Below are 57,671 nucleotides of genomic sequence, written 5' to 3' on the forward strand. Positions count from 1 at the left end.
TCGAGTGTGCCGATAGCAGGTTGATATTCACACCCAACCCAGCCCGTATAAAAATGTGCACTTATCGAATCAAGAACTCTAGGCAGGTTCAAATTACCGACATTAGGCTCATGCCGTCCTGGGTATCCGGCAATCTGTAAATGGTCGGTTTGAGGAAGAAGGAGGTCAATGCAAGCAAGAGGATCCAGTCGCTCCATCGCAGCATGATAAAGATCCAGAATTAGGCCTAGCCCTTCAAGTCTTTGCGTCCAGTTGACGGCCCCCGCCAGTGTTCGAATAAAATACCCAGGCACTGAAATTTGATTGATGGCTTCAATTACAACCTTTACGTCATAACGGGCGGCCTCCTCGATGGCCCAGTTCATGTTGTCGATAAATTGACCACTCGATACAGCGTAATTTGACTGCTCGACCACACCGGATAACACGTGAAGCAGTGGACTTCCTCCTTCCACGGCATATTCGAGTCCTAGGTTAAAATCCTTACGGAAGTCCCCAGCCTTTCCAGACTGAGCAGCCAGCCCCTTACTACCAGGTTGCAATGGCATTGTTGCCAGTACCTGTTGAAGGCCAGTGCGACGTAACTTTTCGGCTATTTCTGCTGCCGCCATGTCTCGTGGAAAACTGAACTCAACGGCTTCAAAGCCAGCGTCCCGCGCGGCGCTAAATCGATCCTCGAAAGGCCATTCGGTGAAGAGCAAGGTGAGGTTCGCTGCATATTTGATCATTCAGTTAGTCAAGTCGTTGTGTTTGAGTTGCACCACGAAAAGCGGATCCAGCGATCCTGAATCCGCACTCGTGCTTGAAATTACGCCGTTACAGGAAAAGATTTTGGTTTGAGCAGAAAGTGCGCCAGTGCCGGAACCAGTACCAGTGCGCCCACCATGTTCCAGATGAACATGAACCCGAGCAAGATGCCCATGTCAGCTTGGAATTTGATGGGCGACAACACCCAAGTGAGCACTGCAATGCCCAACGTAATACCCGTCATCACCACGACCTTGCCGGTAGACAGCAACGCAAGGTAGTAAGCGTCAGACAGGCTACTGCCATTTCGCAAATTGGTGAGTGTCACGCTGAGGATGTACAACGCATAGTCCACACCGATACCCACCCCCAACGCGATCACGGGCAGCGTCGCGACCTTCACGCCGATGTTAAGCCCGACCATCAAGGCTTCGCACAAAATGGAGGTCAGCATCAGTGGCAGAACCGTACACACAACCGCACGCCAAGATCTGAAGGTAATTAAGCAAAGCGCGATGACGGCGGCGTACACCATGAGCAGCATCTGCACGTTCGAACGCTTCACGACGATATTGGTGGCCGCTTCGATGCCGGCATTGCCTGCCGCATTGAGGAACTGGATTTGATCCGAATTATGAGTCGCCGCGAACTGTTCGACTGTCTGAACCACACTGGTGAGCGTGTCCGCCTTGTGATCCTTCAGATAGACATACACTGTCAGCAGATCGCAATTCTGGTTGAACAGCTCTCGCGGCGCCCGGGTGATGATTGCATTCAACAGCCCCTGGTTACGGGGTATCTCGTACCAGGTCATGCTGCCTTCATTCATGCCGGCCGCCGCCTGCTTACTCAGCGCCGCTAACGACGTCGTGGAGACCACTCCCGGTAACTGCTGAAGCTGCGCTTCCAGCGCATCAACTGACACCAGTGTTTGGTAATTGGCGCAGTAGTATTGGGGCGTTTTCACCATCACTACATACTTGTCGCTACTGGCGGAAAAGTTACTGACCATGAAGCGGTTATCGCTGTTGTAACGCGATTCAGGACGCAATTCCGGTGCCCCGGGATTCAGATCGCCGATCTTCACATGAAGGCTCACCGCAAAGCCTGCCACTCCTAGAATCACGGCGACGATGATTGCACCACTCGCCCATTTACGTTCGGTGAATCGATCCAGAAATGCCCAAAATGGATGGCGGGTGTGATAAGAATCTAGCTGCGAGAACTTGTCGTTCGCCGCTTCACGCTGTGCAGCTGCTTTGCTGACCCCGGTGAACGACAACAGAATCGGTAACAGAATTAGGTTCGTGAAAATCAGCGTCAGAACACCAATCGTCGCGGCGACAGCTAGATCCTGAATGACTGGGATTTTGATGATCATCAACACGGCGAAACCTACCGCGTCCGCCACCAGCGCCATCAGCCCGGTCAAAAACAACCGGCGAAAGGTGAAGCGTGCAGCCACGAGCTTGTCGGCTCCACGCCCGATGTCCTGCATGATGCCGTTCATTTTCTGGGCGCCATGACTCAACCCGATCGCAAACACTAGGAACGGAACGAGGATCGAGTAAGGATCGAGATCAAACCCCAGGGTGGGAAGCAACCCCAGCAACCAGACCACAGCGATAATCGAGCACAGCAGCACCAACAATGTGCTGCGTACGCAACGGGTGTACCAGAACAACACAATGCCGCAAATCACCAATGTCGCGGCGAAGAACAGCTGCATTTGTCGCATGCCGTCGATCAGATCGCCTACTACCTTGGCAAAACCAGTGATGTGAATTTCGATGTTGTCAGTTTCGTACTTCGCCCGTATCTGCTCGAGCTGGCCTGAAAGCGCGCTGTAATCCAGAGGCTTGCCGTCGTCCGATGTGATGTCCTGAAGAGGCAAAAGTACGATGCTGGATTTGAAATTTGACGCCACGAGCCGACCTACTTCACCCGATCTATCGACGTTCTGCCGAACCTGATCAAGACTTTTGGCAGAACCATCGTAATCGTCAGGTATGACCGGCCCACCATCGAAACCCTCCTCCGTTACGCCGATCCAACGGGTCGCCGGAGTCCACAGGGACTTCATATATGAGCGGTCGACGCCGGGAAGTAGAAACACCTCATCGTTGATTTTCTTGACCGTCTCAAGGTAGGCAGCATCAAAAATGCTGCCCTGTTTGGCCTCGATCGCAATCCTCAAGGTGTTTCCACCTTCCCCCAACTGGCCCCTGTTTTTCAGGTAGTTCTGCACGTAAGGGTGATCTGTCGGGATCATTTTTTCGAAGGCAGCATTAAGCTTCAGGCTCAGTGCCTGGTAGCCCAGTATCAGACTGAGCAACACGCAAATGCCCAAAATGATGCTGCGATGATTGAACAGAAGCCGTTCAACCAAGGTGCCAGAGGATGGGTCGAAAGCATCCGGCTGAGGGATGGTGTGATGCTCCGCAGAACGAGTATAGCTATTCATTGATCGTGCTCCGGCGAGTCCACTGCAACTGCGGACGACAGCATGCCGCGTGCACTACTGATGATCAGGTTGCCGTTCGCGGCTTGCGCCATGCCTGTGAAATAACTGGGTTGAGCAATCTGAAGGACAGCCGCTTTGGTATCGCCATTCGCGAAGCGCAACACCCTTCCCGACTCATCGGTGAGCAGCACCGATCCATCGGCAAGACGCAACCCACTGGTCAATGTGACGGGTTGTAAGGTGTCGAGGGGCTGCCAGGTATCGCCGCGATCCTTGGACTCAAACGCTTTGCCGCGAAGCCCAAACGCCAAAATGGAACTGCTGTTTGTCGCCTGGAGCCCGAACGTCGTGCCCTCGTAAGGGGACGCCAGCGGCTCGAAGGTTTTTCCCTCGTCACTTGAGCGCAACAGAGTGCCCTGCTCGCCGGCGATGAAGAGATCCCTTCCCACCCGTTCGATGCTGTAGAGATGCAATCCATTTGGGTTATCGATACGGGAACGGATCGATTGCCAGCTGAATCCGCCATCATGGGTGACAAACGCCAGACCGTAAGCGCCCACCACCAGTCCATTTTTGGCATCAAGGAAGAGAAGATCGAGCAGCGGTTTGTCTGGGCCATCGTCCACGAGTTGCTGTGCTTGAGCTAAACGCTCTTGCGCCTTTTCAACGTCCTCGGAGCCTTCAGTGGCCAGCCTGGTTTCCTGTAATTCGATTTCGGCCGCCTGGACGCCGTCCAGTTGCTTGCTCCAGCTCAGTCCACCATCCCGAGTGTGCAAGACAACCCCGGCATGTCCGACGGCCCATCCCTCGACATCGTCGATGAACCGAACCTTGACCAGCGTCACGCTGACAGGGGAATCAACTTGTGACCAGCTAGTGCCATTGTCATCGGAAACAATGATGAACCCTCGCTCTCCGACTGCCACCAGGCGTTGCCCTGCACGCGTAACGCTGAGCATCACTGACTGCGCAGCCATTTCACTCGTGATTGCAGGCTGTACCTGCAATCCATCTGGTTGTGCAACTGCTGTGCTGGAGAAGTATGCCGGCATGATCAACATGCTCAGCATGAGTGTCCTGAGCGGATATTTATGGAAAAGTCTGGGTATTTGAATGCGCATTTGAGAGCCTCGAAGATGCGGTTCAATGGGCGCAGCGTTACTGACACTGCGTCCATGGAACAAATTGAATGAGCCGTTTCGAGGTTCAGCGCACCGACCCGGACGCTACCGCATTACCGGTAAAAAAGTTCTCTGGTTTGCGCGGGATAACGCTATAGGTTTCGCCGTTCAGGCCCTGCACGACGCTGTACGTCTTGGCTTGCAGGTTGTAAATCACCACAGGTTTCACCACTACCGCAGGAATGGAAGGCACTACAAATGGCAGCACTTGTGAGACTCGCCACAGTTTGCCCTCAGCGTCATATCCGTCTACTAGCGACACTGTCCAACTGTCCTCATCAATGAAGAATTTGCGCTTAGGTACTGCATGGCGTTTGCCCGGTGCAACCGTGGCCTCCAACTCCCAAACGCGATGGAGCTCCCAGCGCAATTTGTCTGGATTGAGGTGATTAGCCACGAAGGCGTCGTCTCGTTTTTCTGCGTTGAACTTGTTGTCGTTGTAAGGGATATACATTTCTTTTTTGCCAACGAGCTTCCAGTCATAGCGATCTGGATGGCCAATGAAGCCATGCACCTCATCAAAGTAGTTAGCGCCCGAGGCTACAAAATCGGGGGTGTCATAGCCGACAGTGGGAGCACGTCGCACACGGCGTTGTCCGACTAGATACTGCCAGGCCTCTCGCGGTTCCTGGACATTGATACTGTCGTGCGTCACAAGCGACTCACCCGCTTTAAACGGTGGCTCGTTGGTCAAAAAGCGCAGCAGCGCATACTGCCCCGACCATTTATCAGCACTTCCGTCTTTGAAGTAATACGGATATTGCCAGTTTTCGACCCCACGGCTTGCTAACGTCCGGGTTCCGTCAACATTACCAATGACGTTGGCGTACCCCATCTGAATTGATTCCGCCTCTACGCGCAGAAGGAAATTCCAGATGACCTCATTACCAGTTTTTGGAATAGGAAACGGAATGCCACCGTAACACCCTTCCACTGACAAGCCGTTGCTGGTCGTCTTGCAACGGGTCGCATTAGCGAATGTATTTTGATACACGCTATCCGGTGCTGCAGCAGTACGGTGGGTTGGGTAAATATCCAAATGGAAGGTGTCGGGATATTTGGCCAACAGCGCCTTCGTACCTTCGCTCAATTTGTCTGCGTACTGCGCAGCATTTTTGGCGGTAATTTGCAGAACGGGCTTCTCGCCTGGGAATGGATCTGCTGGCATATCTCCAAACTTAGGGCCAACGACATCTTTGGTCAGTCCGCCTGTCCACGCAGGAATGGAGCCATCGGCGTTGCCGGCTTTTTCGGCGCCCATTGGCGTCAATGTAGTCTTGAGCTTCGCGGCCTCGTCGGGGGACACCGCTGCGTATACGCTGTTGGCACACATCGAGATAGACAGGGTGGAAAGCAGTAGCAGTTTAATTTTTGTCATTATCAGGGCCCGCCTCTTCTTTGCTTAAAAGGTTCGCTGGATCGAAAACGCCACGAAATCTCTGTCTTTCATGTTTTGCTGGTAGGTGAACGAGTTGGAGGAGTTGATGACAGGCCCCGCCTCACCGAAGAAATTGGTGTAGCTCAGGGACGCGTACCATTGCTTCTTGTAATCAGCCTTGAGACCTAGTGTCAGATCCCCACCATGCTCTGGGCCAAATGCCTGAGGTGTGACAGATGAGCGCCCGGATGGGTTGTAACCAATGGTGATTGGGGCTTGAACGTCGATGCCTGGGAAGACCTGAAAGTACTGAGGTTCAAAGGTGAACCGCAGTGCGAAGGCATCACGCGTTGTGTTGGGATCCAGCTGATCGGCATTTTTGGTCACGCTCAACCGACGGTTGAATGCAAGCTCGCCGACGAATGAAGCACCATCCCAAAGTGCCGATCCGCCATAGACATTGACCATCGACACTTGGGCATGCCACGAGCGACCAATGGGGTAAGCCGGATTGGAATTGTTGTCGGAATCCAGGCCGGTGATGATGGTGCCACCGACACCCGCCAATGGCGTATCGACCCTGATAGACGTTTCACCGGCAATGTTCGCTTCGCCGACCAAAGTACTGAAACTTGCGCCAAAGACCTTGATGTCCTCGGGATAAACGTTGACGAAGGTGTCATCTGCTCCAGGTACCAGTGGCGCTGGCCGGAAGTAAAAAACCGGCGTTTTTTCGTGGTATTTGGCCGCGTATAGACCGAACTCCCAGTCCTCGATAGCAAACTTCAGCTGAGCGCCAAACTGACCTGAGTCCTTGGCATCAATGTCCTTGCCGTGACGTAACGAACCAGTAGGGAAAAAAACGCGCTCTCCCCCATCGCCGACAAAGTCCGCGCCGCTGAAGTAGCTTCCCGCTGCAGGAAGACGGGTTTTGTTCCACTCGAATTGGTAGTAGGCACCGACGCTGACTGTATCGCTCAACTGCCAGTTGCCCGAGACCTGCTTCGTTGGCATCAGAATCTCTTTGAACTGGGAACTGGGTACTGACTGCAGCTTCACTAAGTCGACGGTGGATTGCGCATTCGCAATACCGTTGGCACCGAAGAAAAGGCTTTCACCGTAAATTTGTGTGAACTGCCCCAATCTGCCAGACAACGAAGTACTACCGATTTCCTTCGAGCCATAGACGAAGGCATCGAGGATTTCAGTGTTCGTTTCGTGGATCCGACGTGTGTCACTGGTGAACTGATCGTGATCGACGCTCACCGAGTTGGCGGTGCCGGGTGAGTCGTTATCGTTGTCATGACTGTAAACGTTGTCGTACCAGGAAGCGGCACTTAGACGCGCCCCGACATCTTTGTACTTGATGTCAAATTCGGAGAGCAGATCCAGTCGATTGGAGATGAGCCCGCGATCAAAATTTCGATCGCCATCATCCAGGTTCGGGTTGGCGTTGGACGTGCCTGGAGCTGCAGCGACCTTGCTATCGAGCTTGTTCACTCGCCATGCATTGCTGTACTTGATCGTGTTGTCCCAGGTCGCCGAAAGATCGGGATTGCCGGTGTCAATCTGGAAGGCTTGCGATTGCATTGAAAGACTTAACAGCATCGCTGCGCTGACTGCACAGGCGATGCTTGAAACCGGCAACGGGCAGAACCGCTGGTTGGCTGTTTTCATGAAGATGTTCCTGTTTTTTTGTTTTTGTAAAAGGTCATCCATTCGCAGCATTGGCTGCTAATAAATCAGGTGCCGCGTACCGTTCTTGCTCCGTCCTTTCTCGTTCTATCGGTCTTGATGGGTGGTCAACGCTTGCAAGCCAACCTCCACAAGAACGATGTCCAGTTGCGACGTCAGACCGCTGACGCCGAACCCGCCTACGACCTCATCCCCAACAACAATTGGAAGTCCTCCTTCGATTGGAAAAACACCATGAATCATCGAAGCACCTGACCGACCTTCGGCGACCATGTCCTCAAAAAACTTCGTCGGCCGACGTGTAAGAGCGGCACTGCGGGCTTTATCAATAGCCGTTTGGACAGACGAGACGGATGCGCCATCAAGCTTTCTGAACGTCATGAGGCAGCCCGCCTCATCAACCACGGCCATGGAAACCTTCCAGTTTTCCCGGGTGGCTTTTTCCATGGAGGCCACAAGCATCAATTCGGCGTCTGCCAACTCGAGTACCCGCTTCGTTTTCATCACGCACCTCTTGAGCCTATGGTTTGTGGTCAGCCTATGCATGGGATAATCGTGCGTAAAACAATATTTACTGCACTGCAAATCACTTTGTGCACAAAACGTAATCCTGGGCAAATTCAAAGTCAAGGAGATTCTCGAGCGCAAGCATTTCTACGCATCGACGCGGTGAGACGTGAATGGGCATCCGGTGTCGGCCGGCTGGGGGGGCTCAAAGGACGGAGAGCGCTAAAAGCAGTAGGAGAGGTGAATCTGGAGGGGGGCAGCCAGCAGTTATAGGGCGCACGGCGAATCAAAGCCGCTGAAAGAATGCTCAACGATTTTCTGCTTGCGGCTCGTTAAAAATCATGAGCAATTTTGACATTCAGCCTTTGCACTAAAGAAGGTTTTGCGCATAAAATCGATTTAGTGCAAATTTTAGGATGACTCCGACCATGATCACCTCTCCCGGCAGTCCGCTGATCGATGTCGCGTTGACGAAGATGAAAAAAGCGATTGTTTGTTGCGAGCTGGCCCCGGGCGAAAAACTCAAAGTGGCCGAACTGTCCAAAACTTATGGACTCAGTAGCTCCCCTATTCGTGAAGCCCTCAATCGACTGACTCAGGACGGTGTCGTCGAAGCCAGCGATAACAAGGGGTTCAGGGTCGCTCCGATTTCCACGACAGACTTTCGCGACATTACGCGATTGCGCTGCCTGCTCGAGTGCGAAGCGCTAAGCGATGCCATTCAGTATGGCGACGATGCCTGGGAAGCCGATGTGCTAGGTGCATTTCACCGCCTGAACCTGATTGAGAAAAAACTCGGAAGCGGTGTGCTCGTACTCGATGATGAGTGGTCAATCCGGCATAAGGCTTTCCACTTTGCGCTGTTCGCGGCCTGCCCATCATCGTTGATGTTGAAGATGGTTGACTCCCTGTTCGACAGAGCAGAGCGCTACAGACGCTTCTCAGCCAAGCAGCGCCAGACTCCAAGGCACAAGGGAAATGAACATCAAGAGCTAATGAATGCTGCGCTTGCACGCGATTCTGAGAAAGCGGTGACGCTCTTGCGCAATCACATCCAAGGCACTTTGGGCCGAACTGTCGAGGCTATAGAGCGCCAACAAGCCACGCTCCAATAACTGAATCAACAGCCTGTCGCCCCCCACTCGGGGCGACACTCGATGTTCTCTACGTCGAATTCAAGCTCAAAAAAACCTTCGCATCGCAACTGCTTTCGTGGACAGTGCAATGCGAAGGGTCTACTGCCCCTTGCAGATTTACGCCTGCGCAAACCTGATTGTCGTGTCGCAAACTCCGCCATTACTCTGCCTAGCCTGTTCAGGCTCCTTGCACCACAAGGCAAGCTCCATTCCCTCTAGCAGTTCCATCGCCCAGGCGACAGTGACCGCGCCGCCATACACGTAGTGATCCGGTCGCACGATGACCACATTGCAGCCTCGACACTCAAGCCATTGTGCCAGTACGCCGTCGACCTCTTCATAGTCATCAACAGTGCGAGCAGCAGTCTGCTGAGAGGTGACCAATCGCACGACCTGAATGGGCAGACCTTTAAGGGATTGGCTGCTGCGCAGACATCTCAGTAACGCGCTAGCATCAAACCCAGGCGCAATCACCACTCGAAAGGATTGCCCGGTAAATTCATCCAGCAGAGCTTTTTTACCCGTATTGTTGATGACCATTGGCTGAGGAAACAGCTCACCGGCAGGAGCGACTTGCGCGACAAAACCTTGCGACAATCCAGGAATCAGCGTTTGTCTGATGGTGCCTCCCGGATTTTCCGTCATCTGCTGGATCAGTCGCGCGTCCCGGATTGCTGCTCTCTCGTTGTCACGCTCACAGATCACACCACCAAACTCTTTGGCTGCCATGGTGGTTTGGCGGACATGTGGAATCCGTTCGGTTTGGTAGGTATTCAGGAAGGCCGGTGCTGCCAGACCTCCTTTTACCAGCGCGAGCTTCCAGACCAGGTTCAGAGCATCGCGGATTCCCTGACACATGCCTTGAGCCAGGAAGGGAGGCGTCATGTGTGCGGCATCCCCTAGAAAAAACACTCGATCGGACTTCCACTGTTCCAAAATCAGTGCATGGAATCGATAAGCAGAAGCTCGCCAAAGCTGATAGTCGCCCTCAGGCAACCAACGAGAGATCAGTTTCTTGATCGCTTCTGGCTGGGAAATTTCCGTCGGTTGTTCGTCAGGATTGATCATGAACTCCCAACGCCGATGTTGGCCCGGCCCGACGACAAAGGTGCAAGGTCTAGCCAGCTCGCAAAACTGCACATTCGTCTTTGGTAGATGCTCACCCGCACCTTCATTCAGGATCACGTCGACGACGAGCCACGGCTCATCGAATGCGAGATCCTCCATTTTCAACCCTAGACGGGTTCGGATCGGGCTGGTGCCCCCATCACATGCCAAGACATATTCCGCAGTCACAGTGCGCTCGGTTCCATCCTTGGATTGGATGAGAACATCAGCTTGTACACCTGTGGAATTAACCGATAAAACTTCCGAACCGAGCTCTACCGTTACAGACTTGAAGTCCGAAATTTTATTGCGCAGCGCACGCTCTACAGGTGGCTGCGAGAATACGTAGTTTGGTGCCCACCCCAACGGAAATGGAGGTTTCGCGGCATCAATGCGTTTGATCAGCTGAGAACCGGTCGTGCGGTACTCCGAGGGACGATAAGGCATGACATGTTCGGCAATGTCATCGGCCAAGCCAATGTTACCGAACACACGCATCACTTCGTGATCAAAACCCATGGCCCTAGGGTTCGTGTACACCGTCTCGGACTTATCCACGACAAGAGCGCTCAGCCCCCACATGCCGGCGAGATTTGCGCACAGAGCCCCCACTGGCCCCATTCCAACAATGATGACATCGTAGTCCATCGTCTACTCCGCTTTTTGTTTTTCTCTACTACGACTTCTGGTTGATGAGCAGACTTTTGCACTACCATCAACCAGGCTTCAACGACCACCGATTGGAGCAGGCTATGTAGCCCCTCCAAATGCCATTAGCCGATACGAACGCGCTGCTCTTCGATCTTCGCCCGAATAGATTCCTTCCATTGCTCGCGAGTCTGGAAACCGGGACGGCGCCTGCACATGGCCTCGGTCTGGGCGAGGATAGCCTCAGTCGGCATCTCGAGATCGAGCGGCTCCTTGCAAGGTTGTGCAGTGTAGAACGGTGCATCGACATACATTTCGATGGGATTGCCTTCAGGATCTTTGAAGTACATCGACCAGGCGTTACCGTGATCCACCTGAGCAATTCCTTCAATGCCGCTTTTCTTGGCGAATTGATAGTACGTCTTCAGGTCGTCGAGGGAGTTCAGGAGAAACGAAAGCTGATTGATCGGGTTGAACGGTAGGTCGACAGGTTTGCCGTCAAAGAGAACGACCTGATGATGTAACTCAGGGTTCTGAGTCATGAAAAACAAACGGTGACCTGTTGAGGCGACCCCCTTGTCACTTACGATGAAACCCAAAGTGCGGCAGTAAAAATCAACCATCCGATCGAGGTCTTCGCAAAACACACCGGAGTGGGTGAAATTGATTGTAGGTAATGCTGACATTTGGAACCTCCAGTTTTTATGATTGTGTAGAGGACAACGCTTAGGCTTCGTCAATAACGCCGTTCGACAGCGTGCCAATCTCAGTAATCACCACTTCAAAAACATCACCTGGCTTCAGAAAAATCGGTGGATTACGTTTAAAGCCAATACCACTCGGAGTACCAGTTGCCAGAATGTCTCCAGGGTTCCATGGAAGCGCTTTCGATACATACGAAATCAAATGAGGAATGTCGAATGCAAGCTCCGAAAGGCTGCCCTCCTGCAGTTGCTCGCCATTAAGTACCCCCCGCACAACCAGCTTTCGGTAGTCGGAAATTTCCGATGCCGGAACGAGCCAAGGGCCCAGAGCACCGGTTTTTCTGAAGGTCTTACCCATGCCGTACTGGTGCGTATGGAACTGCCAATCGCGGACGCTGGCATCGTTGAAGCAGGTGTAACCCGCAACGTGATCCATCGCGTCCGCCGGATCAATATGCGCCCCCCCCTTCCCGATCACTACCGCCAATTCGGCTTCGAAATCAAATTGCTCTGAGACTCGAGGCCTTACCAGCGGCTCACCGTGGGGCAAAAGAGTTTCGGCAAAACGCTGAAAAATGACCGGAAACTCGCCGACCTTTCGGCCCGCCTCTTCAGCGTGAGCAACATAGTTAATGCCTACGCAAATCACCTTTCCAGGATTGGGGATTACTGATTCCAACTGGATACTTGAAAATGGATAGTCAGGCCGCACAGCCTCTAGGATCTGGCGCGCCTCCTGAAGCAAGGATGGGTTGCTCAGAAAAGTCGCGAGATCTGGAACCTCCGAGAAACGGTTGGTCAGCTCAACCACTCCGTCACCGGACACGGCGCCGAAATGGGCTTCTCCTTCTTTACGGTACGAAATCAGCTTCATCTTGCCTCTCCTATTTTTTTGTGCACAAAAACTAACTTCTTGCACCATACATCATTAAATGCATAATGCAAAAGGCCGGTTTAAAAAAATAGCGAGCCCATGAGGCTCTCGGTTCTGGAGGTTACGCATGTCGCTTGTGATGGTTCGTAAGGTCAAGCTGGACGTTGAAGAGGTATTCCACGAAGGCGGGCCTCGTTTGTCAGCCCCGTTGCGGATTGCAGTGGCCACCGCTGTGGTCGCCAATCCTTACGCAGGTAAGTATGTAGAAGACTTGCTGCCGTTTATGCAGGAACTGCGAGCCTTGGGTGCAGAGTTGTCGGAGCAACTGATCCATACCCTGGGCGGAGCTAAACACGTACAGGCCTACGGCAAGGGCGCAATCGTCGGTGAAGACGGTGAGTTAGAGCACGGCGCTGTATGGCACGAAGCAGGTGGCTGGGCAATGCGCGAAGCGCTTGGCAACCCGAAGGCGATCGTCCCTGCGGCCAAGACTATTGGTGGCCCAGGCTGCCGAGTGATGATCCCACTAGGGCATATCCAAGCTGCATACGTTCGTAGCCATTTCGGTGTTGCTGAGATGACCGTATGGGACGGCCCTCGTCGTGGTGAAATTGCCTTTGGCCTAGCCATGGCTACAGGCGGACGGATACATGCACGATTGGGCGGTCTAGCTGCCTCCGACGTAAAGGGCGAAGACGGACTGCGTTAGTGCCCTAGATTTGAAGCGTGCTCCAAAGGTTAGGTACCACTACAAAAACAATATGTGTTGGAGAACATCATGACTGCAAAAACTATGCGCGCTGCACGTCTGTACGAAGGCGGCAAACCCATGGTCATCGAGCAAGTTTCTGTACCCGAAATTCGCCCTACCGAGGTGCTGGTCAAGGTGAAAGCATGTGGGATCGTCCCAAACCTGCACAACATTCTCACTAATTGGGTTAAGTGGTTCCCTCAAAATCCGCTGCCGAAACTTCCTGCCATTTTCGGGCTCGATCCATCAGGTGTCGTCGAAGCAGTAGGTGCTCAAGTCTACGACTTCAAGGTCGGCGACCGTGTGTATGTCAACCCGGGCCGACACTGCGGCTCCTGCCGAGCTTGCCGTGCGGGTAACACAATTGCCTGCACCGCCTATACCTTCAACGGCTATTTTGGCTTTACGCCGAAAAGCCCGCGCATGTTCGAAGACTACCCCTACGGCGGCCTTTGCGAGTACATCCCGGCCCCGCAATACAGTCTGGTCAAACTGCCGAACAACATCAGTTTCGAAACCGCCGCGCGCTTAGGCTATCTGGGCACCGCCTACAAGGCGTTGCTCAAGGCCAACGCGGGCCCCGGTAGCACTGTTCTAATCAACGGGATCAGCGGCACACTCGGTTTAGGTGCAGTCGCTCTAGCGCTGGCCATGGGGGTACGAAAAATCCTCGGCACTGCGCGAAACCAGGAGCTGTTCCAGAAGGTGAAAGACCTGGCAGCTCCGGGCCGGATCGAAATTCATACCCTTGGTACGATTCCCACCAATGAATGGGTCTTTGAAGTCACCCATGGCGAAGGCGTCGATGTGGTCATTGATGCCCTGGGCCCAGGGGCTCCCCACGAAAGCCTGACCCAAGCCCTTAAATCTCTCCATCGCGGTGGCCATCTGGTCAACGTCGGCGCCATTGCCGGTGAAGTCCCAATCGACCTTCACTGGATCATGGACAACGACATCCAGATCAGCGGGTCGGCCTGGTTCACTACAGGGCAAGGCCAAGCCATGGCTGACATGGTTGAGTCCGGTGTGCTGGATCTCTCATTTTTTGAAAACACGGCCTTCAAACTAGAAGACGTCAACAACGCAATTACCGGTATCGAAAACCGCCACGGTGGCTTCAGCAACTACGTCATCTGTCCTTGATTAAGCTCGGCGAGCGGCGCGGTTTAGGCCGCCCCTCGCTGTCTTTCAGTTGTCAGTACGCCTGCGCTTTTTGATTATTAGTCGAGTAATTCAGAATGAAAATAAGAAGAATCGTGACCGGCCATGACGAACATGGAAACTCCGTGTTCATTTCTGATGATTATGCTCCACGAGCACAGTCCTTTACCTTGATTCCTGGGCACGCTATGGCCCAACTGTGGACGACTTCAGCACATCCGGTTTGTCTTGAGCAAAGGAGCGACCCCACGCTTGACTACGCGTCGCTAATTCCGCCACTGGGAGGCACCAGTCTCGCCATATTTGATTTTCCACCTGACTCGATCATGCAGAACCCTATCGATGGTGTCCGGGCCTATGAGGAACTGGGTGCTGCACTGCCTGGTTTGATTGAAAGCTTTGAGCCGGAAAATCCGGGTATGCACACCACTGCCACCATCGATTACGGAATCATTTTGGAAGGTGAAATGTGGCTTGAATTGGATCATGGCGAGACCCGCCTAGTGAAAGCCGGCGACGTCGTTATTCAAAGCGGTACTAGACACGCGTGGCGCAATAAAAGTGAACGAATTGCCAGGGCGCTTTTTGTGATGATAGGTGCATCGCTCCCAGGGAAACCTGGGCTGTAGTCTTACCGAGGCCAAGCCCTCTCTTGGCTCAAGGAGTTTTATGAGCACTTCAACTCTCCGTTTAATCGGCATATCCGGCAGCTTGCGCTCAGCATCAAACAACACTGCGATACTTGAAACACTCGCGTCTCGATTGAGTCATCAAGCAGAGCTGAGCCTCTTTCCGTTGAACGATATCCCCCTGTACGACAGTGATCTCGAAACGGACGCGTTACCGAACTCAGTGGCAGCTCTGAAGGAAGCGATCTCACTCGCCGATGGCTTAATCCTCTGCTCACCTGAGTACAACTATGGCACTTCTGGTGTTCTGAAAAACGCACTGGATTGGGCCTCTCGTCCTGGCTTCAATTCACCTCTAAAAAATAAACCCGTTCTGATAATGACGTCTTCACCAGGGTTGCTCGGCGGGGTGCGTGCCCAGTCTCAGCTGCGTGAGACGTTATCAGCCACGCTTTCCAAAGTGGTTTGCTGCCCCCAAATTGTCATTCCTAACGTCAACCAAAAGATGCAGAACGGCAGATTCATCGACGAACCAACGATTGAATTCATACTCACAGCAATCGATGAGTTGAAAAGGGAAATCGATCTAGAGACAGAGCAGTATTGAGATGGCTAGCAGATTCAAAGCGATGAAGCAGAGGTGAAAGCACCTTATTTTTGAGGCGAAAACTGATCCAGAGATGTACTTTTTCCTCGTCATCGACAAGACATTCAGCTACTTCACCAGAAATCGTTTAGCTAATCACCTTGATCAACAAAAAGGGCCCTCAAAGGGGCCCTTTTGTACTCAAACCAAAATCACTTGGTCAGCCAAGACTCAACGGTAGCGGAGCTAAACGTGCATGAATACCGACTTCAGATGTGACCATCTCTCAGCGCAAGATGCTTGGAATAGGAAATGCTCAATCAAAATGGCACTAAGCATCGCGTTGGTCAGCACCAGATATTTACACTCGTGAAGCTTTGTTAAGGCTGGGCAGCAAGGGACTGCTCGTTACCGAGGAAGGAGCATGAACAACGTCTGCCCGAACCACCTCAGGCTTTTGCTCTTCGACCTCACCATTGAGTGCCTTGTGCATCTTGACTGTGTCCAGCGCCCCGACCCATTTGGCAATCGCCATGGTGCCCACACCATTGCCGATGGTATTGGTGATTGCCCGCGCTTCCGACATGAACCGGTCGACGCCCAGCAACAACACCATGCCCGCAACGGGAATGGTGCCTAGGGACGACAAGGTGGCGGCCAGAATGATGAACCCAGAACCGGTGACACCCGCAGAGCCCTTGGAGGTGAACATCAGCACCGCCAGCACGATCAACTGATCGGTCAGGGTCAGCGGCGTGTTGGTAGCCTGGGCAATGAAAATTGCGGCGATGGTGTAGTAGATCGCCTGCCCATCCGGGTTGAAGGTGAGACCGGAAGGAATGATCATCCCAGCAACGGGTTTGGATACTCCGGCCTTTTCCATCTTGGAAATCATCTGTGGCAGCACCGATTCCGATGAGCTGGTACCGAGCACGGTGAATAGTTCTTCCTTGATAAACTTCAGGAACTTCCACAGGCTGAAACCGCTGTAGCGGCAGATCGGGCCGAGCACGAAGATCACAAACACCGCGCAGGTCAGGTACACACAGGCCATCAGCTTGCCCAGCGAGAACAGCGAGCCGAAACCGTATTTGCCGATGGTGAAGGCAATGGCGCCGAATGCGCCAATCGGCGCCAGGCGCATGACCATGTTGACGATGCGGAACATGCCCTGCATCAGGCTATCCAGCGTGTCGACGAACGCCTTGCCGCGCGGCCCTACATGAGCTAGGGCGATTCCCAACAGAATGGAAAACAGCAGGATCTGCAGCACATTGCCCTTGGCGAAGGCATCCACGATGGTGTCGGGAATGATGTTCATGACGAAGTCCATGAACGATGCATGTTTCACGACCGAGGTGTAGGTGGCCAGGCTGGAAGTGTCGAGGGTAGCAACATCGATGTTCATGCCGGCGCCGGGTTTGAACACATCGACCACCACCAGCCCGACCACCAGCGCCAGCGTTGATACCACTTCGAAATAGAGCAGCGCACGAAAGCCGACCCGCCCCAGCTCCTTCATGTTTTCCATGCGGGCGATGCCCGTGACCACGGTCAGGAAGATCACCGGTGCGAGGAGCATTTTGATCAGTTTGATGAACGCGTCGCCCAAGGGTTTGAGTGCAGCGCCGGTTTCAGGAACGAACACACCGACGATGGCGCCGAGGATGACCGCGATGAGCACTTGTACGTAGAGTTTGCCTAATATTCTTTTCATGACAGGGCCCTGATTTTTTATTGTTGTCAGGAAATGCCAAGGAGTCAGATCCAGTGATCTGCCCCTTGGCGTTGTGCCGCAGTACTACTTTGAATCGCTGGAAGATATCAGCGGTTGATCAACGCGATGACCGCATCCGTGATCTGGCGGGTGGTGGCTGTACCGCCCAGATCCGGGGTGTGCACACCGCTTTCGGTCACGGCTTCGATGGCGGACATCAGCTGTTTTGCCGCAGCGGCTTCGCCCAGGTGTTCGAGCATCATCGCCGCCGTCCAGAAGGTCGCAATCGGGTTGGCCACCCCTTTGCCAGTGATGTCGAAAGCCGAGCCGTGGATCGGTTCGAACATCGAGGGGAATTTGCGCGACGGGTTCAGGTTGGCGGTTGGCGCGATGCCCAGGCTGCCAGACAACGCGGCAGCAAGGTCGGACAGAATGTCGGCGTGCAGGTTGGTGGCGACGATCACGTCCAGCGTGGAGGGTTTGAGCACCATGCGCGTGGTCACGGCGTCGACCAGTTCCTTATCGATTTTAACGTCCGGGAAGTCCTTGGCCACTTCGTAGAAAATCTCGTCCCACAACACCATGCCGTGACGCTGGGCGTTGGACTTGGTGACCATGGTCAGGTGTTTGCGTGGGCGGCTTTGCGCCAGTTCGAACGCGAAACGGTGAATGCGCTCGACCCCGGCACGGGTGAACACCGACACCTCGGTTGCCACCTCCTCTGGCAGCCCCCGGTGCACACGACCGCCGTTGCCGGAGTACTCACCTTCGGAGTTTTCCCGCACCACCACCCAGTCGATCTGGTCACCATTGAGCAGCGGGCTTTTCACCCCTGGCAACACGCGAGCCGGACGCACGTTGGCGTACTGATCGAAGCCCTGGCAGATCGGCAGGCGCAGGCCCCACAGGGAAATGTGATCCGGCACGTTGAGCGCGCCCACGGCACCGAAGAAAATCGCGTCGAAGGTTTTCAGTTCTTCCAGGCCACCCTCAGGAATGTAGTACCCGTTTTTCAGGTAGTTATCCGAGTTCCAGTCGAAATGTTTGAAGTCCAGGTCGAAGCCAGATTTTTTCGACAGGGCTTGCAGCACCTCGACGCCAGCGGCGATCACTTCAACACCGATACCATCGCCTGGAACCGCTGCAATCTTGTATGCGCTCATGGTCAACTCCACTCTCGTAACGTTCTTGTTTTGCCTGTCGAACGGGCTGTTCAATCAGGGTGTGAGCGGAGTATATGTAGTGAACAAATAGGTGTGAGTTACTCAGAATCACTACATAAATAACTTTGAGTTACGAATGAACCCAACCTTGGATTTGTCATTTTTTTACCTTCTGGCCAACAAAGGCAGCCTCGCCGCGACGGCTCGAGAGCTGGGCATCACGCCACCCGCGGTGAGCAAGCGTCTCACCGCGCTGGAGGCTCGATTGGGCGTCCGCCTGGTCAATCGCACCACGCGCTCAATGAGTCTGACTTCAGAAGGCGAACTGCTTTTCTCGCATGCCGCTCGCATCCTGACGCAGATCGATGAGGTCGAGCAGTTGATCAACAGCAGTCGGGCCACACCTAAAGGTCTGATCCGGGTCAACGCGTCGCTGGGCTTTGGCCGTCGTTACATCGGCCCGGCCCTCGGCGCGTTCTTCGCACAGTACCCGGAGGTGGAAATACAGCTGGAAATCAGCGATCACCCGCTCGACCTGACTACTCACGGGTTTGACCTGGGCATACGCTTCGGTACGCTGCCGGACGCCGCCTTCCATGCACGCAAGATCGCGTCCAATCGCCGATTGTTATGCGCCTCACCGCTGTACCTGGAAAAACAAGGCGTGCCTCAACGCCTGACGGATTTGCAGCAACATAACTGCATCTTCCTGCGGCAGAACGAAACGCCCTACGGCGTGTGGAGCTTTACCAACGGTGGGCGCACGCAAAACATCAAAGTGCGTGGCGCTTTGGGGTGCAACGACGGTGAAGTTGCCCTGAACTGGGCGTTGGAAGGCTACGGCATTTTGCTGCGGGCCGAATGGGACATCGCCAGATATGTGCGCAGTGGCCGCTTGCGTTTAGTGCTTGAAGACCAGACACCGACCCGCGCCGATGTTTATGCGGTTTACCCACAACAGTTACACCTGTCGGCTCGAGTGCGCAGCCTGATCGATTTTCTGGTTGAGCGCTTCAAGCACATCGATCACCTGGATGAAGCGGAGTCTATACATGACTGAACAGCGTTTGACGGCACCCACTTCAGTTAAAGCGATTGAGTGGTAGAGATCTGTTGCCCCTGCCACGCGGACGCTTAAAAACTTCAAAGCTGTTTCCATAGTTGGGAAAAATCCAATAAAAAAGGCCCTCGAAGGGCCCTTTTGTACTCAAAACAAAGTCACTTGGTCAGCCAGGACTCAACAGTCGCGGAGCGGTGCTCGGCTTTCCACTCTTTCGAAGTCTTGTGATTGCCCCTTTGGTTTCGAAGACTTCGCCAGTGTGAGGTTTTTTATAGATCTTCACTTGGCATGGCTCACGAGTGCGGACGTTTTCAGGGATAGGACCGAGTCACACATTACTTGCTCCACCTTCAATGCTGACCATCCAACGTAAATCACAACACGTTGTCCGCATCTTGATTTGATCCCCCAATCTCTCAGCTATAGCTCCTGCTACGCTGACCTCTTCCACGGAGGAATCACAATGTCGAACGCAGACCTACTCCCTTCCCTACTCTTCAAGATCAATCAAAACCAACTCGCCCTTGAGGCTGCCATTATGGAGCTGACGCTGTGGGTCGAGCAGCGCGGATCAGCGGAGGTAGCCGGCAACGTTCGTGAGGCTTTGGACACAATCAGCAAAAACGAAGCCTTCATCAACATGACGCTTGCGGTGCTCATGACGACTGAATGACTTCTACCTGACAGACAGCAATCGGCAATAGCGGTCAGTCATGAGCGTCAAGTGCCCACTTGGACTACTTTTAACTGACGAAGTAAAGCGTAGGGCAACTTAGTGTCGCATCGGCGTGCGGCTTTGCGAGTATCAATTCTTTTGCTTACCCATCTAGGGATTTCGCGGAGTCCCCACTGCAAGGATCAAGGATGAGCGACCTGGCCATACAGCCCACTCCGAGTAAATCTCTTCGCCATGTAATTACGGCTTCTGGATATCGTCCTTTTTTCACGCAAAAAGGGCTGGACAAAGATCTGGATGATCAAGCCGATGAGAAGCGCCCGGGCAGCAACTTCGATCTGTTCCAAAATTGCCTGGCGCAGTGGCTACGCGCTATACGCGACGACTGTGGTGCCGACTGGAGTAATCTGATCGAATCTGCCTGGCATCGGCACAGTAACCTACTGCGGTCATTGGCACGTAACACCGATACTACTGGAATGATCGCAGAGCCTGCTCAACATGCTTTTTTCAGACTGTTTGTAGTTCCTGAGCTTTCAGGGATGATCCGTCGTGCCAGCCACGAAGTATCCCTGCTCGATTTAAATCAATGGTGGGTAGCTCCCTTTGCCACCTGGCTACAGGCTGCCGCTCTGCAGACCATGCTCCCTGTAAGGCAGTTGCTGGAGCAGCTTGCCAATCATCTGAATATCGATGAGCGCACATTGGAGCGCTGGCAGCACGGTGGCCCGATAAAAAAGCCGATGTGGCCCTACCGATCCACGACACAAGCCATGTTTCACGGTAGCGAACTTGTCGCTAAAAAGTCGGAACATCTCACCGGCTGGTTGGCCATGGTTGTAGCGCTGCAGTCGCTGCCTGCCGACTTGCGTGACGTCATCAAGCGTGACTTCCATCTGCATGGCCAGCGCCCCCTTCAAAACGAGCAGCAGTTTATTTCCCAGTTGAAGCGTGAGGCCGCTGATCGTAATAGCCTGCCTGTAAGTGATGAGGCGGCTCGCGTACTGGCTGACCTTGATCGACTGTTTGCCGATGCACGGGGCAACGAACAGCCGATTCGTGATCGACTCAATTGGCTTCGCGCCCTTTGTGAACGGAGCAACCCGTCTCTAAGGGCTACTCATGAGTACCTCTGCTCGTGGCTCTGCGCAAGGCTAGATGCCAATCTCGGAGAAAAGGACAACGCACTCAAACTCTATAGAGCTGCCTGCCACAGCGCGTGGTGGAGAGCTGGCCCAAACCAGCATGGGATCCTGCACGAGGCCCTGTGCTACGCAGTTGGTGTAGGCGACAAGGTTCAGGCCAATCACTATTGGGATAAATGCTTTCTGCTGGGATTGAACAAGCCGCCGAAACGGGAACTGGACGAGCAGAAAATGCAGCATCTCTCAACCGAATTCGAGCGTCTGTTTACGGAGCAAAAGGCCAAAAAACGCGTTCCACCTGCAATGCGAGTTGTGGTGCTGAACAAGCCTTTCTCGCTATCAGCCAAAGAGCTTGCCAACCCCAACCGTATCAGTGCCCAGTCCGATGGACAGGTTCGCTATACAGCGCTGATGAATGCTGTGCTGTTGGGCACGCTCGAAGATGTGAAGCAAGCTGTACAAGCGGGGGCTGACCCGAACTTGATTATTCCGGAATCCGGCGAAAACGCACTGATCATGGCGCTGCGTCGAGCTTATGACAGAAAAGACCCGGACATCCTGAAGTACCTGCTGACACTGCGCATCAGCACTGAAACGGCCAACTACCCTGCCTCAAGCGATCGGGAAACGCCCCTACAGATTGCCATGAATATGGGCGATGCCGAGGTCGTCGACAAGCTGATCACCCTCGGTGCGGATGTCGAGCAGTCTTGCTTCACCTCACCCTGTGCACTTGTTTATGCCATGGCGCTGCTGCACGACAGCATGCATGTGAGTGACCCCGCACAGCGGGACGCCTATCTTGATGGTCGCGTCCCGGCAGACGCCTTTGATGCCAAGGCCGGCGCGGTTCTGGACTGTGAGCTGCCAGCTAGACGCCAGGCCTGGATGTCGGATTTCGAAGCGCCGCGAAAGCACTTGATCTACGAGGCAGTGACCTCGTACTACAGACGCCCCGTCAATGCGAGGCGCCAAGTGGTCATGATATTGTTGGAAAACAAAGCCGATCCAAATCGGCGCTACGAGGACTTCAACGGGTATCAGGATCTTTGGACGCCTACGCTGTTTGCCGCTCAGATTGGGAACCTGGATGTTCTCAAGGCCATGATCAAGGCTGATGGTAATCCTTGGCTTTCGCTGGACAATGAATCTCCTCTGAACGTGAAGGACGCGCTGTGGGTTGCCGCCGTCTACAAGCGGCATGCTGTTGTCGAATACCTGCAGATGCAGCTCCCACGGCGCCCCGCCTGCTGATCGGTCATTTTTGATTTTTTCTTTCGGTCGCCTGTCGGGCTTGCCCCGCGCTTCCGCTGCATCGTTCGCGTAACGCAATACAGCAGGGGAAAAATCATGTACTTCAGCAAGAACAAAGACATCAATGAACTCGTACTGAAGCTACTTCAACAAGGCTGGACGTATGCCAATGGCCGGCACTACAAGCTCTTCCCGCCTAATGGCTGCGGCATGGTCATCGTGCCCACCACACCCGGTGACCGACGTGCCTTCCAGAACTTTCGCCGTGATGTCCGACAACGGCTACGTGGCCATGCCGAGCGATACCGGCATGCCTGGCAGAAGGTGATGCCATGAAGCAGGTCATTCTGGTATCGCTGGATTGGCGCAGGCCACAAGATGGTAAAACAGGCTTAGGTATCGCCTCGATTGCCGCGGCCCTACAAGCCGCGGATGTTCCGTGGCGGATCATCGACGCACAGGTGAATTGCCCGACGTTTTCCCAAGAGCGGACATTGAGTGAGTTGCGCCTGGCAATTGCCGAGGCTGGCCCCGGGTGCCTGGTCGGCTTCGGCACCTACGTGTGGAACGACCCCGAGGTTCGCAGTTTGATTCGCCTGATCAAAGGTACAGGAGCGAGTATCGCTCTTGGTGGCCCACAGGTTTCCTACATGACCAAAGGGCAACTGGAAAGTACTTACCCAGAAGCCGACTATTTCGTTCGCGGACAAGGGGAAATGGCCATGGTTGCACTGGCTCAAGGCGTGTTTCCCAGCGAATGTGGAATACATGTTGCTGGCACTCCTGACCTAGGCCTCAAGGCAGATCATGATCTGCTGGATTTACCCTCGCCGTACCTGCTGGGAACAGCCAAAGTTCGGGACAACATTCGTTGGGAAACCCAGCGTGGCTGCCCCTTCAAGTGTTCATTCTGCCAGCACCGTGAACCGGGAAAGCGGCTCAAGCATCAGTCGTTCGATGGCCAGCGCCTAGAAAGGGAGTTAGCGCTATTTACCGCAACAGGGGTAAAGCGTATTTCAGTACTAGATCCGATCTTCCACACCAATCAGACACGTGCCATTGAGGTTTTGAACAGCATCAAGGCAGCCGGCATAAATGCCCAGTTCTCGCTGCAGTGCCGCTTCGAAACCTGCAGCACAGATTTTCTGGATGCACTCGAGGGGCTGAACGTCACTTTGGAGTTTGGCCTGCAGACGACCGTGGAAGCGGAGTATCGGGCGATCAAAAGACCCAACCAAATGGAGATCGTTTGCAACAGGATCCGCCAGCTACAACAGCGGCAGATCGACTTCGAGGTTTCCCTGATCTACGGTCTGCCAAATCAGACGCTGGACAGCTTCAATGCCAGCGTTGACTGGTGCTTGCAGCGGCACGTCCCTCGATTGAGAGCATGGCCACTGATGCTGTTGCGGGGAACCCCGCTGTATGAGCAGAAGCAACTGTTTGGATTCAGGGAAAGCAGCGAACAGCGCATTCCCATCGTAGTTGCCAGCAATAGTTTTTCCGAGGCAGAACATGCCGAGATGGCATGCATTGCCAAATTGCTCGAGGAGAATTGAAATGGGGAGTTTTGTTGCCATTGAGGGGCTGGATGGCGTTGGGAAATCCACAGTAGTTAAAAGACTGGCTGAGATCTATTCAGGCCATGCCATGAGCACACCCGGGCCTGCGCTACGCGGAAGTCGCCCTGTTGTACTTGAAGCATTTGCCCATGATGAGCTGGCCAAAGCGCTCTTCTATGCGGCCAGCGTATCGAGCGAGGGAAGGCAGGCAATCAGCCTGGCAGAGAGCGGAAAATGGGTATTCATGGATCGCTACTGGGCCTCGACACTTGCCTATGCGAAAGCTCGTGGTGTCATGGCTGACCTGGACGCGCTGAGCAAGAGCCTGATCCCGCCAGACATAACAATATTGCTATTGCTTGACGAACCGGAGCGACGACATCGTCTGCATACCCGAGGGGCTACTGTGGAAGATATGGAGACCCTGGATCCATACTTTCGCAAGCGAGTCCTCGACGAACTTCAGGCCCGTGCCAACCTTGTAGTCAACATCAGCGGGCTTTCTGAAATGGATGTCTCAGCAAAGTTAGTCCGCGCCATTAAGGATAATCTGCCCGTGCACTGAATTGCTCCGAATTGTCTGGGCACCATAAACGACAGCTCTGGGTTGGTTACTGTCCTAAGCGGCGGTTAGCAATTGGCAAGATACAGTCGCGCCTAGATAGCCACCCTCCACTCATGCAACCTGTCGAAGCATGATCAGGATGGCTGCTCCGAAGCATGTGCAGGACGCCCCCCACCACTCTGCTGACGCACCGTGACAAGTCGGGTCGTGTCAACCGTCCTTGCCCGGGAAGCAATCATGGATTTCCAAACGCGGCCTAGGCGTCATGCGGTGCCTATGGTGCAAGACAGTTGGGGCGCCATGCGGGATTTACTACGTGCCCTTCCCCACTACACGTGCTGCTATCTGCCATCAATCGAATACTTGCCAGGGCCTGTAATGCCCAGCAGCAGCAAACCGCCCATGATGCTGAGGTTCTTGAAATATTGGGTCATGTTGGCCGCGCGCTCTGGGTCAACCATAGTCCAAAAGTGATGCCCGATCAGAGCGGTACCGAGTACGAACAAGACGTAGAGAAATGCGAGTGGGCGGGTGTAGAAACCCACAACGATCGCTATAGCAACAAAGAGCTCCATGACGACCGCAACCCCCGCAGCTACCATGGGCATGGGCGCGCCGAGTGAGCTTATGTAAGCAACGGTACCGCCAAAGTTGGTCAGCTTGCCCCAGCCGGAAATGATGAAAAGAATCATCAGAAGGATGCGAGCGAGCAGGATGATCTCGTTTCTCTGATTCTCAAACAGGTTGTATCTCATGGTGTTCCGCCTGTGGGCGCGGGAGAGGATACGCAAGTAAGTTTGGTATTGAAGCTTTGCGCATACTTTTAACACTAGCAGCTGCTTGGCAACCTGCTCTGGGACGAAGAGGGACAATAAAAGCGTCTCTGTCTGCCCAGCAGGTAGCATAGGGAGCTGCTAGCGTTAAATCCGCACTCCGTCAAAGTCTCTGCAGTCAGGTGGGTGTGAGCCGCAGTTTTGTTCGTGACCAAGCGCTACACCTGCCGCAGTTGTTCGTTGGCAGTGGTGTAACCCAAGATCTTCCTAATCCATCGAATGGTGCTTAATCCAGGAGAAAAATCATGGCGAAGGTACTGGTTCTCTATTACTCAATGTACGGTCACCTCGAAACGATGGCTGGCGCAGTGGCTGAGGGTGCACGATCCGTACCCGGCACCGACGTGACGCTCAAGCGTGTCGCTGAAACCATCCCGGCCGAACAGGCAGCAGCCATCGGCGTCAAACTTGACCAGAAGGCACCGGTGGCAACACCTGACGAGCTGGGAAATTACGATGCCATCATCTTTGGTACACCGACGCGCTTCGGCAATATGGCGGGACAGATGCGCACGTTTCTCGACCAGACCGGCGGACTGTGGATGAGCGGCGCGCTGGTCGGGAAAATCGGCAGTGTCTTTGCATCGACCGGCACCCAGCACGGTGGCCAGGAAACTACTATTACGTCGTTCCACAGCACACTCCTGCATCAGGGGATGGTCATCGTGGGTGTGCCTTACAGCTGCGCAGGGCTGACCAACATGAGCGAGATCACCGGTGGTACGCCCTATGGCGCGACTACCCTGGCAGGCGCTGACGGTAAACGGCAACCGTCACAAAATGAACTGGATATTGCCCGTTTCCAGGGTAAACACGTCGCCGAGCTTGCAATAAAGATCGCGGGTTAACGCAAGGACGTAAATGGGCACATGTTGCAGGACAGGAGTCGAGCTCCGCTGGCCTGTGGAACGCCGGGGCAGATTTCACTACCGCGCCGCTGATGCTCGCAGGTGGCCTGGCGATTCTGCTGGTCTTGCAGTGAAAGCCTTGCGCGTCGGCAGGCATTGAAGGAGACGTAAGCGTTTTTGGATTCAGAGGAGCGACGTTGTAGCGAGGTCGCTCCTCATCCTGTCAATCAAACTGACCTCCAAGGCTCTGCGTTTGCAGGCGCGCGCGAGCTGGAACATCGAAGAGCTGATGACGTATTACAGCGAGTTCATCGAGCTGTACCGGCCATCTGCGAGTTTAGACATAGAAAACCTCCTTTATTCGCATGGCGCAATTAGTGAATTTGTTATGCTCATGATGCAGCTATCAATACCTCAGCTACTTCAATCTCTGCAAATTCCGCGACAGTACTGCTGAGTTCTAAGTTGGCACGCTCAACTAGATCAGCTGGTAGCTCTTTCTGGACAGACACACCCAGGTCTTTAAACTCGGCGGCTTGTTTAATCAGGTTCCCTCTTCCGATGTACAACTGACCGAAGGCCTTGTCGTAACTTTCACGAGCTCTGTTCAACTGGCTGCCTACCCCCTGCATGCTGGTCAGGAAGCCATTGAGCTTGTTGTAAAACTTCTCAGCTCGGTTGGCCAGCTCAGCGGTGTGCTTGTTCTGATCTTCAAACCGCCACAGCTGGCGGACGATGTTAAGACTGGTCAACAGAGTGGTGGGTGTGGCAACCAGCACGTTACGCTCGATAGCCCGCTGGAATAGGGTTTCGTCGTACTTAAGGGCTTCGACATAAGCGGATTCGATCGGAATAAACATTATCACCACCTCGGGTGAGTTCAGGCCAGGCAGCTTGAAATAATCTCGATCAGCCAACTCATTGACCCGGTCACTCACCGCCTTGGTATGGGCCGCCAACGCTTGACCGCGTTCCAAGTCGTTGTCGGCGTTCACATACTGGGTGTAGGACATTAACGACGTCTTGGCATCGATGATCAGATGCTGTTTTTGTGGCAGATAGACGATCGCATCGGGACGTTGTCGACCCTCTTCAGTGGTGAAGCTGACTTCCCGTTTGTAGTCGATACCGAGTCGAAGGCCTGAATTGTCCAGTACGTTCTCCAGCATCAGCTCACCCCAGTTACCCTGCACCTTCTTCTGGCCTTGCAGGGCGGTAGTCAGCTTGTCGGCCTGATCGGTGATTTCCTTGTTGAGCGTTTGTAGGTTCTTCAGCTCGGTTCTGAGCTCGACGCGCTGCTCCGCATCTTTAGCGTGAATATCCTCCACCTTCGCCTTAAAGCCTTTCATTTCGGTATGGAGTGGGTTGAGCAAGTTGGTGATGCTCTCTTGGTTCAACTCTTTAAACGCCTTGCCTTTGCGCTCCAGAACCTCGTTGGCGAGGCGTTCGAACTCTTTGGTCAATTCCTCGCGATTCTCCTGCAGCAGCTTCAACTGCGCGTCAAAGTGCTGCTGCTTTTCAGCCAAGGAGGTTTTAAGCTGGCCATGGGTGTTGTCCAGTTCCGCATATCTGTCTTGTGTGGTCTTCAATTCGATCTTGCACTGCTCCCACCACGTTTTGAAGTTGGTGAGTGCTTCCTGCTTTTCTTCCAGTTGCGTCTGCGCTTTCTTCAGCGTCTCGCGAATTTCAGCCAGTTGAGCAGCAGTGTGCTTTTGCGCTGCGTCGGCGGTCGCCAGCTTTTCATCCAACTGCGCGATGCGCTGATCTTTCTCTTCGATACGCTCCTTGGAGGTCGTACCGTTAATGACAAGTTGTTCTTTCAACTTGTTCGCCGATTCCTGTGCCGTAGCGCCGACCTCACGGGCCTGTTTTTCTGTTTTACGCAGGGCCTCGAGTTCGGCTTTCTGGGCACCCCAATCACGCTCAAAACGCTCTTGAACGACCTGTTTCTCTTCGAGCTGGGTCTGGGCTTGTTTCAGTGCCTCGCGACTTTCGGACAGCAGCTTCGCCGTGTTGGCTTGTTGTAGCTCTGCGGCAACCTGCTTTTTATCCAGATCTAAAATGCGCTGATCCTTCTCTTCGAGGCGTTCTTTGAAGGCGGTACTGTTACTGGCTAACTGGTCTTGCAGCTTGTCGGCCGCCTCTTGTGCTTTCGAGCTCGTCTCTCTGGCCGCTTGTTCGGATTGTCGCAAGCGATCTATCTCAGCTTGTTGGGCGACCATATCACCCTCAAGGCGGTCGATCCGTGCCTTGCTACTATCCCGTTCCGTTTCCAACCGCCCATAAGCAATATCCAGTACTGCTTTCTCTCTAGACAAGGTGCCAAGTGTGGCCTGCTGTTCCGATAAATCTGCCTGGACACGCGTCAAATCGGCCTGTGTCACTTCCAGATCAGTCCGTAGCTGCTGGTGGTTGCGCTGGGCACGCCAACTGGCGATCGCCCAAGCCGCGATGAAGGTAACCAATGGCAGTACGATGAGAATCACCAAATTTTCCATATCCATTCTCCTACGTCCAAGTTGTAATTATTTATGGCGAATGAGGTCACAGGTCTTTAGCGTAGCTGACCCCAAAGATAAAAAAATTGTTCTACAAGATGCTGAAGGACGTCGCGCTTGATACTCGAATGAGGAGAGCCTGCGATCAGTCCGGTAATGAAATCTATAGCGGCCTCATGTCAGTTGAAATCAATGGCTAAATGCTTATGTTTTCCAATGACTTGCGACAGCTTTGATTACTGCGAGGATTGCAGGTCACACGAGGGGGGAGTTGGTACACTTTAAATCTGGCAGCGCAACGGCGCTGATCCGGGCGTACTTCTTAGTGGGTGGGAATACAAGCGACCGAAACCAAGATTAGTCTCTCGTTTGCAGGTATGGTGACGCTTTGACTCAAGGATGAACCATGGCCACGCACACCTCCAATAACGCTCAGAAGCGCCTCGCAGTGCTGATCGACGCCGACAATGCCCCAGCAGCAATCGTCGAAGGCCTGTTTGAAGAAATTGCTAAGTACGGTGTCGCCAGTGTCAAGCGTATCTACGGCGACTGGACTGGCCCCCATCTCGGCGGTTGGAAGAAAGTCCTGCTCGATCACTCGATTCAGCCCATCCAGCAATTCGCCTATACCAAAGGCAAAAATGCCACCGACAGCTCGCTTATCATTGATGCCATGGACTTGCTATACACCCGCCGCTTCGATGGATTTTGCCTAGTATCGAGCGACAGCGATTTCACTCGATTGGCTTCTCGATTACGTGAAGAGGGTTTGACCGTTTACGGGTTCGGCGAAGAGAAAACACCCAAACCGTTCGTGGCCGCATGCGACAAATTCATTTACATCGAGTTACTACGTGAGGATGTCGTTGCGCCTACCAACGGTGAGCCTAGTACCGCTTCCGCTGCGACCCCTGATGTGGCCAAACCAGCAGTTGCTGAGCCTTCCAAAAAGCCTAAAGCACCGGTGGGCTTCATCGCCAAGATCATGGACGACATTGCTGACGAGGATGGCTGGGCACATTTAGGCGCGCTGGGCGCGAACATTACGAAACTACGTCCTGAGTTTGACCCACGCACTCATGGCTTCAAAAAACTCAGCGACCTCATCAAAGGCTACCCGCAGGCGTTTGAGCTACAGGCCAGAGGCACATCAGGTGGCACGGCAGTGATGTACGCTCGTCACAAGCAGCCAAGCAAATGACAGCTTCGGCATGTGAAACCTTGTATGGGATAGGTGTGCACCGACTTAAGAATTGTTAGATAGCGCAGTCGTGGATTCCCGTTCCAAAAGTACGTTTTGAAGGCGCTCCGGGTTAAGTCGCTGACTCCCAACCTCGGTTTCCTCTTGAGCCTGATAGGTGTTCTGGAGACGTAGTTTCTCTTCGTTGTCATAGACGTTCAATCCTATGGGCGCGGTCTCGCAGTAGAACCGCGCTCCGTTATGCATTGATCCCGTTTCCATTGGAATTCAGCGTCATCCGGAACTCCAAGCTTGCGACGTCTCAATCATGTGGCAAGCACCCGGAAGTAACGCCGACCTGCCAGCTACACTAATTCGATACATTTCTGCACCGAGACTTCCGCCATGGCGACCAAAACCGCAATCGTATTCGCTGGCGGCGGCAGTTTGGGGGCGGTGCAGGTGGGTATGTTGCGGGCCTTGGTCGAGGCCAATGTTCGATTCGACATGGTGGTTGGCGCTTCGGTAGGCGCTATCAACGGTGCCTACTTTGCCGCAAGACCCGACTCCGATGGCGTCGAGGCGCTCGCCGGATTCTGGCGCGGGTTGAGTAAAACTGACATCTTCCCCCTCTCTTGGTTCGATACCTGTAGAGGATTGATCAAACGGCGTGGCTATCTGTTGCAGCCGTCGGCCTTGAATCGGCTGCTGGGTCAGGCACTGCCCATTCACCGCATTGAGGATGCGGTGCTGCCCCTATACATCGTCACCACCAACCTGCTCAGTGGTGCCGAGACCGTTCTGTCCAGTGGCGAACTTGAGCAGGCGTTACTGGCCAGCGCTGCCATCCCACTGGTGTTCCCCTGCGTACAAATCGCCGATCAGTTCCTGGTTGACGGCGGCGTGGCAAGCAATACACCTATCTCGACTGCCATAGCCTTGGGCGCCACCAACGTCGTGGTAATCCCCACCGGCGTGAGTTGCGCCCTAACACAACCGCCCCGAGGCCTGGTCGCCTTAGCCCTGCACACCGTCAATTTGATGAGCATGCGCCAACTGGTGAGTGACATCGAACACTTCCGCACTCTCACCAGCCTGCACATCGTCCCGCCTTGTGCCCTGTAGATGTCTCGGTGTTCAACTTTGACCAGACCGAGTCTTTGCTGCAGCGCGCCTATACGCAGACCCTCCGGTGGCTGGAACGTGGGGGGCTCGAACGCACCAAGGTACCTGGTACCCTGACCATCCATTCACATGCCCAATGAGCATTGAGTAATGTGAATTACCTATAAAAGAGGCCCTCAACACTCTGTGCAATGTTGCGAGAGTACCTGGAGAGGTTGAGCATGCCCCGCTTCGATGCTGACCTATGCCAAGTGTCCCGCGAGCACTACATCACTGGGAAAGCCGCGATCAGTTTCCAGCTAGTGGGGTCACGCGGACTCAAGATTGTGTTCCGCCCTTCTGAAAGCGTCACACCTCATTTTTCCTCCTGCTACGCTGACCTCTTCCACGGAGGAATCACAATGTCGAACGCAGACCTACTCCCTTCCCTGCTATTCAAGATCAATCAGAACCAGCAAGCCCTTGAGGCTGCTGTCATGGAGCTGACACTCTGGGTCGAGCAGCGTGGATCGGGTGAGGTTGGAGGCAACGTGCGCGGTGCGCTGGAAACAATTACCAGGAATGAGGAGTTCATCAAAATGACGCTCGCGGTGTTAATGACACCGGAGTGATCCCTCTCGGTGAATAGCTGGATGTTACGCCCCCGGGCATCTCTCGCAAGATTTGACTTGAGATTGGAGAGAGGAAATCTACGCTGGTATCGGAACGCCAAGCGCCGGGTACCTATATGTACAAGATCGTAAACTTCACTCCCAGCGAGCTGTTCGACAAGGCTTGGGAAACACCTGTCTTGAAGCTGGCCCAAGAAATAGGCATATCAGACGTCGCGCTGTCGAAGGCCTGTCGGAAAGCTGGCGTAGCCCTGCCCCCTCGAGGGCATTGGGCAAAACCAGTTTCAAAACGCCCAGGCAAACCTAAGCCTCCCGTCGGCGGACAGCCCATCAGCTTCAGAGTATTGGATCGAAGCACACTTCCAGTGCAAAGCGCTGCGCCTATAAAACCGAAAGCAATCCGTTCAACCATCGAAGTACCTCACACCCTCCTTGCGCCTCACCCACTGGTGATCAAGTGGTTGAAATGCGTTAAAGCGGCCAAGACTCATGAAGGCCATCTCGTGACCACAGGCAAACATGTGCTCGACGCGAGAATCTCCTCCGAACTCATTGATCGCTGCGCAGTGATTTTCGACACCCTAATCAAAGAGAGCGAGGTACTCGGCTACATATGGAGGGTCACATCGGACGACAAAACGTTGGTCGAGGTCGACGGCGAGTCCCTGGCAATCAAACTTGCTGAGCGCTTGAGTAAGCAAATTATCCCGCCTCCACCACCAACGCCACGACGGCGTACTGCTCGATGGGAACCTGATTTCTCGTTGCTGCGCGCGCCTCAGTTTGAATGGTCTTCCACTGGCGAATTAAGCCTGCAGATTGACGCACGCACTGATTACGGGAAGCGGAAAAACTGGTCGGATACTAAGACCGGGAAAATCGAGGAAAAGCTTACGAGCATCCTTGACGGTTTCGGGGCGATTGCTGAATCCGTGAAAGCGCTGCGCTTGAAGAATGAAGAGGATCGTCGGGAGCGAATGGCTCAAGAAGCGGTGCGACTTGAGCGCGTCAAGAGTGAAGAAACTCATAGACGCCTGCGCCATAAACTCGTCAAAAATACAAAACGTTGGGAGCAGGCTCAGCGACTGAGAGCATTCATCCAGGCGACCTGCAATGTCAGTGCTACTACCTCAGAGCACAGCCAGCAACAAACTGCACTATGGGCAGCTTGGGCTACATCGCAAGCGAACCTACTTGACCCTCTTCACCCAAACACTTCATCCGTCACTTCGCTCACCGTCGATATCGAAAGCTGGTTCAACGGCTATGGAATGACACGTGCAGAAAAGGACTGGTGGTCAGAATGAAAGAAAGCTCCGGAATGAGCCGAATATCCGAGGTTTTCACTACCTAAGCCTCCGTCATGCACATTGCTTTTCGAATCTACCCAACGCCCATTTTTCCACCCTCTAACGCTGGCCAACGTGGTGCCTACCAGCTGCTACTGTGGCCTTATCTGCTTCTGAGCAGTCTTGGCCCAGTACCTGATCGATGGTTTTACTGGAAGCGTGGGGTCATGCGCGAGCCTCTCAATGAATGAGCGCACGAGGTCGAAGGTATCCATCTCTCTGGATCGCGCGGCGACTTCCTCAGGATTTCTGAAAAATGGGATTCCTGTGATATTTGTAGGAGCGATCTGTCCACTCGCTGTCCATAGGATGTGGGCCGCATGAGCTGAAGCATATCGCTCCTTGTCCTTTGGTTTCGTGTCTCTGGATCCACGCTCAATCCCAAGCACGGTCTCGTCGAACAAGCCTTGGAGGGTGTCGGATGTAGCCATCAGCTCCGTCGTTCGATTTTTTGAGAATTATCAAACCAAGGTTAAAGAAGGCGATCTCCTTGCTCAGGCAGAGGTCAGTGATGTCCGAAAACTTTGCGACGCCCTATTCGCCTCAAGAAGCCTGCATGACTGAGTCCGACCAAACTGTTGTCGTGGTGCATACTGCTTGGGCGCAGATTAAGCCAACTGAATCGCAGCAAGGGCACTTGGCATAAGTATTGCGTTTGAAGCCTATGTCATCCATAGGTACTTTTTGCATTCGAGGTTGCCATGCACTCACTTAACTCGATCGCTGGTATCAGGAGATATCGTATCCAGGATGAAATGCCTAACGGCTTTGGGGGCGGCATGATCGGCATCAGCCCTGTTTCGATAGATATAAGTCTGGAAAAGCAGCAGGTGCTAACTGAAAAACCTGAAGGCACAATGTCGTGGGCTTGCAATTCATTAGGGCGAATTGCATCCCGCATTTTTAGTCGGTGGCGCTGACCGCAGATAGATTGAAATGTGTAGAGCAGAAGCAGAACGTGCAGGTGTGCTGGACGGCCGTTACCTTCAAGCACACACCGTACACAGGGAAAAGTTCGGAAGGTATAAAGACGCTCCATTTGACTGCTATACGCAGCTCATGCGTGGAGAAATTTGAGACTTCTCGCAATGACTAGAAAGCCGACGAGGCATGGTCTGAATGTTTGATCAGTACCCCTGAATGCTCACTGTTGAGTCATTGTTTCCGACCACCCTTTTCTTCGATACCTGCTCACTCCCCTTCCCTTCAACGCGTCAGTGCTTTCTTCGAAGCGTTTCGGCAAGCTCCATTTGTAGCGCTCAAGCAATTTCGTCTGAATACTATTGGGGAGCGAAAATGAATCTCCGTTCTCGTGAGTTTCCCCTCGGCCAACATTCGATAGATGCCTCAAAGCGTATTTCGTGAAAGTGACTGGGACTGCTAGACACACTTATCAACGCTCCACACCTTGAAAGCACGGGCCTAGCTACCTGTATAAGTTCTTTGAGCGAGGAGGCCTGCATGACACGCCGCACAGAACGCGCCCGATACAATTTCCAGCCTTGCTCAGTCGCCTTGACTCGATAGGTTTGCATCAGCCTGCCATCTTAAGCGGAGTAAAATTGGTTGCCTCAATGCTCTTTGACCTTCTTGATACGGAGCACAATCAACGTAAGGATGGCAATGGCGAGAGGTGTTGCGACCACCAAGGCCTCTCGCTGAGACAACGGCACGCCGAGTAGGTGCAAACCCGAGTAACCAAGCTTCAGCAAACTGAGTAAGTAATAGGTGATGGCGATAATCGACAGTCCTTCTACCGCATGCTGAATCTTGATTTGGGCATCCGCACGGGCATTCAAGTTTTTAAGAATTTCCGAGTTTTGCTCCTCCATTTCCACCTGGACTCGTGCCTGCAGCAGATCGCCTAGGTTTGCCACGCTTTTAGCCAAGTGCTCCAGTCGCTGTTCAGTCGCCGAGCAGTACCTGACCGTTGGTTTGAACCGACGCTCGATAAACACCCCGAGGCGCTGACAATCCCCTACGTGACTTTCACGCAACTCACTCAGTCGCTCGGAAACCAGTTGTGCATAGGCCTGAGTAGCGCTAAAGCGGTGACGGGTCTTCGCACTACTGCTGACCACTTGGGCCGAAAGGTTGGAAATATCAGCGAGAAGAGCTTTCGCATTGTCTCCATCGACAACGGCGTTACGCTCAGAGAGGGTCACCAACGTCTTCTCATAAATATCAAGCTGCGGACTCAAGGTCTTGACCGTGGTCAAGGATAACGAGGCCATCATCCGGTAAGTCTCGATTTCCAAAAGGCGGCGTATCATCCGCCCCTGACGGTAGGCATTCAGGTGGCGATTGATGAACAACATATGGTTGTTGCCATCCTTACTGAGACGAAAATCGCTCCAGACCACTGCATCACCACCACCTACGCACGAGCCACACGGATCCTTGAAACCATAACGGGACAGCTCCAGGTCGATCTCACCACGTACTACGATCTGCATTGAGTTGATAAGCACTGGCAAAAGTACTTCGACCTTTTGCGCCAATGCCTCAGGCAAAGTTGTCCAAGTCAGGTCACCCCGGGATGAAGTGACCACCATAGTCAGAGTAAAAAACTCAGCGTGGCGTTCCCATTTCAATGCGTGGCCATCGAGTTGGGTAATGCCTTGGGTGGCATTCAGATCGAGGTTGTCAGGGAAGCACCTCAGCAGAAACGTATTGCACTCTTGATCACTACCGAGGAACGCCAGATGAAACACATGAGCTGGCTCATCGAAGTACAGTGACGGGCGTGCGTGCAGCTCGTTGTGAAGGTTTTTACGTAGCGGATGCATTCTGGAATGACCACGCTTTAGTTGAATTAGCATTCGCGATCAGTGGTTACCCATTGCTCGTGAACGTAGCCAAACGCTGATCGGCCTACGGAATACCAAAGCATGCCGCCATTTAATTGCACCGGCCTAAGGACTTTTACAGCCTTAATTCAGCGACCAACACTATATAAATAAAACATAGCCATCAGCAGAGCTAATTTTTAGCTGTGAATGTTCAGAGCACAAACTTATAACCGTCAACACTTATGAAAAACTGAACTGCAGTAAAGCACACTTAAACCAACACGCCAACCACTAAATAATCAAACCGACAAACGAAACAATACTGAAAACTTAAACTTTTCACACCTCATAAAAAAATACGATCTCAGCCACTATTGATGCCGTTAATCAGCACTGCCACCCTGACACAGCCTGCCGAAACAGATCCAACCAACAAAAAAAGAGACTTTCATAATGATCAGAGTAGGAATACTCGGCTGCGGTCGAATTGGAAATGTACATGCTGCAAGCTTGCTTCAAATCCCGTCCGCTAAACTCGTTGCGGTAGCAGATGCAGTGCCAGAAGCCGCGTCGACTTGTGCAAAACGATTTAATGTTGAGGCACGCTCTGTTGAGGACATCATTTACGGAGCTGACATCGATGCAGTAATCATCGCCTCACCATCACCCACTCACTTCGATCTGATTCACGCTGTCGCAGACGCCAAAAAGCCAATTTTCTGTGAAAAGCCGATAGACATGTCGTCTGAACGGGTGCGGCTGTGCATTGCAAAAGTTGAGGCAGAAGGCGTGCCATTCATGACCGCGTTTAACCAGCGCTTCGATCCTCATTTCGGTGCCCTACAGCAACGCCTGGCGTCTGGTGAAATCGGTAACGTGGAAACAGTCACCATCACATCCCGAGACCCTGCCCCACCACCGATCGAGTACCTCAAAGGGTCTGGTGGGATTTTCCGCGACATGATGATTCATGACTTCGATCTCGCTCGCTTTCTGTTAGGCGAAAATCCCACTCGGGTCTTTGCGACCGGTTCAGCGCTAGTCGATCCTGCCGTTCGAGAGGTGGGTGACGTCGATACTGCAGTTGCAGTGCTGATGACCAAGTCGGGAAAAATATGCCAGATATCCAACTCTCGTCGGGCTACCTATGGTTACGACCAAAGACTTGAGGTGCATGGATCTGAGGGGATGTTACGTGTCTCAAACGTGCATGAATCACTGGTAGAGAGTGCGACCAATACGGGCTTCTCGATGCCTGTCGCCAAACCATTTTTCCTTGAACGCTTCGGCCCCGCATATTTGGCTGAGATGCAGCACTTCATCAACTGCATCACTAACGGCATTGCCCCCACCCCTAACGCCAACGACGGCTTATGCGCACAACTGATTGCTGATGCGGCAACAGAATCCCTAGCGCGCGGTGAACCCGTCGACATCAACTACTGATTGCAACAGAACAGGGGGAAACAGAATGAAAGTAGGAATTCTTGGGCTCGGTAACGTAGCCGAACTCCACGTTACTGCCCTGCAGGAAATTGATCCCGCAGCCTACGTCGGAGGCTGGGGTAGGACACCTGCGAAAACCGCTGCGTTTAAGGAGAGGTTTGGCGGAGAGGTTTACGCTTCTCCTCAAGCACTCCTGGCAGATGAAAGCATCGATGCAGTGTTCGTGTGCACAAATGCCGAAACTCATTTCTCTTTAGCAAAGGAAGCTTTACTGGCTAAAAAACACGTCCTTCTAGAGAAGCCAATATGTGACACCCCAGAGCAAATTCGAGAGCTAGCTAGCATTGCGCAAGTAGTGAACCGGGTCTGCATGCCGTCGCACAACTATATCTATGCAGAAACAATGCGGCGAGTTAAAGCCCATATAGACAAGGGGCATTTGGGTGAAATTGTAAATTTTTGGGCGATTTACAATAAGCGTCACCCCGCTGAAATGGGGAAGCCCGATTTAACAATGCACGAATTGATGATCCATCATACCTACAGCATGCTTTACTTCCTGGGCCGCCCACAGCGGGTCTTTGCTACAGGATCAAATGTGCATTTCAATGATCCTCAAGCACATGACCAGTTAATGATCGTCGCTGAATATGAGAACGGTACCATTGCCAACCTATGGGGCAGCTTCTCAGCAGACGACCGCAGTCGTGAACCATGGTCGGTGTACTTCAAACTCATTGGTAAAGCTGGTTCGACCGTCGTTCCCTGGGACACCATGAGGTTTGGAGAGGCAAGACTGCCGTTCTGGGACGATGGGACTTACTGGGACAGTTTTTACCAAGCCCAGAAATTCTTCCTTGGAGAATGCTTGGCGGAAGGCAAAGCACCGTTGTCAACAATGAATGATGCCTACGATGCGGCAGTGGTAATGGACGCCGCCCGTCAATCCATTCTTCAAAGACGCTCAATCGAAATCAACTACGACTAGAGCTCTGGGTGAATCGCCACCATCGGTGCGTTCAGCACCAAGGGGTACATGTCTTTCTGTACCCCTTTGTCTTTAACCCTCCGAGGGTATGATCAAGTCAGTCCTCATGACTGCCAGACAGACATCGATAAATATACGAGCACCGCTTCATTTAATGCAGCTTAAGCCGAGGCCGCGTCTTACGCTGTAACCACTCGGCAAACGCCTTAAGTAGCATCCGCGGGGCCCCGTAGAGTGATGCCTGGTGCAACCGATAAAGCGACATGTAGAGGGTTCGTGCGACAAGCCCTTCTGTGACCTTCTTGTATCCAAGCAAGCCGGTCAGCGTACCTACAGCATTGAATGACGCCATCGAAACGAGAGTACCGCGATCTTCATAATTGAATTTCAAAGGCGATCCGCCGGCAATCAACCGAGACAAGCTCCTGCTAAGCATTTCCGCCTGCTGGTGAGCTGCTTGTGCTCGAGGTGGAACAAATCCGCCCCCCTCGTCCGAAATTGGGCATGACGCACAGTCGCCGATGGCAAAGATTGATTCATCTAGAGTCGTCTGCAATGTACGGCGTACCAGGAGCTGGTTGATCCGGTTTGTCTCAAGCCCAGCTAGTTCCTTGAGGAATGCCGGTGCTTTGATACCAGCAGCCCAAATCGTCATATCTGCACTGACGATGCTGCTGTCAGCTAAACGTACGCCCTCAGCAGTGACTTCCTTCACAGCCGTGCTTACGCGGACATCGATACCAAGATCAGTGAGTCCGGAATGGACAGTTTCGCTTACGTCTTGATTGAGAACAGGTAGAACGCGCGGCCCGGCCTCCACCAAAGTTATCTTTAGGGTTGACGGCGAAGCGTGACGAACACCATATCCCTCGATAATACGAATGGCATGCTGAAGCTCTGCACACAGCTCAACACCGGTCGCTCCCGCTCCCACAATTGAAATTCGCAGAGGGGTAGATTTGTCCGTGGCATGTGCACGCATGTAACGAGAAAGAAGCAGCTTGTGAAGCTTCTCAGCCTGGGCGCGACTATCCAAGAAATGGCAAAACTCCTGAACACCTAGAGTCCCAAAATCGTTGCACTGACTGCCAACCGCCATAACCAAGGTATCGTATTGAATCTCACGCACCTCGGAGTTCGAGGACTTAAACGTTATGGTTTTCTGGTCACGATCCAAGTCAACCATACGACCATATTGGAACGAAAAGTGATTCCATTTTGCTTGAGCGAAGTAGTTGAGCTCATCAATGCTTGGATCCAGTGATCCAGCAGCCACCTCATGAAGTAATGGCTTCCAAATATGTGTCAGATTTGCATCAACCAACGTGATCTCGGCGTTTTTGCGCTTTCCGAGTGTTCTCCCAAGTTTAGTCGCCAGCTCAAGTCCACCTGCTCCACCACCAACAATTACAACCTTATGTTTCATCATCTCACCTAAGACTAATACAAGCACTGATGCTCACAAAAAAGCCAGCCGCAGTAATTCAGCTAAAAATGGCAGATAGCGACAAAATAAAACATTGGGATCTTATTTATTTTTTGTACAAAACAATCGATTCAACACTAAATCAACCGCAGACGTTTTTATTTAGTAAAAGCCCGACAGCATAAAACCTCATCCTGAAAACAGGATAAGGTTTACGGCCAAACACAAATCCAAGGACAGCTGAGTTTCCGTTTGTGAGATGGCTCACCCAATCTCAGGTTACGAGATGAAGTGGCCATCCAACTGATTACTAATCACTTTTATCTCAAGCCTTCCACACCTGACTGATTTTTTGACAGCACACTCAACTGATGAGATTCCAGTTTCACGGATTTTAGGAAGTTCTGATTTCCTTCAGCACACCCAGTGCAGATAGCTTGCTGACTTGCCGACGGATCCCTGTCCATTTCAATGGCACTGTAAGAGCGATCGCAGACGTGGCACTCAATGTGCTGGCGCCACACATCCTGCACTTCCTCACGAAGCTCAGCCAAACGCACAAGCGGTCGACTTTCCGCTAATTTATTGATAATCCAATAGCTCGAAGCTGCGAGAATCGCAATCAGTATTGGCGCGATCTCCACATACCAGGCGCCCTTATCTCCTAACTCGATCAACGATATTCCGACAGCGGTTGATAATAGAATTGCCCACGCACCAGGCATGATTGCCTTCACTCTGCCAGGGCGGAATTCGTCACTTTTGGGGTCTGGATATAGAGCGTAATGAGTCAGGAGAATCGCGACCCAAGATGTAACTGCAACACCCTGCCATGCCAACGCTTTGAGCAAATAGCTGAAGACATTTGTCAGCATCAGTAGGTAAACACATGCACCGACGAACAGTACCCATACGCCTCGAGACCATCGCAGTCCGAGTCCTCGCGCTGCAAACCCTGCCATATTTAAAGATGCCATATAGTAATTGGCGGTGTTGATACGAGTTTGGCTGATCAGGATGAATAACAAACCCACCAAGCCTGAAGACTTCAGTACGGCTTCAGCTATCCCTTGCTCACTGGCCTTCAGACCAGGAAAGACTGTGTCCATAATGAAGATGCCAGCCAGTCCGTTTACAGCATAGAGCGCAAAGTAGAATACTGGCCCGAAAGTGATAACTCCATGGAATTTCGCATCCTCAGGCTTGCCAAATCGAGAGAACTCTGCGGTCACCATCATGTTAACGCAGATTCCCATGTAGACGATGAACGCCCACAACCACCCGGGCATACTGGTATCCAACGAAGGCTGTATAGAGAGAAAGTCTGTCGAAAACCCAAAGCGGTTGCCCGCCATGACAATAATCAACAGCAAGCCTCCAACATACAGCGGCAATAAAGCTCCGTTGAGTTTGTCCATCCACACTTGTACCCCACCCATAACGAGCGGCATAGCATAGAGAACCACCAACAAATACCACCATCGAATGTCACTGTCTGGTGCAAAATACTGTTGAAATGCAACAGCGATGATAGAGCCTTCAAAAACTGCGTAATAAATTGCAGTGACAGCAAACAGCAGCGACGAAATGATTGCGCCTGCGTTACCGAAAATGCCTCTGGAGAGCAGGGCTACCGAAAGTCCATTTTTTATAGAACGCTGACAGATAATGTAGTTTATCAATCCGTAGAACAAAATCGACAATCCAATGCCAATCAATGCACTACGAGTTCCAACTGCCTGCGCTACAGCCACGCTAATATAAAGATAGAACAAAGCACTGAGCACCGACCAAGATGCCATTGCCAGACTCCAACGGCCAGATCGCGCGGCGAGAGGAACTACATGCCGAGAATAGTCTTCTGCCGATTGCTCGGCCAACACTCGCGGGTCATCATGATAACTCACCTTTATCTGGCTGACATTCGTCATTATTTTATCCCCTATTAGATATATCCAACTTACCAAAAGCTTCGCAATAAAATCCCGCGCTAATTACTTCCACGTACTCTGAGATTTTTACGTGAGGTGCGCCCATATCTCGCCGAGGAGTCTAAAGCGCTGCACGAGATTGTTTCTGGATCATTTTGGGACACAAAAAAAAGCGACTCACAGCGGCAGCCGCGTGAGAAGACAATTAATCAGATAAAAAGGCTAGGAGCCGCAGCAAGACGAACTCCTAGCAAAGCCATGTAAAGCGTAGAATGTCCCTGTGAAAAGCCTGCAGCAGTCTCACCACTGGCACGTTAACGACTGACCTTTCCCCAAGCCGCTAACGTTCAGTAGACATCCTCTTGCTCAGTGCAGCCCCCGCAAGGCGTCACAGATCAGAGAAGTACTTCACCAGTTCGTTGACCAGCTGCTCAGGCTGCTCTTCTGGGATGTAGTGACCGCTGCGCACCATGGTGCCGGTGACATTAGTTGCGATTTTTTGCAGCTCACCTACCAAATCAGGCATCGAGCCTTGGTCGGCACGCACCGCGAGGATCGGGACTTGCAACTTGCCTTTCTTGGTCAGCTCCCGGTTCTGGTCGGCGGACACGGACATGGCGCGGTAGTAAGCCAACCCGCCCTTGAGTCCATTGAGCTTGAACACACGCAGGTATTCTTCAAAGTCGTCTTGAGTGAAAATCTGCGGGATTGCAGCTTTGCGCTGCAGATACCATTGCAGATAAATGTGCTCACGCCCTTCCAACAAGGCTTCTGGCAAATCTACAAGGTTATGGAATCCGCAATGCCAGGTGCGCCAGGCGACATTGGCGGCCCAAGGAAGGTTGTCAGGCAAACTGATTCCTGGAATACCACAGTCCAAAATAGCCCAACCGGTGACCTTGTCACCGTAGTTTGCGCAATAGGGGTAGCTAACCCAAGCACCAAGATCGTGCGATACTAATGAATGCTTATCTACCCCGATCTTGTCCATCAGACCGCGCAGAAGGCGAGCGATATTGGCGGTGTCACAGTTGGCAGGACGATCCGAATCACCCTGACCAGGGAGGTCTGGTGCAATAACGCGGTAGTGTTTACCCAATTCAGGTAGTACTTTACGCCAAGCATACCAACTCTGCGGGAAGCCACAGACCAGCACCATTACTTCGCCATCTTCAACGCCGCCACTGACGTAGTGCATACGCACGCCATCTACGGTTTCAAAACCGCGTTTGAAACCTTCGACGCCGCAATCCGGCCATTCACGCTTGCTAAACATCATGTTCACCCTTGCAAGTTTTAAGATAGGAACCGCTATTATTTAGAACGGGTCACGGGCAGCAGCTAGCCAACCACCATCCATGACATACTCACTACCGTGAACAAAGTCGGCTTCATCCCCACCTAAAAACGCGGCCAACTTGGCAATTTCGCTTGGCTGACACCAGCGGCGTGCAGGGAATTTTTGAAGAGCTGCGGCCATATCAGGAGAGTTCACCGTGACAGGATCAGCCATGGCCAAAGGTGTAGCGGTAGCACCAGGGCAAATGGTATTGACTCTGATGCCACGAGCACCATATTCGAAGGTTAGCTGCCTCGTGAGGCCAATCACGCCATGTTTCGAAGCCGTATAAGCGGTGCCACCACCAGCTGCACTGAAACCTGACGTTGAAGACGTATTAATTATCGCGCCTTTCTTTTGCTTGAGCATTTGGGGAATTACAGCGCGGGCCATAAGGAAAGGCCCAGTCAAATTCACTGCAATGACTTTATTCCACTCCTCTAGCGACACTTCGTGCGCAGTGGCATGACCATCGAGAATCCCAGCGTTATTACAAAGCAGATCGATACGGCCCCACTTCTTAATTACAGCATCGATCGCTTCTTTTACACTTTCAGGGTCACTAACATCCACACGATGCGCAAAAGCAAACTCAGGATTTGTCAGTTGAGCGACAGATTCTTCTGCAGCCTTCAGATTTATATCTAATACAGCAACATATGCTTGGCGAGAAACAAACTCGGCAACCATTGCCCGCCCCATTCCTGACCCTGCTCCAGTAACAACAACCACACGATCTTTATAATTGTTCATAGTGCGCTCTCAGTCGGAAATTAGTTCATTCGAACAGCTACTAAAAAATCCCTTACATCATCCACAAGGCTCGTTTGATATTCAGCGATCCAATCGACGTAGTCCAATCTCCATTTGCGATATTCGGCGATAAGCTATTGTTATCAGCGAGCGGGGCTCGGACTGATGGGCTCAGTGAACTACGCAACCGCCTTGACCATATCCTCAATAGTCTTTTTCGCGTCGCCGAACACCATCATGGTCTTGTCCAGATAGAAGAGTTCGTTGTCCAGGCCGGCGTAGCCGCTTGCCATCGAGCGCTTGTTGACGATGATGGTCTTGGCCTTGAACGCTTCGAGAATCGGCATGCCGGCAATCGGTGATTTCGGATCGTTCTTCGCCGCCGGGTTGACCACGTCGTTGGCGCCGAGCACCAGCACCACATCGGCCTGGCCGAACTCGGAGTTGATGTCTTCCATCTCGAATACCTGGTCATAAGGTACTTCGGCCTCGGCCAGCAGGACGTTCATGTGGCCCGGCATACGACCGGCAACCGGGTGGATCGCGTACTTCACGGTCACGCCGCGATGGGTCAGCTTCTCGGTCAGTTCCTTCAGCGCGTGCTGTGCCCGTGCGACCGCCAGGCCGTAGCCCGGAACGATGATCACGGTGTCGGCATTGGTCAGCAGGAAGGTCGCGTCGTCAGCCGAACCGGATTTCACCGGACGGGCTTCTTTCGCGCCTGCCGGGCCGCCTGCGTCAGCTGTATTGCCGAAGCCGCCGAGCAGTACATTAAAGAAGGAACGGTTCATCGCCTTGCACATGATGTACGACAGGATCGCACCGGACGAGCCCACCAGCGAACCGGCGATGATCAGCATCGAGTTGTTCAGCGAGAAACCGATACCCGCCGCTGCCCAGCCGGAGTAGCTGTTGAGCATCGACACGACCACTGGCATGTCCGCGCCACCGATCGGGATGATGATCAGCACGCCAAGCACGAAGGCCAGCGCCAGCATCACGGCGAAAGCGGTGTAGTCACCGGTGAGCATGAAGGTCACGCCCAGGCCCAGTGTGGCCAGGCCCAGCAGCAGGTTCAGCTTGTGCTGGCCGCTGAACTGTACCGGCGCACCCTGGAACAGGCGGAACTTGTACTTGCCCGCCAGCTTGCCGAAGGCAATGACCGAACCGGAGAAGGTGATTGCACCGATGGCCGCGCCGAGGAACAGTTCCAGGCGGTTACCGGCCGGGATCGCGTCACCGAGTTGCTGGACGATGCCCAGCGACTGCGGCTCGACCACGGCAGCCACGGCGATGAACACCGCGGCCAGGCCGATCATGCTGTGCATGAAGGCGACCAGCTCGGGCATCTTGGTCATTTCAACGCGTTTGGCCATGATCGAGCCGGCCGTGCCGCCGATCAGCAGGCCGACGATCACGTAGACGATGCCGTCATGGGCCAACTCGGAACCCAACTTGTAGATCAGGCCGACTGTGGTGAGGATCGCCAGGCCCATGCCGAGCATGCCGAACAGGTTGCCACGACGCGATGTGGTGGGATGCGAGAGGCCCTTGAGCGCCTGGATGAAGCAGACCGAGGCGATCAAATACAGGGAAGTAACCAGGTTCATGCTCATGCTTGCTGCACCTCAGCCTTGGCTGCTGCGGCTTTGGCTGCCGGAGCTTTTGCCGGAGCCGCTTTTTTCTTGAACATTTCCAGCATGCGCCGGGTGACCAGGAAGCCACCAAACACGTTGACCGCGGCCAGGGCCACGGCCAGGGTGCCCATGGTCTTGCCCAGCGGGGTCACGGTGAGGGCGGCGGCCAGCATGGCGCCGACGATCACGATGGCCGAGATGGCGTTGGTCACGGCCATCAGTGGCGTGTGCAGTGCAGGTGTGACGTTCCAGACCACGTGGTAGCCGACATAGATCGCCAGCACGAAGATGATCAGGTTGTAGATACCGTGAGAGATCAGCATGTCTTCCATTGTTTTTATCCTCAGCTGTTCTTGCGCACGATCTGGCCGTCGCGGCACATCAGGCACGCGGCGACGATATCGTCTTCAAGGTTGATCACCAATTGTCCGTCTTTGTCGAACAACAGTTTCATGAAGTCCAGCAGGTTGCGTGCATACAGAGCCGAGGCATCGGCGGCGACTGCGGCTGCCAGATTGGTCGGGCCGACGATGGTTACGCCATGTTCGACGACCACTTGATCGGCGACAGTCAGTGGGCAGTTGCCGCCTTGGGCCGCAGCCAGGTCGATGACCACTGAACCCGGCTTCATCTGTGCCACGGTTTCCGCGCTCAACAGCGTCGGCGCCTTGCGGCCCGGAATCAGTGCGGTGGTGATGACGATGTCGGCCTGCTTGGCGCGTTCGTGCACGGCCACGGCCTGACGCTGCATCCAGCTGGCCGGCATCGGGCGAGCGTAACCGCCAACACCGACGGCGCATTCACGCTCTTCATCGGTTTCGTAAGGCACGTCGACGAACTTGGCGCCGAGGGATTCGATCTGCTCCTTGACCGCGGGACGTACGTCTGAGGCTTCGATCACCGCTCCCAAACGCTTCGCTGTAGCGATGGCCTGCAGGCCAGCCACGCCGGCGCCGAGAATCAGCACGCGCGCCGCTTTCACGGTGCCCGCAGCGGTCATCAGCATCGGAATGAAGCGCGGATAGTGGTGGGCGGCCAGCAGCACAGCTTTATAGCCCGCGATGTTGGCCTGGGAAGACAGTACGTCCAGGCTCTGGGCGCGGGAGGTACGTGGCGCCGCTTCCAGGGCAAACGCAGTGATACCGCTCGCGGCCAATTTGGCGATGGTTTCATTGCTAAACGGGTTGAGCATCCCCACTACAACGGCGCCACGCTTGAACAGCATGAGCTCATCGTCGTTAGGTGCGACCACTTTGAGGACAAGGTCAGCGCCAAAGGCATCGCTAGCCTCCCCCACACTGGCACCAACGGCCTCATAAGAGCTGTCCGAGATACTGGCGGACAAACCGCAACCTCTCTGAACAACAACTTGATGGCCAGAAGCGACAAGTTTTTTGATCGCTTCAGGTGTCGCAGCAACACGCGTTTCGCCAGCTGCAGTCTCTAATGGCACTCCGATATACAAAAAAAATACTCCCAATAATTTACTTTTCTAGACAGGTTTTTTTAGCCCAGACGTCAGTGGCTAACACCTTTTTCAATCATCCGAAGTGTGCCTTTTGATGGCCCAACACGAGGAGACTTCGGATATAGTCGCTGCGGAACTCCAGAAGCAGCCGCGCGCTCAATAGCAAACAAGACCTCAAGATCAGCAAGGCCTTCTTCACCATTTGGGCTCGGCTCTACCCCTACCTGAATACACTCAGAAAAATATGAAATCTGGCCAGCGAAATGATCGAAATGCGGAAAGCTAACAAATTCACTTTCATGTGCGTTCTTGAGTTTCATCGCCATTGATGTCTCAAATCGAAACCCTGGATCCATGCATAGAGTGCCGTGTGTTCCGACGACTCTATAGGTATCAACAGAGTAGGCTCCAAAACTACAATAAAACTGGGCCATCCGATTATCTGGAAACTTCAAAGTAACAGCTATTGAGTCATCCAAGCTTGAGAAGCGAGGATCATCTGCGCGGCGAGTACTCATCGCCGATACTTCAATAGGCTCTGCATTGAATATATGCCGCGCGGCATTCACACAATAAATACCAATATCTTGTAATGGCCCGCCCCAATGCTCGACATTCAGCCGATGATTTTCCGGATCACTTTGGAAACTAAATACTGCCGAAAAAAACAAGGGATCCCCAATGCGTCCATCGCGGACTGCATCAAGTGCTGTAATCGTACCGATATCGTGATGAAGCCGGTAACTGGTCATTAAAAATACACCTGATCTCTTTGCAGTAGAGATCATCGCATCCGCATCGGGCAGCGATGTTGCTATCGGCTTCTCAACAATGACGTGCTTTCCAGCATTCGCAGCTTGAATTGCAAAAGATGCATGAAGAGGATTTGGCAGAGCGATGTAAACTGCATCAATCAGATCGCTTTCGACCAACTCTTCGTATCCCTCATAATCGAATACGTGAGGAATATCATATTTTCGAGCCAACTCGCTTGCACGTTCAGGGCTACCTGAAACCAACGCCGTTATCTTCGAATTACCAGTAAGATTTACAGCGGGAATAAAAGCAGTTTGCGAAATCCAACCTGCCCCTACGACGGCGTATCGAATCACCTTGACCACCTCTAACTAATTATTGTCTTATGGTCAGACATGGCTAATTAAAGCCAACAAAATTGATGTGCTTCTTCGACTAAATCAAGAATAGAACTCAGGCCGCTCAGCAACGCTCAGCTTAATAGTCTCGTCAGCACTTACCGACGCAACAATCCGTTCAGCTACAGCAGTAGTTACATAACCATCCCATGCGGATGCGCCATGATTTTTTCTACCCGATATCACGGTATCCACCCAGGCTCGCGACTGTGCTTTGTAAGCTGCCCTGAACCTTGGAATCCAATTACTCGGTACAAATGAAGATTGGGTTCCCATTTTATTAAGCAACGTCGATGCAAATGGTGGAAGAGCTAACGTCCCTTCACTCCCTACTAACTCGGCCTGTACCTGGTAGCCGAATTTGCAGTTCATGAATAACTCCGTTGACACGATAGATCCGTTAGCCATACGGGCTACAATCATCATCGGATCCCCCTTGTCAGAGGACACGACCCTCACCGAGTCAAGCTCACTTCCCAGCACCCAGCGAGCAACATCTATTTCGTGAACGAACGCGTTTGTCACGAGCATCTCGCCCGTCATCCACTCAGGCGCCACTGGATTGCGGTGAATGTTGTGAAGGATCTCTGGTGCGCCAATCACGCCTTCATCAAAGTTGGTTTTCAAATCCATATACCCTGGATCGAAACGGCGCATATAACCCACCTGCACCAGGCTTTTGCCTTTCTTAATTTCGGCGTCGACAATTATTAGCGCCTCTGCGCTTTTCATTGCCAAGGGCTTTTCACAAAGAACAGGTTTCCCTGCTTCGATACAAGCCAATACGAGTTCAAAATGCGTGGAATCAGGAGATGCGATCACAACAGCATCGACATCATACGAGTGAATTAACTCCAATGGGTCTTTGAAGACACGTCCTTTTCCCACGATATTTCGTGCCCGAGCCTCATCGTAATCGCAAACAGCAGTCAGAGTGCTGCGCGGTGTGTCCAGCGATAGAATTCTACCGTGCTCGGAGCCCATGACTCCTGCACCAATCAAACCTATAGAAACGCTCATCTCCTAGTCCCCCAGAAACATCAACATGGATATTTTTCGGATGACAGCAAGCAGGCGCGGTTTACGCGCCCACCTCGGAATGCGTCGAAGGTTACTTAGACGGCTGCTCGATGTTTTCCCACTCACCACTCACGCCGGAGTTCAAAATCGCGTCAGCAATACGCTCAATTTGAAGCCCATCGTTGAAGTTTGGCGATGCCGGGGTCTTTTCAGCGATTGCCTTCAAGAAGTTGTACCATTCGATCGATTTAATATCGATGTAACCTTGCCCCATACCAGCAACAGGCCAAAGTTTGTCACCGAACGGCTGATGAGGGCCGGAGTAGATGGTACGGAAGCCAAATGTATCTTTAGGATCATCGGCGAACGCAACACGAAGCTCGTTCAGACGCTGGTAATCGAATGCAATCGAACCCTTGGTACCGTAGATTTCGAAGCCAAGCTGGTTGTGATGACCCCAAGCATTACGAGTTACCTCTATAGTGCCATACACACCATTGGTGAACTTGATCATGGTAAGTGCGGCGTCATCCACATCGACCTTGCCACGCTCAGAGGAAGCTTGTCCTGCTGGGCCAAAGAAACGACCCTCGGGCAGCGGACGCTCGTTAATAAAGGTCTTCACAATGGAGTTCACCGAGGAGAACTCACCTACCAACAGACGCGCGGCATCAATAACGTGAGTACCGATATCACCCAGCGTACCTGAGCCAGCTTTGGCCTTGTTGAAACGCCAGGACAGTGGGAGCTCTGGATCAGCGCCCCAGTCTTGCAGATAGTAGCCACGGAAATTCAGGATGTCGCCGATACGACCTTCATCAATCAGACGCTTGGCCATCTGAACTGCCGGGGTATGACGATAGTTGTAGGATACCATGGTGATTACGCCGGTTTTTTCGGCAGCTGCCTGCATTTTCTCGGCATCTTCGACAGTCATGGCCATTGGTTTTTCGCACATGACATGCTTGCCCGCCAGCGCTGCGGCGATGGCGATCTCGGCGTGAGAGTCGTTCGGGGTACAGATATCGATGATATCGATATCCGGGCGATTAACTACATCGCGCCAGTCCGTAGCGTATTCAGAGAATCCATATCGCTTTGCTGCGTTTTGTGCCAGCTCCTCATCGATATCTACAATCACCTTTCGTTCAATTTCTACCGGCGCACCGAAAAGAATTGGAACGACTGCAGTAGCAATGGAGTGGGCTTTGCCCATGAAGCCAGTCCCGATCAGCGCGACATTGTATTTTTTCACGATCCATACTCCGTTGGGCCGACGTGTGCGTCGTAGCCCTGCTTCAGATTAAACAACTCCAGAATTCAGGAAGCCCAAATACTGGTTCTCCAGCGTAGGGACGCATCAATGAAACACGCCCCTCTGAAACTGAGCTCAGGCATCAAGCGGGGTAATCTTTGCGATTTCCTGCCCTAGCGATACCAGTGCGCCCACACTTGCGGACAATTTGATTGTTCCGCTGAGTCGAGCAACTACTTTGGTCTCCATTTTCATTGCTTCAACCAATGCAACTGCGTCACCCGCCTGCACGATTGCCCCCTCCTCCACCAGCCATTGCTGCAGTGTTCCGGGAATAGGCGCCTCTACTGAGGCAGAGTCACCCACCTCTTGCGAACCTTGGACAGACTGTTGAGGCGAATTACCCGCAAACAATCCGGGAGGTAGACCAAGCTCATGCCGCTTACCGTCGATCTCGATGAAACAGCGAATAAGGTTACTTTCCGCTGGCTCCACCCGACTTGCAGGTGTGACACCCTTGAACTCGGTTTCGATCCACGTTGTATAAACGCCGAATTTTTCGGTGCCATTGAACGCTGGCTCATCAATCACCGCACGGTGGAACGGCAATACCGAGGCGACACCGGCAATCTCAAACTCCGCCAGTGCACGGCGTGCCCGATTGATTGCCTCCTCACGCGTATCACCTGAAACGATCAGCTTAGCCATCAAGGAGTCGTAGAGACCTGGAATCATTGACCCTGATTCCACACCAGTGTCGAGTCGAACACCGGGGCCGGAGGGTGCACGGAATTTCTCTATGCGACCTGGCGTAGGTAGGAAGCCACGACCTGGATCTTCAGCATTGATTCGGAACTCGAAAGCATGCCCACGGACAATGGGTGTTTGAGTGAATGAGAGCGCAAGCCCATCTGCTATTCGCAACTGCTCTACAACAATATCCACCCCAGTAGTGACCTCAGTCACAGGATGTTCTACTTGGAGCCGTGTATTGACTTCCAGGAAGGAGATTGTCCCGTTCTGCGAGAGTAGAAACTCTACGGTGCCAGCTCCGACATATCCCGCATGAGCACAAATAGCTCGTGCGGAATCATGAATCGACTGGCGTTGCTCTGAAGTGATAAACGGGGCAGGTGCCTCTTCGACTAGCTTTTGATTGCGCCGTTGTAGAGAACAGTCTCGAGTTCCCAAAACAACCGTATTGCCGTGGGTATCGGCGAGCACCTGGGCCTCAATATGCCTCGGCTGATCTAGGAACTGCTCGGCATAACACTCACCTCGACCAAAAGCCTCAGTGGCTTCTCGCACAGCTGAGTCAAAGAGTTGGCCTACCTCTTCGAGGTTTCGCGCGACCTTCATCCCGCGACCACCGCCACCAAAAGCGGCTTTGATCGCAAGCGGGAGTCCAACTTCTTTGGCGAACTCTACCGCCTCGCGAGCGTTGGCCAGTGGGCCTGGTGTGCCCTTAACCAACGGAGCACCAACAGCTTGAGCAATCCGGCGAGCTTCAACCTTATCCCCCAAAGCATTGATAACGTCAGGCGATGGCCCTACCCAAGCGATGCCGGCATCTATAACTGCCTGAGCAAACTCTGCTCGTTCGGAAAGGAATCCGTATCCAGGGTGGATAGCATCAGCGCCGGCCTTGATGGCGATATCTACAATTTTCTGAATATTGAGATATGTGTCTGCGGGACGCCCGGGGCCAAGGCCATATGCCTCATCTGCAAGCTCCACATGGAGCGACTCGGCATCAACGTCGGAGTAAATCGCAACAGATTTGACTCCGTAATCACGTGCGGCTCGGATGACTCGAATGGCGATCTCGCCACGATTAGCAATGAGTAGCTTCTTCATCGATCAAATTCCTTAACCTGCGGATCGAAATTGGCAATCAGGTTGAAACGGACTCGCACACCGATTGGAAGCTGTGCTGCCAGGGACAAATGATGATTAGCGACGACCGCAATTACTGGATATCCACCAGTGATCGGGTGATCTGCCAAGAACAGTACGGGTTGACCATTGCGTGGTACCTGAATCGAGCCTCGAGATGTCCCCTCAGATGGCAGCTCTTCTACGTTATCGCGTTCGAGCCCAGTCAACCCATGAAGCCGAACACCTACCCGGCTGGATTCGGGCGTAACTGTCCATGACTGCTCGACAAATGTACGAATCGCTTCCGGTGTGAACCAATCCGTCCGCGGCCCCAAAATCACATCCAGTACAACCGTATCTGAGCCCTTTGGGAGTAATGGAGTGGCGAGGGGATGAGCATTAACAGCAGAGCATGAACCGTGACGGGGAACTATCACATCACCGGTTTTGATCGGCGCCGGGCCAATCTTTGCCAGCGTGTCCGTAGACGATGAACCCAAGACCTCGGGGACTTCATAGCCACCGCGCAATGCGAGATAGGTGCGCACACCAGTAGGAGGTGCTCCCAAGTTAAGGGATTCACCTGCATCCAACGCGAAAGGCATTTCATTGGATATCAGTAGACTGCGTCCATCTACAGTAAGGATCGTAATTGGGGCTGGTGCACCTGCAATAGCAAGCGTAATTGGCACATCAGTCCGAAGTGAGAAACCTCCGTATGTAACCTCAATCGCAGCTGTAGCAGGAGGGTTGCCTACCAAGCTATTGGCATCTCGCAACGCCTCTTGGTCTGCAGCACCTGACTGGGACACACCCTGGTGGGCATTGCCTGGCCGTCCAAGATCTTGAAAAAGCGCTGGGCGATCGGAAGCCAGAACCTTGAGTCCCAACCTGTCCGTGTTTTTTGCCACGTCGCATGTTTCATTCGACAGTACGGGGGAACCCTCAGCCTCCGTTATTGCTCTGAACCTAACACGATCCCCAGGACTGAACAGAGCGGCTCGCTCGCGGTTTACATCCCACATTGGGACGTTGGTAGTACCGAGCAGTTGCCATCCACCAGGAGTATCCGAGGGGTAGATGCCACAGAACCGACCCGCCAGTGCGACAGATCCTGCTGGAATTCGTGTACGTGGACTATCGCGGCGAGGGACTTCAAACGCCGGATCGTCACAAGTCATGTAGGCGAAACCAGGAGCGAAGCCTGTGAACGCCACAGTGAAGGTGGCCTCGGAGTGCCGCTGAATAACTTTGTCTACCGTCCATCCCAAGTATTCGGCAACGTATGAGAGATCCTCTCCGTCATATCGCACAGGGATTTCGACTAGCGCACCAGACCGCTCAACCAAGTCTTTCAGAGTGACGGTAGAAATGGCCTCGTAAAGATCCCGTGGTAATGCGACCAGCGGGTCGTAAGTCACTAACAACGTACGAGCGCCAGGTACAATCTCGACGATCCCTGGAATAAGGGCGCTCGCAAGAGCCTCGAACAATTGGATCGTAGTATCGAGATCATCCAAATCAATGATGAATCGATTACTTCCCGCAGGCAGGAACTGAAGTGTCTTAGCCATTGTTCGCCACCTCTTTGCACTGAGTGAAGCTGCGGAGCTGAACGCTGTTGGAAACAAAAATATCCTTCAGGACTCGAGCAGTTTCGACCGCTGCCGGGTTATCGCCATGAACACAGATTGAGCTTGCTTCTACTGGCACGAGACTCCCGTCGATAGCTTCAATCAAACCCTCACGAACCCAGCGGAGCATTCGCTGTGCAATGAGTGTTGGATCGTGCAGCACGGCTCCTGCACGGCGTCGATTAACCAATGAACCATCAGGGTTGTAAGCCCTATCTGCAAATGCCTCACAAACGACATGGAGCCCCTCCTCGCGTGCCTGCTTTACAATAGGGGCTCCAGCCAGCGCGAGAAGGGTTAACTGAGGGTCGACCGCCTTGATCGCCGCAATGACATCAGCGCCCTGCCTGTGATCCTTGGCAATGGTGTTATACAAAGCACCATGCGGTTTTACATAGCTGATGCGAGTACCTGCAGCCACAGCTAACCCTTGAAGCGCACCGATCTGATAGATGACATCACCAATCAACTCTGCGCTTGAAGGTTCCATTGACCTTCGACCAAACCCCACCAGATCTCGATAGCCAACGTGAGCGCCAATCGCCACACCTCGAGCAACTGCCTCTTTCAACACCGCGAAGATCCCCGCGGGGTCTCCCGCATGGAAGCCACACGCAATATTGGCGCTGGTGACGATGTCCAACATCGAAGCGTCGTCACCCATTTTCCATGCGCCGAAGCTTTCACCGAGGTCGCTATTGAGGTCGATACTTACCATAACCCAACACACTCATTGTTGATCACGTTGACGAACTTTCTGAGCTACTTACAAAAGCTTGTACTTCGCCATGGTCGTAGACTTCACGAGATGACCGTATTTCTCACCGAATGCCTTCATGTTGTCAGTGCTGCCATGCAGCTCAAGCGACTTTTCATCGTCCCAAATTTCGTAGAACAAAAATTCTCCTGAGTTCTCTTCCGAGACATGCAAATCGTACTTAACGAAGCCAGGCTCAGTCTTTGCGTAACTAACCAGCTCCAACAAGGCCTTCTGGAGCTCTGCTTCCTTACCTGGCTGAGCATGAGTCACCGCAACAACAAACAGTTTATTTTTCATTTACTTCACCTTCTCGTTGACGTTTGTAAATCAAGCAATCTCAATAGCGACTTCAGTTTTAATTGAGTTTGCAATAAAGCAGCCTTTATGAGCGCGATGATGCAGTCGCTGAAGCGTTTGGTGATCTGGCTGTTTGGTTGATGAAAATTCCACTCTCGGGCGTAATACTATTTGAGAGATCCAAAATCCACCTTCCCCACGTTTGGTAACGAAACCTTTCGCAGAGTCGCTATAGCGACTAACTGTGTAACCTTGCCCTTCACAAATCGCCAAAAAATAAAGCATATGGCAGCTAGCAAGTGCACTCACCAACAACTGCTCTGGATCTGCTTTCTCAGGCGACCCCATATAGTCCGCGGCGGCAGAAGCAGGAATGGTGATCTCATCACCGATATGCACCTCTAAGTCGCGACTGTAGGTATCCGCCTTATCGCGATGCTCCGCGGTGACCCATACAACCTCAGCATTATGCTCTGACATATATCACCGCTTTAAAAAATTACTGATTAAGCAACAGAAAGATTAGGCACATCCGCAGGAAGATCCGTCACAAGCATGTAACCTGGCTCATGAGTAATCGCGATATCAACTCCTGCTTGCTTAATCGCCATTTGAGGTGTGACTCCACATGCCCAGAATCCAAAGATGTCCCCATCTCGGTAGACAGGTTCGTCGCCAAAGTTAGGCTTGTCTATGTTTTCGATGCCGATCTGAGCAGGGTCACCGATATGAACAGGAGCACCATGAGCAAGTGGAAACTGATTGGACAACACAATCGCGTCAATTGCATCCTTTGGCCGGAACGCCCTCATCGATACGACCATGGAGCCCTTGAATGGGCCAAACTCCTTGGTTGGCAGATTAGTGACATACATGGGAACATTGCGATTAGCAGTAATGTGCTGAATTTCAATACCCGCGTTCAGAATAGCGTTCTCAAATGAGAATGAGCATCCCAAAGCAAACGTTACAAAATCGTCGCGCCAGACATCAAGCAAGCTATCTACAGTTTCGGTGTGGACACCATTCCGATAGATTCGATAACGAGCTACATCAGTTCGTATATCAATTTGTCCAGCTAGTGGTAGACCTGGGTCACCTGGTTTTCCCATAGCAACGAGCGGGCAACTTTTTGGATTCAGGTCGCAGAAGATTTTGAAATCATCAGCAAATCGCTTCGGCAGAATCATAAGGTTAGCCTGCATGAAACCGTCAGCAAATCCGCTGGTCGGTACACGCAAGCTTCCATTGCGAATCATCTGCCTTACTTCGGCAGCAGATTTCGCTTGCATTTCTTTGATCGGATCCATGATGGGATTCCTACCGTTATATTATGAAGTGCTTACTTCGTTTGAAGTACGGCAACCATGGCAGTCGCAATGGCCACATCAGCTTCTTCTGGCCCACCTGAAACGCCAACGCCGCCTACTACATTGCCATCTACTGTCACTGGAAGACCGCCACCAAAAACCACAAATGGCCGCGCACATGAGCGCTCAATACCGTACAGTTCTTGCCCTGGCTGAGAGAGCGACATCCAAGTGCCGGATGGCTGTCGCAAAGCGGCCGCGGTATACGCCTTGTTATTGGCGATCTCAATCGTCCCGAACGCAGCATCGTCTACACGAACGAAGCCAATCAGATGACCACCAACATCAACGATTGAAAGCGATGACCGTTGATCCAACTCTTTAGCTTTCTGAACCCCTGCTTGAAGAGCGGCCATGGCCACTTCATGAGTAATCAGTGCAGTCATTTCAAAGCTCCAGTGTCAGTTGTAAACACCACCGCAAACGTTAATTGCTTGTGCGGTCACGTAAGAAGACTCGTCCGATGCCAGGTATACAAAAAGCGGCGCAACTTCATCAGGCGTAGCTTCGCGCCCTAGCGGAATCGAGGATTTGACCAGTGACTCCTGCTTCTCCTTACCACCAATAAAGTCAATGACCGGATCATTGAAAGGTGTGTTGATCCACCCCGGGCATACGGCGTTAACACGCACGCCATCCTTTGCAAGCTCAATGGCTAACGTATTGGTGAGTCCGATCACTGCGGATTTGGATGAGGAATAGCAAGAAAGTCCAGGTGCTCCTCGTTTGCCGGCAAGCGAAGACATCAAAACAACGGAGGACTTCTTAGCTTCCCGAAGGTATTTTAGTGCCTCCCGAATAAAGATAAAGTTGGCTCTAACGTTAATGGAGTAGACTTTATCCCACGCCTCAGTTGTGAACTCTTCAAGGCGCCCAGAAAGTTGAATTCCCGCATTCAGACAGAGAGTATTTATCCCACCCATCCATCCAGACACTTCATTGACCACATCACGAATTTGGGACTCGTTGCTCAGATCTGCGCGAAAAAACTTAACTACTCCATGGAAGCGCTTTTCCACCTGCGCACCGCGCTCAGCGTCAATATCGATCACCGCCACCTTGGCGCCTTCTTCAACAAAAGCCTCCAAGATAGATAACCCGATATTAGCTACGCCACCCGTTAAAAGAACGAGTTTACCCGTCAAGCGATTGGCCATAACAACCTCGCAAACTTCAAAATCTTCTGGTATTCATCAGCATGCAAGTTACATGCTGATGACCACATATAACTAAAGAGACTTACTGATATTATCCAAAACAATGGAGTTAACTTCTGAAGAAGCCTCCATTTGTGGCATATGACCAGCATCTTCAATTACGCTAAACTTCGCATTGGAAGGAATTTGCGAACCATCTGGCAGTGGAACGA

At 52.9% G+C, this 57,671-nt stretch carries 50 protein-coding genes and 3 pseudogenes (2 of these 53 cut by a window edge); 19 read left to right on the forward strand and 34 right to left on the reverse strand.

The window, feature by feature from the left end:
* The 6 genes from KGB29_RS07025 to KGB29_RS07050 form a co-directional block, all read right to left on the reverse strand.
* Window positions 1–728, reverse strand: the 5' portion of a protein-coding gene (locus tag KGB29_RS07025) for a hydroxypyruvate isomerase family protein (RefSeq protein WP_223616301.1). It extends 37 nt beyond the left edge of the window; the window shows 728 of its 765 coding nt (coding positions 1–728); it begins with the start codon at window positions 726–728; its stop codon lies beyond the left edge, outside the window.
* Between the two features lie 80 nt (window positions 729–808).
* Window positions 809–3,211, reverse strand: a complete 2,403-nt coding sequence (locus KGB29_RS07030; protein ID WP_223616302.1) for an efflux RND transporter permease subunit — start codon at window positions 3,209–3,211, stop codon at window positions 809–811.
* Entirely contained in the window at window positions 3,208–4,281 is a 1,074-nt protein-coding gene (locus KGB29_RS07035) for a WD40/YVTN/BNR-like repeat-containing protein (RefSeq protein ID WP_263294428.1), read from the reverse strand. Before KGB29_RS07035 ends, KGB29_RS07030 begins: the two co-directional genes overlap by 4 nt.
* A 136-nt stretch (window positions 4,282–4,417) precedes the next feature.
* Entirely contained in the window at window positions 4,418–5,770 is a 1,353-nt protein-coding gene (locus tag KGB29_RS07040) for a DUF1329 domain-containing protein (RefSeq protein ID WP_223616304.1), read from the reverse strand.
* Between the two features lie 24 nt (window positions 5,771–5,794).
* A complete protein-coding gene (locus KGB29_RS07045; RefSeq protein ID WP_223616305.1) occupies window positions 5,795–7,447 on the reverse strand; it encodes a DUF1302 domain-containing protein in 1,653 nt (550 codons plus the stop codon).
* Window positions 7,448–7,552: 105 nt separating this feature from the next.
* A complete protein-coding gene (locus tag KGB29_RS07050) occupies window positions 7,553–7,969 on the reverse strand; it encodes a GlcG/HbpS family heme-binding protein (RefSeq protein WP_223616306.1) in 417 nt (138 codons plus the stop codon).
* A gap of 431 nt (window positions 7,970–8,400) precedes the next feature.
* Here KGB29_RS07050 and KGB29_RS07055 point away from each other — a divergent pair, with 431 nt between their 5' ends.
* Window positions 8,401–9,087 carry a GntR family transcriptional regulator gene (locus tag KGB29_RS07055; protein ID WP_223616307.1) on the forward strand — a complete coding sequence of 229 codons (687 nt, stop codon included), beginning with the start codon at window positions 8,401–8,403 and terminating at the stop codon, window positions 9,085–9,087.
* A gap of 138 nt (window positions 9,088–9,225) precedes the next feature.
* On the opposite strand, the gene KGB29_RS07060 is transcribed toward KGB29_RS07055, so the two are convergent.
* The 3 genes from KGB29_RS07060 to KGB29_RS07070 all read right to left on the reverse strand — a co-directional run bounded on the left by KGB29_RS07060 (window position 9,226) and on the right by KGB29_RS07070 (window position 12,441).
* The gene (locus KGB29_RS07060; RefSeq protein ID WP_223616308.1) at window positions 9,226–10,863 is read right to left on the reverse strand and encodes a bifunctional 3-(3-hydroxy-phenyl)propionate/3-hydroxycinnamic acid hydroxylase; all 1,638 of its coding nucleotides are present in this window, start codon (window positions 10,861–10,863) and stop codon (window positions 9,226–9,228) included.
* 125 nt (window positions 10,864–10,988) lie between these two features.
* Window positions 10,989–11,549 carry a VOC family protein gene (locus KGB29_RS07065; RefSeq protein WP_223616309.1) on the reverse strand — a complete coding sequence of 187 codons (561 nt, stop codon included), beginning with the start codon at window positions 11,547–11,549 and terminating at the stop codon, window positions 10,989–10,991.
* A gap of 40 nt (window positions 11,550–11,589) precedes the next feature.
* Window positions 11,590–12,441 (reverse strand): fumarylacetoacetate hydrolase family protein, encoded by an 852-nt coding sequence (locus KGB29_RS07070; RefSeq protein ID WP_223616310.1) that lies wholly within the window; start codon window positions 12,439–12,441, stop codon window positions 11,590–11,592.
* A gap of 127 nt (window positions 12,442–12,568) precedes the next feature.
* On the opposite strand from KGB29_RS07070, the gene KGB29_RS07075 reads away from it, so the two are divergent.
* The 4 genes from KGB29_RS07075 to KGB29_RS07090 all read left to right on the forward strand — a co-directional run bounded on the left by KGB29_RS07075 (window position 12,569) and on the right by KGB29_RS07090 (window position 15,589).
* Window positions 12,569–13,150, forward strand: coding sequence for an amino acid synthesis family protein (locus KGB29_RS07075; protein WP_218534761.1), 582 nt, complete (start codon window positions 12,569–12,571; stop codon window positions 13,148–13,150).
* Window positions 13,151–13,219: 69 nt separating this feature from the next.
* Window positions 13,220–14,335, forward strand: coding sequence for an alcohol dehydrogenase catalytic domain-containing protein (locus KGB29_RS07080; RefSeq protein WP_223616311.1), 1,116 nt, complete (start codon window positions 13,220–13,222; stop codon window positions 14,333–14,335).
* A 95-nt stretch (window positions 14,336–14,430) separates the two neighbouring features.
* Complete coding sequence (locus tag KGB29_RS07085; protein ID WP_263294429.1) at window positions 14,431–14,982, forward strand: cupin domain-containing protein; 552 nt, start codon at window positions 14,431–14,433, stop codon at window positions 14,980–14,982.
* A 40-nt stretch (window positions 14,983–15,022) separates the two neighbouring features.
* Window positions 15,023–15,589, forward strand: coding sequence for an NADPH-dependent FMN reductase (locus KGB29_RS07090; RefSeq protein ID WP_223616313.1), 567 nt, complete (start codon window positions 15,023–15,025; stop codon window positions 15,587–15,589).
* Between the two features lie 340 nt (window positions 15,590–15,929).
* On the opposite strand, the gene KGB29_RS07095 is transcribed toward KGB29_RS07090, so the two are convergent.
* Both KGB29_RS07095 and KGB29_RS07100 read right to left on the reverse strand, forming a co-directional pair.
* Window positions 15,930–17,285, reverse strand: coding sequence for a dicarboxylate/amino acid:cation symporter (locus KGB29_RS07095; protein ID WP_223616314.1), 1,356 nt, complete (start codon window positions 17,283–17,285; stop codon window positions 15,930–15,932).
* Window positions 17,286–17,392: 107 nt separating this feature from the next.
* Window positions 17,393–18,448 (reverse strand): tartrate dehydrogenase, encoded by a 1,056-nt coding sequence (locus KGB29_RS07100; RefSeq protein ID WP_223616315.1) that lies wholly within the window; start codon window positions 18,446–18,448, stop codon window positions 17,393–17,395.
* A gap of 136 nt (window positions 18,449–18,584) precedes the next feature.
* On the opposite strand from KGB29_RS07100, the gene KGB29_RS07105 reads away from it, so the two are divergent.
* Entirely contained in the window at window positions 18,585–19,508 is a 924-nt protein-coding gene (locus KGB29_RS07105) for a LysR family transcriptional regulator (protein WP_223616316.1), read from the forward strand.
* Window positions 19,509–19,666: 158 nt separating this feature from the next.
* Here KGB29_RS07105 and KGB29_RS07110 read toward each other — a convergent pair.
* Window positions 19,667–19,809, reverse strand: a pseudogene (locus tag KGB29_RS07110) (transcriptional regulator); the annotation flags it as partial.
* A 162-nt stretch (window positions 19,810–19,971) separates the two neighbouring features.
* Here KGB29_RS07110 and KGB29_RS07115 point away from each other — a divergent pair.
* The 5 genes from KGB29_RS07115 to KGB29_RS07135 all read left to right on the forward strand — a co-directional run bounded on the left by KGB29_RS07115 (window position 19,972) and on the right by KGB29_RS07135 (window position 24,710).
* Window positions 19,972–20,181 (forward strand): hypothetical protein, encoded by a 210-nt coding sequence (locus tag KGB29_RS07115; protein ID WP_223616317.1) that lies wholly within the window; start codon window positions 19,972–19,974, stop codon window positions 20,179–20,181.
* 191 nt (window positions 20,182–20,372) lie between these two features.
* A complete protein-coding gene (locus KGB29_RS07120; RefSeq protein WP_223616318.1) occupies window positions 20,373–22,583 on the forward strand; it encodes an ankyrin repeat domain-containing protein in 2,211 nt (736 codons plus the stop codon).
* Window positions 22,584–22,679: 96 nt separating this feature from the next.
* Window positions 22,680–22,919 carry a hypothetical protein gene (locus KGB29_RS07125; protein WP_223616319.1) on the forward strand — a complete coding sequence of 80 codons (240 nt, stop codon included), beginning with the start codon at window positions 22,680–22,682 and terminating at the stop codon, window positions 22,917–22,919.
* A complete protein-coding gene (locus KGB29_RS07130; protein WP_223616320.1) occupies window positions 22,916–24,142 on the forward strand; it encodes a B12-binding domain-containing radical SAM protein in 1,227 nt (408 codons plus the stop codon). Before KGB29_RS07125 ends, KGB29_RS07130 begins: the two co-directional genes overlap by 4 nt.
* A 1-nt stretch (window position 24,143) precedes the next feature.
* Complete coding sequence (locus tag KGB29_RS07135) at window positions 24,144–24,710, forward strand: dTMP kinase (protein WP_223616321.1); 567 nt, start codon at window positions 24,144–24,146, stop codon at window positions 24,708–24,710.
* Between the two features lie 341 nt (window positions 24,711–25,051).
* On the opposite strand, the gene KGB29_RS07140 is transcribed toward KGB29_RS07135, so the two are convergent.
* Window positions 25,052–25,465, reverse strand: a complete 414-nt coding sequence (locus KGB29_RS07140) for a DoxX family protein (RefSeq protein WP_223616322.1) — start codon at window positions 25,463–25,465, stop codon at window positions 25,052–25,054.
* Window positions 25,466–25,788: 323 nt separating this feature from the next.
* Between KGB29_RS07140 and wrbA the strand changes: the two genes are divergently transcribed.
* Together wrbA and KGB29_RS28825 are read left to right on the forward strand one after the other, a co-directional pair.
* On the forward strand, window positions 25,789–26,391 hold the full coding sequence (gene wrbA / locus KGB29_RS07150; RefSeq protein ID WP_223616323.1) for an NAD(P)H:quinone oxidoreductase: 603 nt from the start codon (window positions 25,789–25,791) through the stop codon (window positions 26,389–26,391).
* 232 nt (window positions 26,392–26,623) lie between these two features.
* Window positions 26,624–26,746, forward strand: a pseudogene (locus KGB29_RS28825) (phenylacetic acid degradation operon negative regulatory protein PaaX); the annotation flags it as partial.
* Window positions 26,747–26,783: 37 nt separating this feature from the next.
* Here KGB29_RS28825 and rmuC read toward each other — a convergent pair.
* Entirely contained in the window at window positions 26,784–28,889 is a 2,106-nt protein-coding gene (gene rmuC, locus KGB29_RS07155; RefSeq protein ID WP_223616324.1) for a DNA recombination protein RmuC, read from the reverse strand.
* 406 nt (window positions 28,890–29,295) lie between these two features.
* On the opposite strand from rmuC, the gene KGB29_RS07160 reads away from it, so the two are divergent.
* The 4 genes and pseudogenes from KGB29_RS07160 to KGB29_RS07175 all read left to right on the forward strand — a co-directional run bounded on the left by KGB29_RS07160 (window position 29,296) and on the right by KGB29_RS07175 (window position 33,112).
* Window positions 29,296–30,090 carry an NYN domain-containing protein gene (locus KGB29_RS07160; protein WP_223616325.1) on the forward strand — a complete coding sequence of 265 codons (795 nt, stop codon included), beginning with the start codon at window positions 29,296–29,298 and terminating at the stop codon, window positions 30,088–30,090.
* Window positions 30,091–30,474: 384 nt separating this feature from the next.
* Window positions 30,475–31,334, forward strand: a pseudogene (locus tag KGB29_RS07165) (patatin-like phospholipase family protein).
* Between the two features lie 261 nt (window positions 31,335–31,595).
* A complete protein-coding gene (locus tag KGB29_RS07170) occupies window positions 31,596–31,805 on the forward strand; it encodes a hypothetical protein (RefSeq protein ID WP_218432298.1) in 210 nt (69 codons plus the stop codon).
* 116 nt (window positions 31,806–31,921) lie between these two features.
* On the forward strand, window positions 31,922–33,112 hold the full coding sequence (locus tag KGB29_RS07175) for a hypothetical protein (protein ID WP_223545221.1): 1,191 nt from the start codon (window positions 31,922–31,924) through the stop codon (window positions 33,110–33,112).
* A gap of 1,613 nt (window positions 33,113–34,725) precedes the next feature.
* Here the strand turns inward: KGB29_RS07175 and KGB29_RS07180 are convergent.
* On the reverse strand, window positions 34,726–35,943 hold the full coding sequence (locus KGB29_RS07180; RefSeq protein ID WP_223616326.1) for a DUF3422 domain-containing protein: 1,218 nt from the start codon (window positions 35,941–35,943) through the stop codon (window positions 34,726–34,728).
* Between the two features lie 456 nt (window positions 35,944–36,399).
* On the opposite strand from KGB29_RS07180, the gene iolG reads away from it, so the two are divergent.
* Both iolG and KGB29_RS07190 read left to right on the forward strand, forming a co-directional pair.
* Window positions 36,400–37,392 carry an inositol 2-dehydrogenase gene (iolG, locus tag KGB29_RS07185; RefSeq protein ID WP_223507686.1) on the forward strand — a complete coding sequence of 331 codons (993 nt, stop codon included), beginning with the start codon at window positions 36,400–36,402 and terminating at the stop codon, window positions 37,390–37,392.
* Between the two features lie 25 nt (window positions 37,393–37,417).
* Window positions 37,418–38,380, forward strand: coding sequence for a Gfo/Idh/MocA family protein (locus KGB29_RS07190; protein ID WP_223507685.1), 963 nt, complete (start codon window positions 37,418–37,420; stop codon window positions 38,378–38,380).
* Between the two features lie 151 nt (window positions 38,381–38,531).
* Here the strand turns inward: KGB29_RS07190 and KGB29_RS07195 are convergent, their stop codons facing one another.
* From KGB29_RS07195 to KGB29_RS07285, 19 genes are all read right to left on the reverse strand, one after another.
* Window positions 38,532–39,806 (reverse strand): NAD(P)/FAD-dependent oxidoreductase, encoded by a 1,275-nt coding sequence (locus KGB29_RS07195; RefSeq protein WP_223507684.1) that lies wholly within the window; start codon window positions 39,804–39,806, stop codon window positions 38,532–38,534.
* A 320-nt stretch (window positions 39,807–40,126) separates the two neighbouring features.
* Window positions 40,127–41,737 carry a purine-cytosine permease family protein gene (locus KGB29_RS07200; RefSeq protein WP_223545222.1) on the reverse strand — a complete coding sequence of 537 codons (1,611 nt, stop codon included), beginning with the start codon at window positions 41,735–41,737 and terminating at the stop codon, window positions 40,127–40,129.
* Window positions 41,738–42,125: 388 nt separating this feature from the next.
* Window positions 42,126–43,013 (reverse strand): alpha/beta fold hydrolase, encoded by an 888-nt coding sequence (locus KGB29_RS07205; RefSeq protein ID WP_223507682.1) that lies wholly within the window; start codon window positions 43,011–43,013, stop codon window positions 42,126–42,128.
* Window positions 43,014–43,055: 42 nt separating this feature from the next.
* The gene (locus KGB29_RS07210) at window positions 43,056–43,829 is read right to left on the reverse strand and encodes an SDR family NAD(P)-dependent oxidoreductase (RefSeq protein WP_223507681.1); all 774 of its coding nucleotides are present in this window, start codon (window positions 43,827–43,829) and stop codon (window positions 43,056–43,058) included.
* Window positions 43,830–44,008: 179 nt separating this feature from the next.
* The gene (locus KGB29_RS07215; RefSeq protein ID WP_223616327.1) at window positions 44,009–45,445 is read right to left on the reverse strand and encodes an NAD(P)(+) transhydrogenase (Re/Si-specific) subunit beta; all 1,437 of its coding nucleotides are present in this window, start codon (window positions 45,443–45,445) and stop codon (window positions 44,009–44,011) included.
* Window positions 45,442–45,798, reverse strand: a complete 357-nt coding sequence (locus KGB29_RS07220) for an NAD(P) transhydrogenase subunit alpha (protein ID WP_008047189.1) — start codon at window positions 45,796–45,798, stop codon at window positions 45,442–45,444. Before KGB29_RS07220 ends, KGB29_RS07215 begins: the two co-directional genes overlap by 4 nt.
* Window positions 45,799–45,809: 11 nt before the next feature.
* Window positions 45,810–46,931, reverse strand: coding sequence for a Re/Si-specific NAD(P)(+) transhydrogenase subunit alpha (locus KGB29_RS07225; protein WP_223507678.1), 1,122 nt, complete (start codon window positions 46,929–46,931; stop codon window positions 45,810–45,812).
* A 53-nt stretch (window positions 46,932–46,984) separates the two neighbouring features.
* The gene (locus KGB29_RS07230; protein WP_223507677.1) at window positions 46,985–48,046 is read right to left on the reverse strand and encodes a Gfo/Idh/MocA family protein; all 1,062 of its coding nucleotides are present in this window, start codon (window positions 48,044–48,046) and stop codon (window positions 46,985–46,987) included.
* Between the two features lie 84 nt (window positions 48,047–48,130).
* Entirely contained in the window at window positions 48,131–49,108 is a 978-nt protein-coding gene (locus KGB29_RS07235; protein WP_223507676.1) for a Gfo/Idh/MocA family protein, read from the reverse strand.
* Between the two features lie 91 nt (window positions 49,109–49,199).
* A complete protein-coding gene (locus tag KGB29_RS07240) occupies window positions 49,200–50,363 on the reverse strand; it encodes a Gfo/Idh/MocA family protein (RefSeq protein ID WP_223507675.1) in 1,164 nt (387 codons plus the stop codon).
* Window positions 50,364–50,498: 135 nt separating this feature from the next.
* Complete coding sequence (locus KGB29_RS07245) at window positions 50,499–52,220, reverse strand: acetyl/propionyl/methylcrotonyl-CoA carboxylase subunit alpha (protein ID WP_223507674.1); 1,722 nt, start codon at window positions 52,218–52,220, stop codon at window positions 50,499–50,501.
* Window positions 52,217–53,815, reverse strand: coding sequence for an urea amidolyase family protein (locus KGB29_RS07250; protein ID WP_223507673.1), 1,599 nt, complete (start codon window positions 53,813–53,815; stop codon window positions 52,217–52,219). The genes KGB29_RS07245 and KGB29_RS07250 overlap by 4 nt, the downstream gene beginning before the upstream one ends.
* Complete coding sequence (locus KGB29_RS07255; protein WP_223507672.1) at window positions 53,808–54,593, reverse strand: LamB/YcsF family protein; 786 nt, start codon at window positions 54,591–54,593, stop codon at window positions 53,808–53,810. The genes KGB29_RS07250 and KGB29_RS07255 overlap by 8 nt, the downstream gene beginning before the upstream one ends.
* Window positions 54,594–54,641: 48 nt before the next feature.
* The gene (locus KGB29_RS07260) at window positions 54,642–54,932 is read right to left on the reverse strand and encodes a putative quinol monooxygenase (protein WP_223507671.1); all 291 of its coding nucleotides are present in this window, start codon (window positions 54,930–54,932) and stop codon (window positions 54,642–54,644) included.
* Between the two features lie 30 nt (window positions 54,933–54,962).
* Window positions 54,963–55,412, reverse strand: coding sequence for an OsmC family protein (locus tag KGB29_RS07265; protein ID WP_223507670.1), 450 nt, complete (start codon window positions 55,410–55,412; stop codon window positions 54,963–54,965).
* 26 nt (window positions 55,413–55,438) lie between these two features.
* A complete protein-coding gene (locus tag KGB29_RS07270) occupies window positions 55,439–56,242 on the reverse strand; it encodes a putative hydro-lyase (RefSeq protein ID WP_223507669.1) in 804 nt (267 codons plus the stop codon).
* Window positions 56,243–56,274: 32 nt separating this feature from the next.
* Window positions 56,275–56,688: a GlcG/HbpS family heme-binding protein gene (locus tag KGB29_RS07275; protein WP_223507668.1), complete on the reverse strand. Its 414-nt coding sequence runs from the start codon at window positions 56,686–56,688 to the stop codon at window positions 56,275–56,277.
* A gap of 15 nt (window positions 56,689–56,703) precedes the next feature.
* Complete coding sequence (locus tag KGB29_RS07280) at window positions 56,704–57,459, reverse strand: SDR family NAD(P)-dependent oxidoreductase (RefSeq protein WP_223507667.1); 756 nt, start codon at window positions 57,457–57,459, stop codon at window positions 56,704–56,706.
* 72 nt (window positions 57,460–57,531) lie between these two features.
* Window positions 57,532–57,671 carry the end of an acetoin dehydrogenase dihydrolipoyllysine-residue acetyltransferase subunit gene (locus KGB29_RS07285; RefSeq protein WP_223507666.1) on the reverse strand. It continues 982 nt past the right edge of the window, so 140 of the gene's 1,122 nt are visible here — the last part of the coding sequence; its start codon lies off the right edge, out of view; the stop codon is at window positions 57,532–57,534.

Source organism: Pseudomonas sp. BF-B-30 (genome assembly GCF_019956305.1).
Lineage (GTDB): Bacteria > Pseudomonadota > Gammaproteobacteria > Pseudomonadales > Pseudomonadaceae > Aquipseudomonas > Aquipseudomonas jessenii.

Bases quoted from the DNA above. Each gene is read 5' to 3' on its own strand.
- KGB29_RS07115 (WP_223616317.1), top strand. From the start codon at position 19,972: ATGTCGAACGCAGACCTACTCCCTTCCCTACTCTTCAAGATCAATCAA.
- KGB29_RS07250 (WP_223507673.1), bottom strand. From the start codon at position 53,815: ATGGCTAAGACACTTCAGTTCCTGCCTGCGGGAAGTAATCGATTCATC.
- KGB29_RS07260 (WP_223507671.1), bottom strand. From the start codon at position 54,932: ATGAAAAATAAACTGTTTGTTGTTGCGGTGACTCATGCTCAGCCAGGT.
- KGB29_RS07095 (WP_223616314.1), bottom strand. From the start codon at position 17,285: ATGAAAAGAATATTAGGCAAACTCTACGTACAAGTGCTCATCGCGGTC.
- KGB29_RS07170 (WP_218432298.1), top strand. From the start codon at position 31,596: ATGTCGAACGCAGACCTACTCCCTTCCCTGCTATTCAAGATCAATCAG.
- KGB29_RS07070 (WP_223616310.1), bottom strand. From the start codon at position 12,441: ATGAAGCTGATTTCGTACCGTAAAGAAGGAGAAGCCCATTTCGGCGCC.
- KGB29_RS07215 (WP_223616327.1), bottom strand. From the start codon at position 45,445: ATGAGCATGAACCTGGTTACTTCCCTGTATTTGATCGCCTCGGTCTGC.
- KGB29_RS07130 (WP_223616320.1), top strand. From the start codon at position 22,916: ATGAAGCAGGTCATTCTGGTATCGCTGGATTGGCGCAGGCCACAAGAT.
- KGB29_RS07235 (WP_223507676.1), bottom strand. From the start codon at position 49,108: ATGAGCGTTTCTATAGGTTTGATTGGTGCAGGAGTCATGGGCTCCGAG.
- KGB29_RS07210 (WP_223507681.1), bottom strand. From the start codon at position 43,829: ATGAACAATTATAAAGATCGTGTGGTTGTTGTTACTGGAGCAGGGTCA.
- KGB29_RS07080 (WP_223616311.1), top strand. From the start codon at position 13,220: ATGACTGCAAAAACTATGCGCGCTGCACGTCTGTACGAAGGCGGCAAA.
- KGB29_RS07140 (WP_223616322.1), bottom strand. From the start codon at position 25,465: ATGAGATACAACCTGTTTGAGAATCAGAGAAACGAGATCATCCTGCTC.
- KGB29_RS07085 (WP_263294429.1), top strand. From the start codon at position 14,431: ATGAAAATAAGAAGAATCGTGACCGGCCATGACGAACATGGAAACTCC.
- KGB29_RS07135 (WP_223616321.1), top strand. From the start codon at position 24,144: ATGGGGAGTTTTGTTGCCATTGAGGGGCTGGATGGCGTTGGGAAATCC.
- KGB29_RS07055 (WP_223616307.1), top strand. From the start codon at position 8,401: ATGATCACCTCTCCCGGCAGTCCGCTGATCGATGTCGCGTTGACGAAG.
- wrbA (WP_223616323.1), top strand. From the start codon at position 25,789: ATGGCGAAGGTACTGGTTCTCTATTACTCAATGTACGGTCACCTCGAA.
- KGB29_RS07220 (WP_008047189.1), bottom strand. From the start codon at position 45,798: ATGGAAGACATGCTGATCTCTCACGGTATCTACAACCTGATCATCTTC.
- KGB29_RS07090 (WP_223616313.1), top strand. From the start codon at position 15,023: ATGAGCACTTCAACTCTCCGTTTAATCGGCATATCCGGCAGCTTGCGC.
- rmuC (WP_223616324.1), bottom strand. From the start codon at position 28,889: ATGGAAAATTTGGTGATTCTCATCGTACTGCCATTGGTTACCTTCATC.
- KGB29_RS07200 (WP_223545222.1), bottom strand. From the start codon at position 41,737: ATGACGAATGTCAGCCAGATAAAGGTGAGTTATCATGATGACCCGCGA.
- KGB29_RS07075 (WP_218534761.1), top strand. From the start codon at position 12,569: ATGTCGCTTGTGATGGTTCGTAAGGTCAAGCTGGACGTTGAAGAGGTA.
- KGB29_RS07160 (WP_223616325.1), top strand. From the start codon at position 29,296: ATGGCCACGCACACCTCCAATAACGCTCAGAAGCGCCTCGCAGTGCTG.
- KGB29_RS07180 (WP_223616326.1), bottom strand. From the start codon at position 35,943: ATGCATCCGCTACGTAAAAACCTTCACAACGAGCTGCACGCACGCCCG.
- KGB29_RS07060 (WP_223616308.1), bottom strand. From the start codon at position 10,863: ATGGACTACGATGTCATCATTGTTGGAATGGGGCCAGTGGGGGCTCTG.
- KGB29_RS07125 (WP_223616319.1), top strand. From the start codon at position 22,680: ATGTACTTCAGCAAGAACAAAGACATCAATGAACTCGTACTGAAGCTA.
- KGB29_RS07275 (WP_223507668.1), bottom strand. From the start codon at position 56,688: ATGACTGCACTGATTACTCATGAAGTGGCCATGGCCGCTCTTCAAGCA.
- KGB29_RS07205 (WP_223507682.1), bottom strand. From the start codon at position 43,013: ATGTTTAGCAAGCGTGAATGGCCGGATTGCGGCGTCGAAGGTTTCAAA.
- KGB29_RS07265 (WP_223507670.1), bottom strand. From the start codon at position 55,412: ATGTCAGAGCATAATGCTGAGGTTGTATGGGTCACCGCGGAGCATCGC.
- KGB29_RS07040 (WP_223616304.1), bottom strand. From the start codon at position 5,770: ATGACAAAAATTAAACTGCTACTGCTTTCCACCCTGTCTATCTCGATG.
- KGB29_RS07280 (WP_223507667.1), bottom strand. From the start codon at position 57,459: ATGGCCAATCGCTTGACGGGTAAACTCGTTCTTTTAACGGGTGGCGTA.
- KGB29_RS07065 (WP_223616309.1), bottom strand. From the start codon at position 11,549: ATGTCAGCATTACCTACAATCAATTTCACCCACTCCGGTGTGTTTTGC.
- KGB29_RS07245 (WP_223507674.1), bottom strand. From the start codon at position 52,220: ATGAAGAAGCTACTCATTGCTAATCGTGGCGAGATCGCCATTCGAGTC.
- KGB29_RS07175 (WP_223545221.1), top strand. From the start codon at position 31,922: ATGTACAAGATCGTAAACTTCACTCCCAGCGAGCTGTTCGACAAGGCT.
- KGB29_RS07100 (WP_223616315.1), bottom strand. From the start codon at position 18,448: ATGAGCGCATACAAGATTGCAGCGGTTCCAGGCGATGGTATCGGTGTT.
- KGB29_RS07045 (WP_223616305.1), bottom strand. From the start codon at position 7,447: ATGAAAACAGCCAACCAGCGGTTCTGCCCGTTGCCGGTTTCAAGCATC.
- KGB29_RS07035 (WP_263294428.1), bottom strand. From the start codon at position 4,281: ATGCTGAGCATGTTGATCATGCCGGCATACTTCTCCAGCACAGCAGTT.
- KGB29_RS07050 (WP_223616306.1), bottom strand. From the start codon at position 7,969: ATGAAAACGAAGCGGGTACTCGAGTTGGCAGACGCCGAATTGATGCTT.
- KGB29_RS07120 (WP_223616318.1), top strand. From the start codon at position 20,373: ATGAGCGACCTGGCCATACAGCCCACTCCGAGTAAATCTCTTCGCCAT.
- KGB29_RS07105 (WP_223616316.1), top strand. From the start codon at position 18,585: ATGAACCCAACCTTGGATTTGTCATTTTTTTACCTTCTGGCCAACAAA.
- KGB29_RS07255 (WP_223507672.1), bottom strand. From the start codon at position 54,593: ATGGTAAGTATCGACCTCAATAGCGACCTCGGTGAAAGCTTCGGCGCA.
- iolG (WP_223507686.1), top strand. From the start codon at position 36,400: ATGATCAGAGTAGGAATACTCGGCTGCGGTCGAATTGGAAATGTACAT.
- KGB29_RS07195 (WP_223507684.1), bottom strand. From the start codon at position 39,806: ATGAAACATAAGGTTGTAATTGTTGGTGGTGGAGCAGGTGGACTTGAG.
- KGB29_RS07270 (WP_223507669.1), bottom strand. From the start codon at position 56,242: ATGGATCCGATCAAAGAAATGCAAGCGAAATCTGCTGCCGAAGTAAGG.
- KGB29_RS07190 (WP_223507685.1), top strand. From the start codon at position 37,418: ATGAAAGTAGGAATTCTTGGGCTCGGTAACGTAGCCGAACTCCACGTT.
- KGB29_RS07030 (WP_223616302.1), bottom strand. From the start codon at position 3,211: ATGAATAGCTATACTCGTTCTGCGGAGCATCACACCATCCCTCAGCCG.